The organism is Micromonospora sp. NBC_00389 (assembly GCF_036059255.1).
Classification (GTDB): domain Bacteria; phylum Actinomycetota; class Actinomycetes; order Mycobacteriales; family Micromonosporaceae; genus Micromonospora.
In genome coordinates, this window is sequence record NZ_CP107947.1 from 2,101,243 (window position 1) to 2,156,962 (window position 55,720).

Genomic DNA, 55,720 nt, shown 5'->3' on the forward strand with positions numbered 1-55,720 from the left:
CGGTTGTCGGCGCAGCGCGGGGGCCAACCGTGCTGCGGGCGGTACGGCCGTGGTGCGCCCCGCCCGGGCTCACTGCCAGTCGGTGAGGATCGTGTCGACCGGCAGGACGTCCCGCTCCGGGTCCGGTGCTGGGGTTGGCTGGCCGGTCGGCGTCCGGTCGAAGCGGGGTGCCGGGGCCGGCTGGATCTCGCCGCCCACGTCGACGAAGGTGCCCCGGGCGGCGTTGTGCGGATGCCGGTGTGCCTCGCGGGGGGCGAGCACCGGCGCGACGCAGGCGTCCAGGTCGGCGAAGACGGCCCTCCACTCGTCGCGGGTCCGCTCGGCGAAACGCTCGGTGAAGCGCCGGCGCAGCTCGTCCCAGCCGCTCGGGTCGTACTGGGCGGGCAGGTCCGCCTCGTCGGCGAGGCCGAGGCCGGTCAGCAGCTCGGCGTAAAAGGCCGGCTCCATCGCGCCGACGGCCATGAAGCCGCCGTCGGCGGTGCGGTACGTGTCGTAGAACGGCGCCCCGCCGTCGAACATGTTGTGTCCGCGCGGCGCTTCCCACAGGCCGGTGCTGAGCAGCCCGTGCAGGAACGCGGTGAGCAGCGCCGAGCCGTCCACCATCGCCGCGTCGACCACCTGGCCGGCACCGGAGCGTTCCCGTTCCAGCAGCGCGGCCAGCACTCCCACGGCGAGCAGCATGCCGCCCCCGCCGAAGTCGCCGAGCAGGTTCATCGGCGCGTACGGGCGCTCGCCGGCCCGACCCAGTGGCTCCAGCGCACCGGCCACCGCGATGTAGTCGATGTCGTGCCCGGCCCGGGGCGCCAGCGGCCCGTCCTGGCCCCAGCCGGTCATCCGCGCGTACACCAGCCGGGGGTTGCGGGCCTGGCAGACTTCGGGCCCGAAGCCCAGCCGCTCGGCCACGCCCGGCCGGTACGCCTCGACCAGCACGTCCGCCCGCTCGACCAGGCGCAGCAGGTCCGCCACCCCGGTCGGGGATTTCAGGTCCAGCGCGGTGACCCGCCGGCCGCGCTGCAACGGCCCGCCGGTCGGCGCGGCCAGCCGCCCCGCACCCGGGCCGCCCGGCCGGTCCACCCGCACCACGTCCGCGCCGAGGTCGGCGAGCACCATGCAGCCGAACGGCGCCGGGGCCAGGCTGGCCAGCTCGACCACCCGCACTCCGGCCAGCGGCCCGCCGCGCGCAGAGTCGCCCGCCGGCTCGTTGGACGCCGTCATGCGGCGCTCACCGTTTCGGCGGGGCGGGTGGCCGAGGCGGCGAGCCGGTCGGCCAGGTCGTCGGGGGGCGTGAACCGGTCGCCGTAGCGGGCGGCCAGCTCGGTGGCGCGGGCCGCGAAGCCGGCCGGGCCGCCCGCGTACTGCCGGACGTAGCGGATCACCCCGCCGGTCCAGGCCGGGAAGCCGATGCCGAAGATCGAGCCGATGTTGGCGTCGGGCTCGGTCCGCAGCACCCCCTCGTCGAGGCAGCGCAGCGCGTCGAGCGCCTCGGCGAAGAGCATCCGCTCCTGGAGGTCGGTGAACGGCACGGCACGGCCCGAGTCGGTGGTCAGGTCGGCGAGACCGGTCCACAACCGGCCCCGGGTGCCGTCGTCGTACCCGTAGAAGCCGCGCCCTGCGGCACGCCCCGGCCGGTCGTACGCGTCGACCAACTCGTCCACGAGCCGGTGCGCCGGCAGTGGCAGGAAGCCTTCGCCGGCCGCCTCGAACTGTCGACGGATCCGCTGGATCAGGGTGAGGCTCACCTCGTCGGCCAGCGCCAGCGGCCCGGTCGGGTAGCCGGCCTGCAGGGCGGCCTGCTCCACCGAAGCGGCCGGCACCCCCTCGGCGACCATGCCGACCGCCTCGTCGATGAACCGGCCGATCACCCGGCTGGTGAAGAAGCCGCGGCCGTCGTTGACCACGATCGGGGTCTTGCCGATCCGCCGGCCCAGGTCGAACGCCCGGGCCAGCGCGGTGTCGCTGGTCCGCTCGCCGACCACGATCTCCAGCAGCGGCATCCGGTCCACCGGGGAGAAGAAGTGCATGCCGATGAAGTCGTCCGGCCGGTCCACCCCGGCGGCCAGCCCGGTGATCGGCAGGGTGGAAGTGTTGGAGGCGAGCAGCGCGTCCGGCGCCAGCACCGGCAGCACCTCGGCGAAGACCGTCCGCTTCAGCGCCGGGTCCTCGAAGACCGCCTCGATCACCGCGTCGCAGCCGGCCAGCGCGTCCACCTGGTCGGTGGTGGTGATCCGCTCCAGCACGGCCCGGGCGTCGGCCTCCGTCGCGCGGCCCTTGCGGACCTTCCGGGCCAACAGCCGCTCGGCGTGCTCCCGGGCCCGGCCCGCGGCCTCCGGCGAGACGTCCCGGACCACCACGTCCAGCCCGGCGCTGGCGCAGGCGTACGCGATGCCCGCGCCCATCATGCCGGCGCCGAGCACCGCCACCCGGCGTACCGGGGAGACGGTGACTCCGGACGGTCGGGCCGCACCGCCGTTGACCGCCTTCAGGTCGAAGAAGAACGCACCGATCATGTTCTTGGCGACCTGCCCGGTGAGCAGGCCGATCAGGTGCCGGGTCTCCACAGTGAACGCGGTCTCCAGGTCGACCTGCGCCCCCTCGACGGCGGTGGCCAGGATCGCCTCGGGTGCGGGCAGCCGGGCACCCTTGAGCTGCTTGCGCAGGGTCGCCGGGAAGGCCGGCAGCTGGGCGGCCAGTGACCGGCTGGCCGGGCTGCCACCGGGCATCCGGTAGTCCGGTCGGTCCCACGGCTGGGTCGGGTGGGGGTTGGCGGCGATCCAGGCGCGGGCCCGGTCCAGCATCTCCTCCGGGGTGGCCACCACCTCGTCCACCAGCCCGGCAGCCAACGCGTCGGCCGGGCGCATCCGCCGGCCGGTGAGCAGCACCGTGGTCAACGCCCCGGCCAGGCCGAGCATCCGTACCGTCCGGGTGACGCCGCCAGCGCCGGGCAGCAGGCCCAGGGTCACCTCGGGCAGCCCGAGTCGGCTGCCGGGCGCGTCCAGCGCGACCCGGTGGTGGCAGGCGAGCGCGATCTCCAGGCCGCCACCGAGCGCCGAGCCGTTGACCGCGGCGACCACCGGCCGGCCCAGCGTCTCCAGCCGGCGCAGGTCCCGCTTGATGGTGCCGAGCAGCTCGGCCAGCGCGGGCGCGTCGGCGCGGGTCGCCCGGACCATCTCCGGCAGATCGCCGCCGGCGAAGAAGGTCGACTTCGCGCTGGTCACGATGACCCCGGTCAACTCGTCGCGCTCGGCCTCCAGCCGGTCCAGTACCGCGCTCATCGACGCGGCATACGCCCGGTTCATGGTGTTGGCGGACTGGTCGGGGTCGTCCAGGGTGAGCGTGACGATGCCGTCGGCGCCGCGGTCGTACCGGATGGTGTCGGTCATGGTCGTCCTCCGGGTCAGCAGCGCTCGATGACGGTGGCGACGCCCATGCCGCCGCCGATGCAGAGGGTCACCACGGCGCGCCGCAGGTCACGGCGCTCCAGCTCGTCCAACGCGGTGCCGAGCAACATCGCGCCGGTGGCGCCGAGCGGGTGGCCGAGGGCGATCGCACCGCCGTTGACGTTCACCCGGTCCGGGTCCAGGCCCAGGTCGCGGACGTACTTGAGCACCACCGCGGCGAACGCCTCGTTGATCTCGAACAGGTCGATGTCGGCGAGGGTCAGCCCGGCGGCGGCGAGCGCCTTGTGGGTGGCCGGGATCGGGCCGGTCAGCATCAGCGTCGGGTCGGCGCCGGTGACCGCCGCGCCGACGATCCGGGCGCGCGGGGTGAGGCCGAGGTCCCGGCCCACCTCTGCCGAGCCGATCAGCACCAGCGCCGCGCCGTCCACGATGCCGGACGAGTTGCCGGCGTGGTGGACGTGCTCGATCGCCTCCAGCCAGTGGAACTTCTGCAACGCCACCGCGTCGAAGCCGGCCGCCTCGCCCATCGTGGCGAAGGACGGGGTGAGCCGGCCCAGCGCCTCCCGGGTGGTCTCCGGGCGGAGGTGCTCGTCCACGGTGAGGATGTCCAGCCCGTTGCCGTCGCGTACCGGCACCACCGAGCGGGCGAAGTGCCCGCCGGCCCACGCCTTGGCGGCCCGCTCCTGCGAGCGCAGCGCGTAGCCGTCCACGTCGTCGCGGGTGAAGCCCTCCATGGTGGCGATCAGGTCGGCGCTGACGCCCTGCGGCACGAACGAGGTGACCAGCGCGGTCTGCGGGTCGGTGGCCCAGGCCGCGCCGTCGGAGCCCATCGGCACCCGGGACATCGACTCCACCCCGCCCGCGAGCAGCAGGTGTTCCCAGCCGGAGCGGATCCGCGCGGCGGCGGCGTTGACCGCCTCCAGCCCGGACGCGCAGAACCGGTTGAGCTGCACCCCGCCCACCTGGTCGGGCAGCCCGGCCAGCAGCGCGGCGGCCCGGGCCAGGTCGCCGCCCTGCTCACCCACCGGGGTGACGATGCCGAGCAGCAGGTCCTCCAGCCGGTCGACGTCCAGGCCGGGGTTGCGCTCGCGCAGCGCGTCGATCAGGCCGACCACCAGGGAGATCGGCTTGACCCCGTGCAGCGCGCCGGTGTCCCGGCCGCGTCCGCGCGGGGTGCGGACCGCGTCGTAGACGTACGCCTCAGAGGGCACGGGCGATCAGCTCCTTCATGATCTCGTTGGTGCCGCCGTAGATCTTCTGGACACGGGCGTCGGCGTACATCCGGGCGATCGGGTACTCGGTGGTGTAGCCGTAACCGCCGAAGAGTTGCAGGCAGCGGTCGATGACCTCGCACTGGCCGTCGGTGAGCCACCACTTCGCCATCGCGGCGGTGGCCACGTCCAGGTCGCCGCGGGTGTGCCGGACGATGCAGTCGTCCAGGAAGACCCGGCTGACCCGGGCGCGGGTGGCACACTCGGCGAGCACCATCCGGGTGTTCTGGTGGCCCATCAGCGGCTTGCCGAAGGCGGTGCGTTCCTTGGTGTACGCGACGGTCAGCTCGACGGCGCGTTCCATGGCGGCGACCGCGCCGACGCTGATCACCAGTCGTTCCTGCGGAAGCTGCTGCATGAGCTGGATGAAGCCCAGCCCTTCGGCACCGCCGAGCAGGTTGTCCGCCGACACCCGGAACTCGTCGAAGAACAGTTCGGCGGTGTCGTTGGCGTGCAGACCGATCTTGGACAGCAGCCGGCCCCGGCGGAAGCCCGCCGGGTCGCCTCCGACCTCGCAGACCAGCAGCGAGACACCGGCCGCCCGCTGCTCGGGGTCGGTCTTCACGGCCACGATGATCAGATCCGCGAGCCCGCCGTTGGTGATGAACGTCTTCGCGCCGGTGACCAGATAGTCGTCGCCGTCGCGGATCGCCCGGGTACGCATTGCCTGGAGGTCGGAGCCGCCGTCCGGCTCGGTCATCGCGATCGCGCCGACCAACTCACCGCTGCACAGGCCGGGCAGCCAGCGCCGCTTCTGCTCCTCGCTGCCGTACGCCACCAGGTAGCCGGTGACGATGCCACTGTGGACGGCCAGCCCGAGGCTGCCCTCCCCGGTGTACGCCTGCTCGTGCAGCATCACCGCCTCGTGGGTGAACCCGCCGCCTCCGCCGCCGTACTCCTCCGGCACGGAGAGGCCGAGCAGCCCCAGCTCGCCGGCGCGCCGGTAGTGCTCGCGGTCCGGATGGCCCTGCGCCAGCAACCGGTCGGCGTGCGGCAGCACGTCCTTGGTGAAGAAGGTGCGGGCCAGATCGGCCAGGTCGTCGTGCTCCGGTTCGCGCCAGGGCGAGGGGGGACCGTCGGATGCGAGCGTCGGCATGTGCATCACCCTCGCGCGCTGTTGACGGCATGTCAATAAGTCTCGATCAACAGCCGTTCACAGGCCGTCGGGCCGTCCGCCAAGGGCAGATGTTCGCAGTCCGGCAGCGGCACGTGCCACGCCGAGGGCCCGCCGGGCCTGACTCCGGTACGGCAGCACGAGATCACGCGTACCTCTCTTGTTGAGCTGGTGCGTGAGGATCGTGCGATGAGTGCCACGCCTCCGGCCCTGCTCGACGGAGCCCGCGTCCAGATGTTCGCGAACCTGGGGCCAGGACATTCGCCAACCGGTGCTACCCGCCACTCCATCAGCAACTTCGCAGAGGTGGTCGCACGCCTCGCGATAGCTCGCTACGACGATGCCGCGGAGGTCTACCTCTTCTACTGCAGCCAGGAGTGGGAAGTCGTGACGGACACGTGTCATTCGACGGAGATGGACGCCCTCGCCCAGGCGGAGTTCGAATTCGGGGGCGTGACATTCCTGCGGACGTCGCCGCGCAGCCCCGGCGACCTGGAGGCGTGAGCGCCCGGCCGTATTGAACCGATACGCCCGTACGCGGATGCGGCGCCGAGCGAACTACTCGGCCTCGTCGCCGTCGGTAGGGCGCGGCGGGCGGTGCTCGGCGATCCACGCCTCCACGTCGGCGCGCAGCCAGACCGTGGTGCCGTGTAGCCGCTGGAACGGTGCGGGGAAGGTCGGATAACGGATGAGTTGGCGCATTCGGGTCCGGCTCACGCCGAGCAGATCTTGCAGCTCGTGCGGACCGACCAGCGGACCCGGGATGTCACCCATCTCTTGACGGTAGGTCGATCAGGCATGCCCAAATGCGTCTACCTACTTGCGCAGCCCCCTCGAATGGGTGAGGGTGAACGCGGAGTAGCGATGTGATGGGAGGGACGCCCAATGGATCAGGCGACAGAGTTGGCGTGGCTGCGGGAGCGGGTCGGGGGATTGGAGACCGCGCTGCGCTGTGCGCGGAGGGAGTTGTTCGATCTCCGTTGTCGGTTGACATTGATCGGTCGGGTGGTCCAGGACGTGGACCGGGTGCAGAGAGCGCCCGGGGTCGCGCTCGGTGCGATCAACGCGGCGCTCTACTCCGAGACGTCCAACCTGCGGCACGTCGGCCGGCACCTGATCCGGCGCCGACGGGGGGATCGGTGAGGGCGGTGCCCGCCGGGTCGACGCGTAGGCCGACGTCGTGAGCTGCCGATAGGGTCGGCAGATGAGTGTCGAGACCGCTCCGCGCCGCCGCCGATTGGAGCCGGATGCCCGGCGTGGGCAGATCCTGGCCTGCGCGGTCCGGCTGTTCGGCGAGCGCGCGTACCCGGATGTGTCGACCACCGACATCGCCCGGGAGGCGGGTGTCGCGCGCGGCCTGGTCAACCACTACTTCGGCACGAAAAAGGATCTCTACCTGGAGGTCGTCCGGGTCATGGTGACGATCCCGGAGGTCGCCGTGGAGCGGTTGCCCAAGGGGGATCTGCGGACCCGCGTCGACGCGAGCGTCACGTGGTTCCTCGACGTGGTGTCCCGGCACAGCACCTCCTGGCTGGCCGCCGTCACCGCCCGGGGGATGGGCGGCGACGCCGACGTGGAGCGGGTGCTCGCCGAGGCCGAGGAGGTCGCTGCGGACCGCATGCTCGTCGCCGTCGGGCTGGCCGGCGAGGCGAAGCACCACGAGGAGTTGCGCGGGATGGTCCGGGCGTACTGCGGGCTGGCCACGTCGACCGCCCGGGAGTGGCTCCAACGCGGCGCGCTGACCCGCGCCCAGGTGCACCTGCTGCTCACCACCACGCTGCTGACCATCGTCGAACAGGTCATCCCGCAGGTCATCGCTCGCGACGGCCCAACTCGGCCGCAGGGCTGAGGAAGCCCGCTCAGGCGGCGCGGCGGTCGCCGGCATGACCGGTACGCGCCGCCGAGGCGGCATGACCGGTACGCGCCGCCGGGGTGGCTTGGCGGTCGGCGGCCTGTGCCGGGTAGGGCTCGGACCGGACCACCCGCAGCGGCCGGTCGACCTCGTCCGCCCGGAACCGCCAGCGCGACGGCGCGGGCTGGCGCTGCGGCGCGGGGCCTCCGGGGCGCAACCCGGGCCGGGACAGCAGCACGGTGATCAAGTAGCCGATCACCAGGAAACCGTGGCTGACCAGCCGCTCCCCGCTCACCGTTCCGGTGGCCAGGTCGTTGACCGACAGCAGCAACAGCGTGCCGACGAACGCGCTGAGCATCGGCAGCAGGCCGGCCGGCGGGCTGCGGCGTACCGCCACGAAGAGGAAGCCGGCGCCCACCGCCACGTTCCACGCGGCCGACTCGTGCCACAGGTGCTGACCAGCCGGGTGCAGGTGATCGGCGGCCGTGCCCCGGCCCACCTGGGCCAGGCCGAGCACCAACTGCACCGCCCCGAGCAGCCCGAGCGCCCCGCGCAGCCCGGTGACCAGCCGGCCGCGCCCGGCCGCACCGGGCCACCACCGCCACCGACGGGCCGGCGGCGCGGCAGCGGCGGCGGCGGCGAGGATCGCCTCCGTCCGGTCGGGCGGTTCGGTGACCAATCGGGTACGCACCCGACGGGTCACCCCGGCCGCCGCCGTGAACCAGACCCGGCACTCGGCGCACCCGTCCAGGTGCCGCTGAGCCGCCGCCCGTTCCTCGGCGGTCTCCTCGCCGTCCAACTGCGCGGACAGGACCTCCCGCCACTGCTCACACCCCATATAGGGGTAGTCGGTCCGGCTGCCACTCCGGTTCCCGGCGGCAGTGGCCCGTTATGGAATACTCGCCCGATCATGACGCGCTACGGCCTGTTGATCCTGCCCTCCACCAACCGGGTGTACGCCCGCTCCGCCGTCGACCTCACCCGGGCCGAGCTGGAGATCTTCGGCCGTTCGGCGCTCGATGGCCGGATCGGCGAGCTGGACACGGCGACCGTCGGCGGGGCCAGCTATGTCACCTTCACGGGCGACGGGCTGACCGAGCGGGACCTGGCCGTGCTGGGCAATCTCTCCGCCGGGTACGCGCTGTTCGAGTTCGTCGGCGAGCTGCTGCGCCCGATCGAGTGGAGCCGGCTGGACCGCTACGACGATGACCTGATCACCATCCAGAAGTACCCGGGCAAAACCAACGAGCAGTTCACCAAGCTGCTGCTCAACGTCACGTTACTCGCCTCGGACTGGGCCGCTGAGCTGACCAGCCGCCGGTTCCGGGTGCTCGACCCGCTCTGCGGTCGCGGCACCACCCTCAACCAGGCGCTGATGTACGGCTTCGACGCCGCCGGGATGGACCGCGACCAGAAGGATGTCGAGGCGTACCGGGCGTTCATCACCACCTGGCTGAAGCAGAAGCGGATCAAGCACCGGGTGCTGGAGTCGGGGCCGGTGCGCCGGGAGCGCAAGGTGGTCGGTCGCCGGGTGCGGATCGAGCTGGCCCCCACGCGCGAGGCGCACAAGGCCGGCGACCTCCAACTGCTGGACGTGGTCAACGCCGACACCACCCGCGCCGGCGAGTTCTTCCGGCCGGAGACCGTCGACCTGGTCGTCGCGGACGCCCCGTACGGCGTCCAGCACGGCAGCCGGACGACCGAGCACGGGCTGACCCGGGACCCGCTGGCGCTGCTCGCCGACGCCGCGCCGGTCTGGGCGCGGCTGTTGCGCCCCGGTGGAGCGCTCGGCATCTCCTGGAACACCCACGTGGCCAGCCGGGACGACGCTGCGGTGGCACTGGCCGCGGCCGGCCTGACCGTGGTCGACGCGGAGCCCTACCGCGCGCTGCGCCACCGCGTCGACCAGTCGATCATGCGTGACGTGCTGGTGGCCCGCCGCCCGGCCTGACCGGCCGCCGCACCACACCCGCCACACCCGCCACAGCACTCCGTCGCATCACCGCGCCCGCACATACCGACCCGCGAGGTGTCGCCCGCAGGCTGTCCGTCTGCCCTCGTATTGCCAAATCTGCACAAGAACAAGGAAAGCGTCGCCTCGCGCGCGTGGGAGGCGACTACTTCCCTGAAGCTGTGCGGATCTTGAACGTTGGCCCGTCTGCGCCCTGCCGAGAGCTTTGTGCCGCGTTTCACCTGTTCAGGTGGCGATGTGAAAACCGCGTCAATAAATGGTTCGCCTCCGTCATGGTCGCGTTATGACCCCTGCCATTCGCGAGGTGGTGGGGCTTTGATTGCCCGGCGCGACCGGGAGGCGGTCGCGACGAACTTTCCCGGTATGAGGAGTCAGCGTGTCTGACGTGGTGTTCGTGGTCCTGACGGTGGCGCTGTTCGCAGTGCTCGCCCTGGTGGTCCGGGCGGTGGAGAAGCTGTGAACGCGGTCAATGCCGTCGGTCTGGTGCTCGCGATCGTCCTGGGCGCGTTCCTGGTGTTCGCCCTGTTGTTTCCGGAGCGCTTCTGATGACCATGACAACAGCGGGCGTCATCTTCGTGCTGACGCTGGTGGCGGCCTTGGTCGCCGTCTACAAGCCGTTCGGCGACTACATGTTCCGGGCGGTCTCCGGCACCCGGCAGTCCCGGGTTGAGCGGGGGATCTACCGTCTGGTCGGGGTCAACCCGGCAGCCGAACAGACCTGGGGCGTGTACGCCCGCAGCGTGCTGGCGTTCTCCGGGATCTCGATCCTGTTCCTGTACCTGTTCCAGCGGGTGCAGAACCACCTGTGGCTGTCGCTTGGCTTCGACTCGGTCGTGCCGCACGGCGCGTGGAACACCGCCGTGTCGTTCGTGACCAACACCAACTGGCAGTCGTACTCGGGTGAGTCGACGATGGGCCACCTGGTGCAGATGGCCGGTCTGGCGGTGCAGAACTTCGTCTCGGCGGCGGTCGGCATCGCGGTGGCGGTGGCGTTGCTGCGGGGGTTCGCCCGCAGCCGCACCGGGCAGCTCGGCAACTTCTGGGTCGACCTGACCCGGATCACGCTGCGGATCCTGCTGCCGATCGCGGTGCTCGGCGCCATCGCGCTGATGATCGGCGGGGTGGTGCAGAACCTCTCGGCCGGCACCGACGTGACCACGCTGACCGGCGGCACCCAGACCATCACCGGCGGGCCGGTTGCCAGCCAGGAAGTGATCAAGGAGCTGGGCACCAACGGTGGCGGCTTCTACAACGTCAACAGCGCCCACCCGTTCGAGAACCCCACCACGTGGACGAACTGGATCGAGATCTTCCTGATCTTCGTGATTCCGTTCAGCATGCCCCGGGTCTTCGGCCGGATGGTGGGGCAGAACCGCCAGGGCTACGCCATCGCCGCGGTGATGGCCATCCTCGCGTTCGCCAGCGTGGTCATCACCAACGTCTTCGAGTTGGCCGGCCACGGCACGGTGCCGCAGGCGGTCGGCGCGGCGTTGGAGGGCAAGGAGGTTCGGTTCGACGTGTCGAACTCGGCCACCTTCGCCGCGGCCACCACGCTGACCTCGACCGGTGCGGTGAACTCGTTCCACGACTCGTTCACCTCGCTCGGCGGCATGATGACCATGTTCAACATGATGCTCGGCGAGGTCGCCCCGGGCGGTACCGGTTCCGGTCTCTACGGCCTGCTCATCCTCGCGGTGATCACGGTCTTCGTGGCCGGCCTGATGGTGGGTCGTACCCCGGAGTACCTGGGCAAGAAGATCGGCTCGCGGGAGATCAAGTTCGCCTCGCTGTACTTCCTGATCACGCCGATTCTGGTGCTGGTCGGGACGGCGGCGGCGTTCGCCACCGGTAACAACTCCACCGCGCTCAACGTCGGTCCGCACGGCCTCTCCGAGGTGCTCTACGCGTTCACCTCGGCCAGCAACAACAACGGCTCCGCGTTCGGCGGCATCACCGTCAACACCACGTGGTGGGACACCGCGCTCGGGTTGTGCATGCTGCTGGGCAGGTTCCTGCCGATCATCTTCGTGCTTGCGTTGGCCGGTTCGTTGGCCCGCCAGGCACCCACCCCCGCGTCCGAGGGCACCCTGCCGACCCACCGACCGCTGTTCATCGGGATGGTCGTCGGCGTCACGGTGATCCTCGTCGCGCTGACCTTCCTGCCCGCACTCGCGCTCGGCCCGCTGGCAGAGGGGCTCTGACCATCATGAGGAACGAGGACATGTCCGTCACCTCCGTGACATCCGGGACCGGCGAGCAACCGACCGCCGGCACCCCGGCCACCCAGGGCAACCGGGTCGGCGGGGGGCTGCTCGACCCCAAGCAGCTGATCCGGTCCCTGCCGGACGCCGCGCGCAAGCTCAACCCGGGCACGCTGTGGCGCAACCCGGTGATGCTGATCGTGGAAGTCGGCGCGGCCTTCACCACCGTCCTGGCGGTGACCGACCCGTCGGTGTTCGCCTGGGCGATCACCATCTGGCTCTGGCTGACCGTGCTCTTCGCCAACCTGGCCGAGGCGGTCGCCGAGGGTCGGGGCAAGGCCCAGGCCGCCGCGTTGCGGCAGGCCAAGCAGGACACCATCGCGACCCGGTTGGTCGACTGGTCGCCGGGCGCCCGAGCCAACACCTACCGGGACGAGGCGGTGCCCGCGCCGCAACTGCGCCAGGGCGACATCGTGCTGGTCGAGGCGGGCGGCATCATCCCCGGTGACGGCGACATCGTCGAGGGCATCGCCAGTGTCGACGAGTCGGCCATCACCGGCGAGTCGGCCCCGGTCATCCGGGAGTCCGGTGGCGACCGCAGCGCGGTCACGGGCGGCACCAAGGTGCTCTCCGACCGGATCGTCGTGAAGATCACCCAGAAGCCGGGGGAGAGCTTCATCGACCGGATGATCGCCCTGGTCGAGGGCGCCAACCGGCAGAAGACGCCGAACGAGATCGCGCTGAACATCCTGCTCGCCGCGCTCACGATCATCTTCCTGCTGGCCGTGGTCACCCTTCAGCCGCTGGCCATCTTCTCCAAGGCGTACCAGGCGGCCGCGCCGGACAGCGGCGCGATCACCGACTCCGGTGTCACCGGGGTGGTGCTGATCTCGCTGCTGGTCTGCCTCATCCCCACCACGATCGGCGCGCTGCTCTCCGCCATCGGCATCGCCGGCATGGACCGGCTGGTGCAGCGCAACGTCCTGGCCATGAGCGGCCGGGCCGTCGAGGCGGCCGGCGACGTCAACACCCTGCTGCTGGACAAGACCGGCACCATCACGCTGGGCAACCGGCAGGCCGCCGAGTTCGTACCGGTCGAAGGGGTGACGGCCGCGACCCTGGCCGACGCCGCGCAACTGTCCAGCCTGGCCGACGAGACCCCGGAGGGGCGCTCGGTGGTGGTGCTGGCGAAGAACGAGTTCGGGCTGCGCGAGCGCGAGCCCGGCGTGATGCCGCACGCCACCTTCGTACCGTTCACCGCGCAGACGCGGATGAGCGGCGTCGACATGGCCCCGGAGGCCAGCGTGGACGCCGGGGCGGCCGGAACGGGGCGCCGGGTCCGCAAGGGCGCCGCCGCCGCGGTGATGAAGTGGGTCCGCGAGAACGGCGGGCACCCCACCGAGCAGGTCGGCGAGATCGTGGACGGCATCAGCAGCACCGGCGGCACGCCGCTGGTCGTCGCCGAGCACGTCGACGGTGAGTCGGCTCGCGCGCTGGGCGTCATCCACCTCAAGGACGTCGTCAAATCCGGGATGCGGGAGCGGTTCGACGAGATGCGCCGGATGGGCATCCGGACCGTGATGATCACCGGCGACAACCCGCGTACCGCGAAGGCGATCGCCGACGAGGCCGGGGTCGACGACTTCCTGGCCGAGGCGACGCCGGAGGACAAGCTCGCGCTGATCAAGCGGGAGCAGGAGGGTGGCCGGCTGGTCGCCATGACCGGCGACGGCACTAACGACGCACCGGCGCTCGCCCAGGCTGACGTCGGGGTGGCCATGAACACCGGTACGTCGGCCGCCAAGGAGGCCGGCAACATGGTCGACCTCGACTCCGACCCGACCAAGCTCATCGAGATCGTGGAGATCGGCAAGCAGTTGCTGATCACCCGGGGCGCGCTGACCACGTTCAGCATCGCCAACGACATCGCGAAGTACTTCGCGATCATCCCGGCCATGTTCGCCGGCCTCTACCCGAGCCTGGACGCGCTGAACATCATGCGGCTGTCCAGCCCGGAGTCGGCGATCCTGTCCGCGGTCATCTTCAACGCCCTGGTGATCATCGCGCTGATCCCGCTCGCCCTCCGTGGCGTGCGGTACCGGCCGGCCGCCGCGTCGAAGCTGCTCAGCCGCAACCTGTGGCTGTACGGACTGGGCGGCATCATCGTGCCGTTCATCGGGATCAAGCTCATCGACCTGCTCATCCAGTTCATCCCGGGGATTTCGTGATGCGCCTACCCAACTGGCTCGCCCAACACCTCGCCGCTCTGCGCGCCGTGCTCGTCTTCACGGTGCTGCTCGGGCTGGTCTACCCGCTGGCCCTGGTCGCGGTTGGCCAGCTGCCCGGCCTCAACCACAAGGCCGACGGCTCGCTGATCGACGAGGGCGGGACGACGGTCGGCAGCTCACTGATCGGCCAGTCCTTCACCGACGCCGACGGCAACCCCATCCCGCGGTATTTCCAGTCCCGCCCGTCGGCCGCCGGCGACGGCTACGACCCGACCTCCACCTCGGCCAGCAACCTGGGCCCGGAGAGCGTGGTCGACACCATCGCCAGCGACCCGGAGGAGTCCAGCGAGAGCCTGCTCACCCAGGTCTGCGGGCGCAGCAAGGAGGTCGGCGAGCTCAACGGCGTCGACGGCGGGCGCCCCTTCTGCACCACCGAGGGCGTGGGTGCCGTGCTCGCGGTCTTCCGCGCGGACGGTCTGACCGGCCCGGTCACCCGGGTGGTCAGCGTCAACCAGGTCGCCCCGGCCACCCCGTTCGTCGCCTCGTACCAGGGGGTGCCGGTGGAACTGGCGCAGCCCGACGAGGACTACGTGGCGGCTGGCGGGGTGGTCACCCCGATCCGCGGCAACGCGCCCGCCGACCCGGCGGTGCCCGCCGACGCGGTCACCGCGAGCGGCAGCGGCCTCGACCCGCAGATCAGCCCGGCGTACGCCGAGTTGCAGGTGAACCGGGTCGCGCGGGAGCGCGGCGCGGACCCGGAGGCGGTCCGCCGGCTGGTGGACGAGCACACTACCGGGCGAGGACTCGGCTTCATGGGCGAGCCGGGAGTCAACGTGCTGGAGCTCAACATCGCGCTGGACAAGCAGTTCGCGGCGCGCTGAGCAAGCCCTGAGTACGACACCGGGCGAGGCCGTTCCACGGGGACGGCCTCGCCCGGTTCCCGCATCGGCGAACCCGACCAGGAAGGATGTTCCCGTGCCACGCGGAGAACTGCGCATCTATCTCGGGGCCGCCCCCGGCGTCGGCAAGACGTACGCCATGTTGGAGGAGGCCCAGCGGCGTGCCGCGCGAGGCACCGACGTGGTGATCGGCTTCGTGGAGACCCACGGCCGCCAGCACACCGCGGCCATGCTCGGTGACCTGGAGCAGGTCCCGCGCCGCACGATGGACTACCGGGGCGCCGAGTTCACCGAGATGGACCTGGACGCGGTGCTGGCCCGCCGGCCGGAGGTCGCGGTGGTCGACGAGCTGGCGCACACCAACGTGCCCGGCTCCCGACACGACAAGCGCTGGCAGGACGTCCAGGAGCTGCTCGACGCGGGGATCGACGTGCTGTCCACGGTCAACGTGCAGCACCTCGAGTCGGTCAACGACGTGGTCGCGCAGATCACCGGCACCACCCAGCGGGAGACCGTCCCGGACGAGATCGTCCGTGCCGCCGAGCAGGTCGAGCTGGTCGACATGACCCCCGAGGCGCTACGCCGGCGGATGGCACACGGCAACATCTACCGACCGGACAAGATCGATGCCGCGCTGGGCAACTACTTCCGGGTCGGCAACCTCACCGCCCTGCGCGAGCTGGCGCTGCTCTGGCTGGCCGACAAGGTCGACGAACAGCTCGACCGGTACCGGAGCCAGCAGGGCATCGCCGCCACCTGGGAGGCCCGGGAGCGGGTCGTGGTGGCGCTGACCGGCGGCCCGGAGGGCGAGACACTGATCCGCCGGGCGGCGCGGGTCGCGGCCCGCAGCAAGGGCGCCGACCTGCTCGCCGTACACGTCTCCCGCAGCGACGGCCTGGCCGGCGCGGACCCGGCCCAACTGGCTCGCCAGCGGGTGCTGGTGGAGAGCCTCGGCGGCACCTACCACCAGGTGCTGGGCACCGACGTCCCCGCCGCGCTGCTGGACTTCGCCCGTGGCGTGAACGCCACCCAGTTGGTGCTCGGCGCCAGCCGGCGGGGCCGCTTCGCGCAGCTGTTCGCCAGGGGCGTCGGGGTGACCACCACCGCGCTCTCCGGCTCGATCGACGTGCACCTGGTCACCCACAAACAGGCTGGTAAGGGCCGCCGGGCGGCTGCCGTGCCGGCGGCGTTGTCCCGGCGCCGCCGGTTGCTCGGCTTCGCCCTGGCCGTGCTCGGCGTACCACTGCTCACCCTGCTGCTGACGGTGCTGCCCGACCTGACGCTGACCAACGACATCCTGCTCTTCCTGGTGGCGGTGGTGGCGGTCGCCCTGGTCGGCGGGGTGTGGCCGGCCCTGGTCGCCGCGCTCGGCGGCTCACTGCTGCTCAACTGGTTCTTCACCCCGCCCTACCGCACGCTGACCATCGCCGAGGCGGACAACCTGCTCGCCCTGGCCGTCTTCGTCGGCGTGGGGTTGGCGGTGAGCTGGATCGTCGACGTGGCCGCGCGGCGGACCCGGGAGGCCGCCCGCGCCGCCGCCGACGCGCAGACCCTCGCCGCCGTCGCCGGTGGCGTACTGCGCGGCGAACGCCCGCTGCCCGCGCTGCTGGAGCAGCTCCGGGAAACCTTCGGGCTGCGTGCGGTGAGCGTGCTGGAGCTGGCCGAGGAGGCCAGTGGTCGCCCGGAGCGAGCCCGCGAGGAGCACGCCTGGTGCGTGGTGGCCAGCGTCGGCGACCGTCCGGCCTGCACGCCCGACGAGGGCGAGACGGCGGTGCCGGTCGACGAGCGGATCACCGTCGTGCTCAGCGGCCGTCGGCTGGAGGCCGCCGACCGGCGGATCGTCGAGGCGTTCGCCGCCCAGGCCGCCGTCGCGCTGCGCCAGGAACGGCTGGCCGAGGAGGCGGCCACCGCCCGGCCCCTCGCCGCGGCGGACCGGATGCGGACCGCGCTGCTCGCCGCGGTGAGCCACGACCTGCGTACCCCGCTGGCCTCGGCGAAGGCCGCCGTGACCAGCCTGCGCAGCCAGGACATCGAGTTCGACGAGCAGGACCGCGAGGAGCTGCTGGAGACCGCCGAGGAGTCGCTGGACCGGCTCGCCCGGCTGGTAGGCAACCTGCTGGACATGAGTCGGCTCCAGGCCGGCGTCCTCGGCATCACGGCGACCGTGATCGGCCTGGAGGACGCCGTACCCCTGGCGCTGGACGAGCTCGGCCCGCCCGCCGCCGCCGTCGTGACCGACATCCCGGCCGACCTGCCCGCGGCCACCGCCGACCCAGGCCTGCTGGAACGGGTGCTGGTCAACGTCATCGCGAACGCGTTGCGGTACAGCCCGCCCGGGCAGCCGCCCACCATCACCGGGAGCGCGCACGCCGGCCAGGTGGAGCTGCGGATCATCGACCGGGGACCGGGCATTCCGGAGGAGCAGTGGGAGCACGTCTTCCTACCGTTCCAGCGCCTCGGCGACCGGGACAACCAGACCGGAGTCGGCCTCGGGCTTGCCCTGTCCCGGGGCCTGGCCGAGGCGATGGGTGGCAGCATCACTCCTGAGACCACCCCTGGTGGTGGGCTCACCATGGTGCTGCGGCTGCCCGCCGCCGTACAGACCAGCTCGGAGGGGCCGCAGGAATGACGCGCATCCTGGTCGTCGACGACGAACCGCAGATCCTGCGCGCCCTGCGGATCAACCTGCGGGCCCGCCGGTACGACGTGGACGTCGCCGGGACCGGGGCGGCCGCGCTGAAGGCCGCCGCCAGCCACCCGCCCGACCTGGTGGTGCTCGACCTCGGCCTGCCCGACATCGACGGCGTCGAGGTGATTCGCGGCCTGCGCGGCTGGACCGCCGTGCCGATCATCGTGCTCTCCGGGCGGGCCGGCAGTGAGGACAAGGTTGCCGCGCTCGATGCCGGAGCGGACGACTACGTCACCAAGCCGTTCGGGGTGGAGGAGTTGCTGGCCCGCATCCGCGCGGTGACCCGGCGGCTCGGCGCGCCCAGCGAGGCGGTGCCCGCGCTGCGGATCGGCCAGCACACCGTCGACCTGGCCGACCACGCCGTGCGGCGGGACGACGGGACCGAGGTCAAGCTGACCCCCACCCAGTGGAGCGTGCTGGAGAAGCTGCTGCGCCACCCCGGCAAGCTGGTCAGTCAGCGCCAGCTCCTGCATGACGTGTGGGGGCCGGAGTACCAGAACGAGACCAACTACCTGCGGCAGTACCTGGCCCAGCTACGGCGCAAGCTGGAGGACGACCCGGCCCGCCCCCGGCATCTCATCACCGAGCCCGGGATGGGCTACCGCTACCGGCCGTGACCGGCAGCGTCCGAGCGTGCGTGACGTCAGTCCGCGGCAACCCGTAGCCGTTCGGTGGCGTCCAGGCGGTAGCCGATGCCGTGCACGGTCGTGATGACCGGACCACGGCCGGCCAGCTTCTGCCGTAGCCGACGGACGTGCACATCCACGGTTCGCGCGCCTCGGCACATCTCGTAGCCCCAGACCTCGCGCAGTAGTTGCCCCCGGGTGAGTGCCTGACGAGGGTGGCGGGCCAGGTGGAGCAGCAGGTCGTACTCGCGCCGGGTGAACGTCACCGGCTCGCCACTGAGCTGGGCGGTCCGGCGTACCGGTCGCAGCAGCAGCTCGGGGCGGGTTGTTTGGGGGGCGCCCGACGACCTGCCTGGTGTGGCACCGCCGTCGCCGAAGGATGCCGAGGGGCTGTCGATCCCGATGATCGGGCCGCCGGACGACACCTCCTGGTGGAGCACGCCGGCGGCGAGCGCGGAGACCCGTTCGGCGAACTCGGCCAGCCGCTCGATGCCGGCCGCACCGGATCGGACCACGATGGAGATCTCGACCGTGACGATCTGCGGATCAGGTTCGGGTGCGGATGACGACCGGCGTGGCACGACCGGCAGAACGGTGACCGGGGACAGCATCTGGAGACCTTCGCAGAGATGGGCCCGGGTCGACCGGGCGCTGGAAGGTGCCGACCGCGACCGCGACCGGGTCGGCCCCGGACCGCGGGCTGACGAGTGCGGCCGGAACCAGGGCCGGTACGGTCGGCGCCGCCCGGTCGCCGAAGCTCGGGTCGAGCGGCGGCGCCACCAGCAGCGGGTCGACCTGGATCCGGTCGATCCCGAGCGGGCGCAGCATGCCGCGCAGAGCGGACTCGCAGAGCTCTTCCCACGCCTGATCCGCGCCCATCGCGGCGACCAGCAGCTCGGGCCGGGTGAAGGCGATGCCCACCTGCTGACCCTGTGGTGACCGGCCGGTCCGTACCGTCCCCACCAGCCGTCCCGGCAGCTCCCGCACCGGAACGGCGTAGATTATCGGGGCCTCGTCCATGGTCGAGGTGGTCCTTTCTGTTCGCGCCGCCGCTCTGGCGGCGGTCATCTGCTGAAACGTTCGAGGTCGCGGGCGAAGCGGCGGATCGTCGCGGCCCGGGCCCAGGACGGCGCGGGCACCGCGACGACCGGCACGGCCGCCCGCGTCACGCAGTACCGGGTGACGTGACCGCGCGACCCGCCGAACCGGCCGCGTTCCGGGCTGCCGACGACGAGCAGGTCGGACTGCCGGTGTGCGTGGTCGACCAGCACCTGCCCGGCGTAGCCCTGCGTCACCACCATCCGCACGGGTACGTCGCGGGGCAGCCCACCCAGCGCCGCGTCGAAGACGCCCCGCAGGTAGGTCAGGGCCGCCCGGTCGCACTCGTCCTGCCAGCGCCAGGTCAGCGTTCCGGGCCGCCACGTCGGCGCGAAGACCCACGCCCGTACGGCGTCCAACTGCGCACCGTCGCGGCGGGCCAGTTGCACCGCGCGGCGCAGCGCCTGCATCCCGGCGAACGACCGGTCGACGCCCACCACGATCCGGGGGGCGGGGCAAGGGCTGCTCATGCTGCGGGCACCGCCCACGCTGGGGCGTCCCGCATGACACGCGGGTCGGCCGGTGTGGTCAGGTCGAGCGCGCGGAGGATGAAGTGTGCGACCACGACCTCCACCCCGGCGCGACGTCGCAGGTCGGCCACGGCCCGGTGCAGCACGGTGATGCTGTCGGCGGAGAGCCGCACCACGGCGTCGACATCGGCCGCGATCCACCACGCGGCGACCGCGCACGGCTCGTGCCGCAGATATTCCACCAGGTGACTGCCGGGCGCGGACGGGCCGAGCCGGACGCTGACCAGCGCCTCGTGCCGCCGATCGGGCCCGTCCGTCCCGTTCGCGGGAGGTTCCGCCGGCTCGTCGGGGTTGCCGTCAGGGGCCTGCGGTTCGCCGTCCCGGCCCGACGTCGTGTCGGTGCCGGGTGGCAGGTCTCCGCGTTCCCAGCGCGTCATCCGCCAAGGACTCATGGACCCATCGTCACCACCCGGCGACGGCGGATCGAGCGCCGATACGCCGTTCTGACGGACCACCGCCAATTCTTGACGCCCCGTTCACGCCGGTGCCGGCCGGCCCCGCTGACACGGGGAGTAGCGTCCCGGACGGACCAACGGTTGGCGTACGAGGAGGATCGCGTGCAGACGACGACGGTGGACGTTCCGACCGGCGACGGGGTCGCCGACGCCTGCCTCACCAGGCCGGACGGGGACGGCCCGTTCCCGGCGGTGCTGCTCTTCCAGGACGCCTTCGGCCCGCGGCCCCGTCTGGTGGAGATGGCGGAGCGGATCGCCGCCCGGGGCTACCTCGTGCTGACGCCCCACCTGTTCCACCGGGCCGGCCGGGCGCCGCTGTTCGACCTGTCCCGCCTCGGTGAGGCGGACCAGCGCGGCGCGATCTTCGAGAAGATCATGCCGCTGGTCGGTGCGTTGACCCCCGACGTGATCATCCGGGACACCGCCGCCTACCTCGACTTCCTGGCGGCCCGCGACGACGTCCGGCCGGGGCCGGTGGCGATCACCGGTTACTGCATGGGGGGCACCAACGCGCTGCGGGCGATCGAGGCGTACCCGGACCGGATCGCCGCAGCGGCGAGCTTCCACGGCGGGCGGATCGTCACCGACGCGCCGGACAGCCCGCACCTGGGCGTCGACTCGATCACCGGCGAGGTGTACTTCGGGCACGCCGACGCGGACCAGTCGATGACGCCCGAGCAGATCGCGACGCTGGAGAAGGCGCTCGACGCCGCCGGTGTGCGGTACCGCTCCGAGGTGTACGCGGGCGCGCGCCACGGCTACACCATGGCCGACACCCCGGCGTACGACGAGCAGGCCACCGAGCGGCACTGGGCCGCCCTGTTCGACCTGCTGGACCGGGCCCTGCCGGTCGGCTGAAGAAGCCCAGCGGGGTTGCGCGCCGGGCCGGTCGTCAGCCGAAGCCGCCCGGCGCGTCCCGGTCGTTCCGGGGCCGGCCGGGTGTGCGCTCGGACGGTCAGCGGCGCAGCAGCACCGGCCCGGCGTCGATCCGGGTGCGGAACAGCGCGTACGGCCGGCGCCGCAGGTCCTGGCCCCGCTGGTACTGCGGCTGCCGGTGCAGCTGGTTGGCGGTCACGTATAGGTACCCGTCGGTGGCCACCGACATGGTGTCCGGCCAGAGCAGTCGCGGGTCGTGGACCACCGTCTCGTACTCGCCGTCCGGCCGCCGGCGCAGCACCGCGTTGTGTTCGTAGGAGGTGAGGTAGAGCCGCCCCGCGTCGTCGGACTCCAGCCCGTCCGACGCAGTGCCCTTGTCTCCCTCGTCGACCACCGTCGCCGCGACCGCCTCCTGGGTGACCGATGGGTCGGCCAGCGCCTTGGCGGCCACGCTGTACCAACGGCGGGACGCCAGCGGGCAGTAGTGCAGCCGGGTGCCGTCAGCCGAGATGGCGATGCCGTCGGAGCCCGTCGACACCGGCTTCGGCGGCCCGTCCGCCGGCCGCTTCAGGAGCGGCCGGCCCTCGACCACCGGCCGGAACGTCGTCAGCGGCTCCGCCTTCGTGGACGGGTGGTCGTGCAGCCGCCGCCAGGACGCCCCACTGGCCAGGTCCACCACGATGATCCCGTTCGGCCCGGCGGACGCCGAGTCGGTGATGTACGCGACCCCGGCCTCACCCCGCCGCAGGTCGAAGCGGACGTCGTTGAGGTACGTCGTCGGCAGCGCCACCTCCGCCGGGAAGGTGATCACCTGAGCGACCGTGTCGGTGTCCAGGTCGACCCGGACCAGCTTCGGCCCGCCCGGCGTCGTCGGCTGGTACATCGGGCTGCCGGTGTCCAGCACCCAGAGCCGGTCGGCCGGGTCCACCACGATGCTCTGCACCGAGACGAACGCGCCGGCGTCGTTGTCGCCCGACGGGTCGTTCCACGACTGGTCGGGGTAGGGCACCTCCCGGCCGTCGCGCAGCTCGACGACGGTGGCTGGCACCTCGTCGCCCCACCGGGGGAAGTTGACGAAGATCCGGCCCCGGTGCGAGACGCTCACCCCGGTCGGCATCGGGCCGGTGAAGGTGTGCACCAGCTCCAACTCGCCGAGCGGCTCGTCGCCGACCGGTCCGTTCATGACGCCCGCACCACGGTTCTCATCGTCTCGCCCCCAACCGGTCGGCCGGACCTCACGCCGGCCGTGGGTGGCTATTCCCGCCCCGCCGGCCGACATGCCTCCGGTCAGCTCGTGCTCGGCGCGGCGGCGAGCGCGGTGGGTAGGCCGGGGACCGGAACGTCCACGGCGAGCAGGGCGCCATCCACCGGTCCCGCCGACGTCAGCCCGTACCGGGCGGTGCCGACGAAGAGCCGGCGCAGGTCGGGGCCGCCCAGGCAGATGCCGGCCGGCTGGGTTGCCGGCAGCTGGATCTCCCGATCCAGCGTGCCGTCCGGCCGGTAGCGGCGCACCGCCGAGCCGCCCCAGAGCGCGACCCAGAGGTGGCCGGCCGCGTCGACGGTCATCCCGTCCGGGCCGCCCTCCCCGGCGGTCAGCCGCAGGAACGGCTCGCGCCCGTGCAGGGCCCCGGTGCGTGGGTCGACGGTGAACCGGTCGACCTCCCCGCGTGGCGAGTCGGCCAGGTACATGGTGGTGCCGGTGGCGTCGAACGCCGGCCCGTTCGGCACGGTCAGCCCGGTCACGGCCGGCACCGGTGCCGCGCCCGGAGCCAGCCGGAACAGGGAGCCCGCACCGGGCACCCCGGCGTACGTCATGCTGCCGGCCCAGAACCGGCCGTGCGGGTCGGCGACCGCGTCGTTCATCCGGGCCGGCTCGGGACCGTCGCTGACCAGATCGGCGACCGTCCGGGGGTCGCCGATGGCGGGCAGCAGGGCGACGCCGGTCCCGGCGGCGGCCAGCCAGTCGCCGGGACTGCCCGCGACCGGGGCGACCGCGCCCAGCGGGACGTCCAGCCGGCGCAGCTCCCGCAGTGGGCCCGGTCGGTCGCCGGCGGTCTCCAGCAGCCGCCCGGCCAGCAGGTCGACCAGGACCAGCCGGCCGGCCACCCAGCGCAGCCCTTCGCCCAGCTCCAACCGGTCCGCGCTCCACACGGTCGGTTCGGTCAGCTCCATCTCGCTCCTTCGACGATCGGCGCGGCGATCGGCCGCCCCCAGTGGTCAGCGCACGGTGCCGCCGGGCCCGTGGTCGAGCAGCGACAGCTCGGCACGGTCGGGCAGTCCCTCCCAGTCGCCCCGGGTGGCCACCGCGAACGCACCGGTGGTGACCGCCCGGTCCAGCCGGGCCGGGGCGTCGGCGCCGTCCAGCCAGCCGGAGAGCAGCCCGGCCACGAAGGCGTCGCCGGCGCCGACGGTGTCCACCACCGGCACCGTCCGGGCGGGGCGGTGCACCGTGCCGAGCGCGCTGTGGCTGGTCGCCCCGCCGGCACCGTGCTTCACGACGACCTCGGTCACCCCGGCCGCGCGCAGCGCCGCGACCGGGTCGGCCGCATCGGTCAGCACGGCCAACTCGTCGTCGGAGGCGACCACCAGGTCGATCGAGGGCAGCAGCGGCCGCAGCGCGTCGGCGGCTGCGGCGACCGACCAGAGCCGGTGCCGGTGGTTGACGTCCAGGCAGACCGTGCTGCCCGCCGCACGGGCGAGGCGTACCGCCGCCACCACGGCCTGGTACGGCTCGGCGCCCAGCGCGCAGGTGATGCCGGTGACGTGCAGCAGCCGGGGCGGCGGCCCGGGCGGGTCGAAGGCGGGGGTGACGTCGGCCGGTTGCAGCCGGGAGCCGGCCGACCCGGTGCGGTGGTAGGTGACCCGGTTGATGTCGGCGACCCGGGATTCGAAGAGGATCAGCCCGGTGGCGGCCGCCGGGTCGACCCGGGACCAGGTCAGGTCGACGCCTTCGGCGCGCAGCGTGCGGCGAACCAGCTCACCGGGCTCGTCGGCTCCGGTGACCCCGACCCAGGCGGCCCGGTGGCCGAGCCGGGCCAGCCCGATCGCCACCGTCGACTCGGACCCGGCAACGGAGATTCCGGCGGTGCCGCCCAGCCGCAGCGGGCCGGTGGTGCGGAAGGCCGCCATCGTCTCGCCGAGGGTGAGCAGGTCGGTCATGGCCGGACCGCCGCGAGGAAGGCGGCGGCGCGCTCGCGCAGCGCCGCTGGGTCGCCGCCCCGGACGGCGTCGCCGAGCAGCGGGGAGCCGACGCCGACCGCGACCGCTCCCCGGTCGAGGTAGCGCCGCGCGCCGTCGGCGTCGACCCCACCCACCGGCACGAACGCGGTGCCGGGGAACGGATCGCGCAGCGCGCCGAGGTAGTCGGGCCCGCCGAGGGAAGCCGGGAAGAGCTTGATGGCGGCGGCCCCGGCGCCGCTGGCCTGCACCACCTCGCTGGGGGTGAGCGCGCCGGCGAGCACCGGCAGCCCGAGTCGGCCGGCCTCGGCGAGGCTCGGTGCCAGCGCCGGGGTGACCAGGAAGCCCGCGCCGGCGTCAGCCGCCGCCCGGGTGTCCTCTGCGCTGAGCACGGTGCCCGCGCCCAGGGCGAAGTCGGGCCCGAGGGCGGCCCGGGCCCGCCGGATGGTGCCGAGCGCGTCGGCACCGGTCAGCGAGACCTCGATCAGGGCGACGCCGCTCTCGGCCAGGGTGAGCACGGCGGTCAGTGCGGCGGCCGGGTCGGGGCCGCGCACGATGGCCAGCAGCCGGTGGGTACGCAACTCGTCAAGCAGGTTCATCGAGATTGTCCTCAGTGGAAGCGGTGGGCGGAGATGGTGAGCCGCCACGCGACCTCACCGGCGGGCGGGACGACCGCCGCGTCGGCCGGGCCGGCGTCGGTCAGGTCGAAGGCGGCGCCCAGCATCGGTTCGACTCCGATGCTGCGGTAGGGGGCGGCGGTTGGCCAACCGTTCAGGTTGCGCCAGAGCGCGGTGCTGCGGGGCTGGTCGGAGCACTCCAGCTCCAGGGTCAGCCGGTCGGCGCCGTCGGTCACCTGGACCCGGGGGCAGTCGAGCAGCACCGCGCCGAGCGCGGTGCCGTCGTCCGGGCCGAGGGTGTCCAGCGTCATCCCGGCCGGCGTCGGCCACGGCCCGGTCAGCCAGGGGCTGCCGGCGGGCCAGTCGCCCGGGGGAAGCAGCGCGGCGGCCTCCGGGTGCAGTCGGGTCAGGGTGCCGGCGGGCGCGTCGAGGCGGGCCTCGGGGGAGAGGTCGAGCAGGGCGTGCGCCGCCCAGACGAACCGGTGGCCGGGGTCGGCGGCCAGTCGGTAGTCGGCCACCACCACGCCGTCCCGGTCGATGATCCGGCGGGTCAGGGTGAACGCCGGGCGTTCGATGACCAGGGTGTCGGGACCGGAGGCATGCCACGGCCGGGACCACACCTGGCCGTGGTCGGGCCGGCCGCGCACGGTGGGCAGGCACTCTTCCAGCCCGCCGGCGTCGATGAACGCGTCGTCGGGGCGTACCTCGTGCCGGCCGGGCTCCGGGCCGCGCCAGAGCCACTCCCGGCCGCCGCCGCGCAGGCTGGTCCATCGGCCGCCGCGCTCCGCGTCGTACGCCACCCGCAGCGGCACCGACGTCGCTCCGGTCACCACTCGGCGAACGACCCGTCGCGGTGCTGCCAGACCGGGTTGCGCCAGGCATGCGGGGTACGGGCGGCCTGACGAACCGCTGCCTCGTCCACGGTGATGCCCAGCCCGGGCCGGTCGAGCCGGGCGATGTGCCCGTCCACGAACCGGAAGGGCTCCGGGTCGACGACGTAGTCCAACAGCTCGGAGCCGGCGTGGTAGTGGATGCCGATGCTCTGCTCCTGGATCAGGAAGTTCGGTGTCGCGAAGGCTACCTGGAGGCTGGCCGCCAGGGAGATCGGGCCGAGCGGGCAGTGCGGGGCGAGCAGCGCCCCGTACGTCTCGGCCAGCGCGGCGATCCGGCGGACCTCGGAGATCCCACCGGCGTGCGACAGGTCCGGCTGGACCACGGCGACCCCGGCCTGCAACGGGCCGAGGAACTCGGAGCGGCCGTAGAGCCGTTCGCCGGTGGCCACCGGGATCGGCGTGCCGGCGACGATGTCGCGCAGGTGGTGGGCCTGGTCGGGCAGGACCGGCTCCTCCACGAAGAAGGGGCGCAGGGGTGCCAGCTCGGGCAGGATCCGGCGTACCGCGGCCAGCCCGGCGCGGCCGTGGAAGTCCAGCGCGATGTCCCGGTCGGCGCCGAGCACCTCCCGGGCGGCGGCGACCCGGCCGATCACCGCGTCCACCTCGGCGGAGGTGGGGATGGCGGAGAGCCGCCCGCAGGCGTTCATCTTGACCCCGGTGAAACCGGCGGCGACCTGCGCGGCGGCGGCGTCGGCGACCTCGTCGGGGTCGTCCCCGCCGATCCAGGAGTAGACCCGCACCCGGTCCCGGACGGCACCGCCGAGCAGGGCGTGCACCGGTGCCCCGTACGCCTGCCCGGCGATGTCCCAGAGTGCCTGGTCGAGGCCGGCGACGGCGCTGGAGAGGATCGGGCCGCCACGGTAGAAGCCGCCCTTGGTGAGGACCTGCCAGTGCTGCTCGATCCGCAGCGGATCCTCGCCGATCAGATATTCGGAGAGCACCTCGACCGCGCTGCGCACCACCTCGGCGCGCCCCTCGACCACCGGTTCACCCCACCCGACCAGCCCGTCGTCGGTCTCCACCCGGCAGAACAACCACCGTGGCGCGACCAGGAAGGTCTCGATCCGCTCGATCTTCACCGACTGCCCCTCTGTTTCCTTGCCTTTTCCACGTCCCGGACGGCCTTGTCCAGCAACTCACGCATGGCGGTCTCGGCCGCCGTCTCGTCCCGTGCGCGCAGCGCGTCGACCACCGCGCGGTGGCTGGGCACCGGGTCGTCGTGCGGGGCGCCGCCGTGCACCAGCCGGTCCCGCTCGGCGAGCCCGGTCTCCATCACCACCTCCATCCGCTCCAGCAGCTCGTTGTGGGTGGCGGCGAGCAGCGCGCGGTGGAAGGACAGGTCGGCGGCGACGGCGGCGGCGGGGTCACCGTTGGCCTCGGCCATCTCGTCCAGCGCCCGGTCGAGAGCGGCCACGTCGTCCTCGGTGGCCCGACTGGCGGCCAGCCGGGCGGCGGCCGGTTCGATGATGGCGCGTACCTCGTGCAGCTTTTCGAGCAGGTGCTCGTCGGCGCCTTCGGCGAACTGCCAGCGGATCACGTCGCCGTCGAGCAGGTTCCAGTCCGCTCGCGGCCGGACGAACGTGCCGCGCTTCTGCCGGGCGTCGACGATGCCCTTGGCCGAGAGCACCTTCAGCGCCTCGCGCAGTGCCGTCAGGCTGACGTCGAACTCCTCCTGCAACGCGACGATGTTCAGGGTCGCCCCGGCGGCGATCTCACCGGTGAGGATGCGACGGGCGATGGCTTCGACGGTCTGCCCGTGGACGCCGCGGCGTGCGTACTGTGCCAATGCTCTCCTGGCCTTCTTGTTGGTCGGTGTCGATCTCTCAGGCCGAGGCTTTCACTGCGGTCCAGCCACCGTCCACCACCAGGCTCGCGCCGGTGACGTAGGCGGCGTCCGGTGAGGCGAGGAAGGCAACTGTCGCGGCCACCTCGTCCGGCGTGCCGAAGCGCTTCGCCACAGTCTCCGTGACGCTGCGCTGGCGGTCCTCTTCGGACACGTCGGCCCAGGCGCCGGTGAGGATCGGCCCGGGCAGCACGGTGTTGACCCGCACCTGTGGGCCGTACTCCACGGCGAGCTGGCGACCGAGCGCGACCAGGCCGCCCTTGGCCGCGGCGTACGCGGGCCGGCCGGGCAGCCCGACGAGAGCGTGCACCGAGGAGACCAGCACCACCGCGCCCGCACGCGACCGCAGGTCGTCGAGGCAGGCCCGGACGCCGAGGAAGGAGCCGGTGAGGCTGACCCCGATCTGGTGGTCCCAGGACTGCCTGCTGGTCTCGTGCGCCGGCGCGACCTGCACCGCGTACGCGTTGCTGACCAGAATGTCCACCGGCCCGAGACCGCCCCGTACCGCCGCCACGGCGGCCGTCCAGTCGGCCTCCTCGCTGACGTCGCCCACTACGGACAGTGCTCGCCCGCCCTGGGCGGTCAGCTCCTCGGCCAGCGGGGCCGGATCGCGCACGTCGAGCAGCGCGACCGCCGCTCCCTCGGCGGCGAGCCGCCGTGCGGTGGCCGCACCGATGCCCCCCGTCGCGCCGGTGACCAGCGCGTTCCTGCCTTCAAGCCGGCGCATAGGCTGATCCACCTGACCTCGCCTCGGATCTCATCTAATCATTAATTACGAAGATATCTTGACAGCCGGCGAGTGCCGATGCAACCTTCTGGTCACACACATTCACATGGACGACACATCGCGCCGTGACGCTACGTGTCGTAGAGGAAGGACACCCTCGTGAGCGACTTCGACCCCGGTCGCCGGCGATTCCTTGGTCACCTCGGGCTCGCCGGCCTGGGCGCACTCGGCGCCAGCTCGTTCCTCAGCGCGTGCGCCAGCTCGGCCAGCGGGCCGACGACGGGCAACGGATCCGGCGCGGTCACCATTCAGTCCAATCTCTCCTCGCCGCAGGCCAAGGCGGCGATGGAGAAGCTGATCGCGAACTTCAACGCGCAGGGCAAGGGCACGGCGAGCCTCAACACGATCGCCTCGGAGACCTTCCGGACCCAGCTGCCCACCTACCTGACCTCGGCCAACCCGCCGGACCTCTACACCTGGTACGCGGGCTCGGTCGCCAACGACTACGCCAGCCGCAACCTGCTGCTGGACGTCTCCGACGTCTGGAAGTCGCTGGGCGACTACCCCCAGTCGCTGCGCACCCTCTCCACCGACGCCAGCGGCAAGCAGGTCTTCGTGCCGATGAACAACTACTGGTGGGGCTTCTTCTACCGCAAGTCCAACTTCGCCAAGTGGGGCGTGCAGGAGCCGAAGACCTGGACCGAGTTCCTGGCGCTGTGCGAGACGCTGAAGAGCAAGGGCATCCCGCCGATCGGCATCGGTCTCGGCGACACCCCGTGGGTGGCCTCGGCCTGGTTCGACTACCTCAACATCCGGATCAACGGCGCCCCGTTCCACCGCGAGTTGCTCGCCGGCAAGCAGCGCTTCGACGACCCCAAGGTCAAGGCGGTCTTCACCCGCTGGCGCGAGGCCCTGCCCTACTTCGACCCCAAGGGCAAGGCGTACCCGTTCCAGGAGGCGACGACCGCTCTGCTGGCCGGCAAGACCGGCATGTTCCTGATCGGCACCTTCTTCGCCGACGCGGCGCCGAAGGACGCCCTCGGCGACCTGGACTTCTTCCGGTTCCCGATCATCGACCCGGCGGTGCCGGTGGCCGAGGAGGCCCCGACCGACGGCTTCTTCGCCAGCGCGAAGACCGCCAACCCGACCGGCACCAAGGCCCTGCTCGGCTACCTGTCCTCGGTCGAGGCGCAGGAGGCGTACGTCAAGGCCAGCTCGGGCATCGTGCTGCCGGCCAACCCCAGGGCCAAGGCGGCCGACTCGCCGTTGGTGGCCAAGGGCAAGGCGATGCTCGACGACGCCAAGGAACTGACCCAGTTCTTCAACCGCGACTCCAGCGACGCGCTCCAGCCGACCGCGGACACCGCGCTGACCAAGTTCATGGACAAGCCGGACCAGATCGACGCGATCCTGCGGGAGTGGCAGACCAGCGCCGAGAAGGTCTTCAAGGGCTGACGTGACAGCAACGATCTCCACGACTCCGGTCACCCCCACCCGGCGGCGGCGACGGTCGGCCCGACTGTCGCCGCTGCTGGTGGCGTTCGTCCTGGTGCCGTTCGCGGTCGAGAGCGTCTGGGTCTTCTGGCCAGCGTTGCAGGGCTTCTGGTTCTCCCTCACCCGCTGGGACGGCATGTCGCCGCCCACGTTCGTCGGCGTCGACAACTACGTCGAGTTGGCCGGCGACGCCACCTTCCGGGGCGCGCTGCTCAACACGGTGATCTGGCTGGTCCTCTTCGGTGGCCTCTCCGTGCTCGGCGGCTTCGGCATGGCGCTGGTCCTGCAACGGGAACGGCGCGGAGTCGGCTTCTACCGGGCCGCCCTGTTCACCCCGGTCGTCTTCTCCCTGGTGGTAACCGCGCTGGTCTGGCGGGTCTTCTACCAGCCCGACGGTGTCGCCGACACGCTGCTGCGGGCCGTGGGCCTGGAACAGCTGATCCGGCCGTGGCTCGCCGATCCGCAGACCGCGCTGTACGCGGTGATCCTGCCCGCCCTGTGGCGGCAGATCGGCTACGTCATGGTGCTGTACCTGGCCGGGCTGAAGGCGATCGACCCGGCGCTGCACGAGGCCGCCCGGATGGACGGCGCCAGCTCCTGGCAGCGGCTGCGACACGTCACCATTCCCCAGCTCCGTGGGGTCAACGCCGTGGTGCTCTCGGTCATCGTGATCGACTCGCTGCGCTCGTTCGACATCGTCTGGTCACTCACCAAGGGCGGGCCGTACCACTCGTCGGAGCTGCTCAGCACCTACATGTACTCGACCGCGTTCCAGAGCCTGCGGCTCGGCTACGCCTCCGCGATCGCCGTGGTGATCTTCGTGCTGGCGCTGGCGGTCATCCTCGGCTACCTGGTCCGCGCGTTCCGGGAGGAAGCGTGATGAACAAGCTCCGCACCGGGGCCTTCCACACCGGAATGATCCTGCTCTCGCTGCTGTGGCTGGGGCCGGTGATCTGGGTCGTGGTGATGTCGACCCGATCGTTCGACGACATCGCCGCGCACGGGGTCGGCAGCCTGCCGCGCTCGTTCACCCTGGACACCTATCGGCAGGCGTGGACCGACGGCGGTGAGCTGCGGGCTCTGATCAACAGCATGCTGGTCACGGTCCCGTCGGTGGCGCTGAGCCTGGCCCTGGCCGCGATGGCCGCGTTCGCCCTCAGCCGCTTCCGGATCCCCGGCCGGCGGACCATCCTGCTGCTGATGCTCGCCGGCAACCTGCTGCCACCACAGATCCTGCTCATCCCGGTGGCCAAGTTCAGCGAGCTGACCGGCCTGTACGACACGCTCTGGGCGTTGATCGCGGTGCAGGTCGGCTTCGGCCTCGGCTTCTACACCTTCGTCCTGCACGGCTTCATGCGTGAGCTGCCGGGCGAGATCCAGGAGGCAGCCACGATCGACGGCGCCGGGCCGGCGCAGATCTTCACCAAGGTGATGCTGCCGCTGACCCGGCCCGCGCTCGCCGCCCTCGGAGCCCTCTCCTTCACCTGGATCTTCAACGACCTGCTCTGGGCGATCACCGTGCTGCGTACCGACGACAACATGCCGGTCACCCCCGCGCTGCTCGGCCTCCAGGGGCAGTTCGTGTCCTCCTGGAACGTCATCGCCGCCGGCACGGTCATCGCGGCCGTGCCTACGGTCGCGGTCTTCCTGCGCTTCCAGCGGCACTTCGTCTCCGGTCTGGCGCTCGGGGCGGTCAAGTGAGCACCCCGGCCGGGCGGCGCTGGACGCTGCGCGGTGCGCACACCGAGTACACCGTCACCGTGCCGGCGCACGGCCGGTGGCTGGAGCTGGTCGCGTGGGGCCCGCACGGGATCTCCGACGGGCCGTCACCGGTCGCCTACGACGGCCCGGTGCCGTTCCTCACCGCCGGAGATGCCGCCCCGATCGAGTACGCCACCGACGCCGACCGGCCGTTCACCGGTGCCGACCTGGTGGTGGAGACCTCCGCGGGGCAGCGCCGGGTGGGCTTCGATCACACCGACGTACGGGCCGACGCCGACCAGCGGGAGCTGGCCGTCGGGTTCGCCGACCCGGTCACCGGGCTGCGCGCCACCGTGCACTACCGGGTGCCCGCCGGCACCGACGTGGTGCAGCGGTGGGTCGAGCTGACCAACGGCGGCACGGGTCCGCTGCGGGTGGTCCGGGCTGGATCGGCCGGGTTCTGCGTACCGACCCCGCACGGCGCGTTGCTCAGCCACCAGTGGGGGCAGTGGGCGCAGGAGTTCCAGCTCTCCCACGTCGAGCTGGGCCACGGCACGTTCACCATCGGCAGTGCCCAGGGCGTGCCCGGGCACCTGCACGTGCCCTGGCTGGCCGTCCGGGACGCGGCCGAGCCGGACGGCCCGGCCTGGGGGGTGGCGCTGGCCTGGACCGGCTCGTGGGAGATCAGCGCCGATCGGGACACCGGCGGCCTGACCCGCGTCCGGGCCGGCCGTCAGCTGGCCGACGGCCCGCTGGAGCTGGCCCCTGGTGACCGGCTGACCCTGCCGGTGGTCACCGGGGCGTACAGCCCGGACGGCCTGGACGGGCTGGCCCGGGTCTGGCACACCCACCAGCGGCTGCTCGCCGGGGAGCGGCTCACCCCACGTCCGGTGCTCTACAACTCCTGGGAGGCCACCTACTTCGCGGTCGAGGCGGAGAGCCAGTTGGCGCTCGCCAGGATCGCCGCCGAGTTGGGCGTGGAGACGTTCGTGGTGGACGACGGCTGGTTCGTCGGCCGCGACGACGACACCGCCGGCCTGGGTGACTGGACGCCCGACCCGGCGAAGTTCCCGGCCGGGTTCGACGCGTTCATCGCCGACGTCCGCGCGCTCGGGCTGAACTTCGGGCTCTGGGTCGAGCCGGAGTGCGTCAACCCACGATCCACGCTCTACGCCGAGCACCCGGAGTGGGTCTACGCCGTCGACGGCCGACCGCTCACCCCGGTACGCAACCAGTACCTGCTCGACCTGGGCCGGCCGGAGGTCGCCGAGTTCGTCCACTCCACCGTGGACGGTCTGCTCCGCCGGTACGACATCGACTACCTGAAGTGGGACTTCAACCGCCCGCGTACCGAGCCGGGGCGGCCGGACGGGGTCGGCGCGCTCGACCTGGACGGCGCGCACGTGGCCAACCTGCACCGGATCTACGAGCGGCTGCGCCGGGACCACCCCGGCGTGCTGATCGAGGCGTGCGCCGGCGGGGGCGCGCGCACCGACCTGGCGATGGCCGCCCGGGCCGACGTCTTCTGGCCCAGCGACAACACCGGCCCGCTCGACCGACTGGCCATCCAGTACGGCTTCCTGCACGCCAACGCCCCGCACCTGCTCAGTTCCTGGGTCACCGACGCGCCCGGCCTGTTCGACCCGCGCCCGCGCTCACTGGCGTTCCGGTTCGTGCTCGCGATGGCCGGCGTGCTCGGCATCGGCGCGGACATCCGGGCCTGGACGCCGGCACAGCGGGCCGAGGCGGCCGGCTGGATCGCCCGGTACAAGGAGATCCGGGACGTCGTCACGTACGGCGAGGTGCACCTGATCGGAGGCCCCCACCAGGCCCGCTGCGCGGTGCAGTACACCGCGCCGGACGAGCGCCGGGTGGTCGTGCTGGCCTGGCACACCGGCCGGCTGGACGGCGCAGGCCTGCTCCCGTCCCGCCCGGTCCGGTTGCCGCTGCACGGCCTGGATCCGGCCGCCCGTTACCGGCACGGCGATCGGCACTACTCCGGCAGCCACCTCAGCGCGGTCGGCCTGCCCGTGCACTGGGGCCCGACCCACGACGCCGACCTCATCGTGCTGCACCGCGACTGAGGCCGGAGCACCACCGCACCCCACCCCCGAGGGACAGGAGTACCCCCATGCGCCTGATCCGACCGCTGACCGCCGCCCTGGCCGTGCTCGGCCTGGGCCTGGTCGGCCCGCTGCCGGCCATGGCCGGCCCACCGCACACCGCTCCACCACCGGCCGGCGGCCACGGCGGGCCGGGCCGACCCGGTCACGCCCCGGCCGCCACCGGCGCTGAGGACCAGGGTGCGCCGGCCTTCTTCAACAGTGGGCTCGCGCCGATGCCGTACCAGGGCTGGAACACCTACTTCGGTCTCGGTGGCGATCCCACCGAGGCCGAGGTCCGGTCGGTCACCGATTTCATGGTCAGCAGCGGCCTGCGGGACGCCGGCTACACGTACGTCTGGATCGACGGCAACTGGGCCGCGCCCACCCCGCGTGACGAGGCCGGCCGGCTGGTCGCCGACCCGGCCCGGTTCCCCGGCGGGATGGCCGGGCTGGCCGCGTACATCCACAGCAAGGGGATGAAGGCCGGTATCTACACCGACGCCGGGCCGTACCTGCCGGGGCAGTGTGGGCTGGGCAGCAACGGCCACTACCGGGCCGACGTGGCCCAGTTCGCCGGCTGGGGCTTCGACGCTCTCAAGGCCGACTGGCTCTGCGGCCGGGCCGCGGGCCTGGACCCGGAGACCACCTTCCGCGAGCTCGCCGAGGCGGTACGCCAGTCGCCCCGGCCGATGCTGCTCAACATCTGCAACCCGGTCAGCTCCGACTGGGGTGGCGGGCCGTACACCCCGGAACAGCTCTCCACCTGGAGCTACACCTACGCGCCCACCATCGCCGACTCCTGGCGGACCTACACCGACGTGGGGCTCACCGATCCGACCCCGCAGTGGGCCTTCCCCTGGGTGCTGCGCAACATGGACGTCAACGCGTACCACCCGGCGGCCACCGGGCCGGGGCACTACAACGACCCGGACTACCTGCTGCCGATGCGCCCGCTGCCCGGCGGCGGGTACGAGCTGAGCCTGGAGGAGTCCAAGACGCAGCTCGGCATGTGGTCCATCATGGCCGCCCCGTTGGTGATCGGCTCCGACCCGCGCGGCCTGCCCAGCGAGATGATCTCGGCGCTGACCAACCCGGAGATCATCGCGGTGAACCAGGACCCGCTGGTCCGGCAGGGCATCAAGGTCGCCGACACCGGGGTCGACGCGCAGGTCTGGAGCAAGGTGCTCACCGGCTCGGGCCGGCGGGCGGTCGCCCTGCTCAACCGGCACGACACCGCGCAGACGATCACGGTGAACTTCGCCGATGTCGCGCTCGGCGGGTCGGTCACGGTCCGCGACCTGTGGTCCCGTGTCACCGTCGACGCCGCGCCGGGCACCGCCGGCATTCAGCCGTTCACCGGCTCGTACACCGTCGAGGTCCCGGCGCACGGGGTGGCCATGCTCGGCCTGACCGGCACCGACCAGGTCGCCGGCGCCAGCCTCGGCGGCACCGCCAGCGCCAGCCCGGCGCTGGTCCGGGTGGACGACACGCACGCCACCGCCTTCGTTCGCAACGGGCAGGGCGCGCTGGCGGTGAACACCCGCTCCGGCGCGACGTGGGGCACCGGCTGGACGTCACTCGGCGGCCCGGTCGGTGGCCGGATCCTCGGCCAGCCGGCGGCGTACGCCTCACCGGGTGGCCGGCTGGACGTCTTCGTCCGGGGCACCGACAACGCTGCCTGGCAGCGGAGTTACGTCGCCGGGAAGTGGGGGCCGTGGCGCAGCCTCGGTGGCACGCTGACCGACGGACCCACGGTGGCCTGGACCAGCCCGACCGAGTGGACGCTCGTCGTCCGCGGCGCCGACGGCAAGCTCTGGTCGCGGACCCCGAGCACCGGCTGGACCGGGATCGGCGCGCCCGAGGACCGGCCGTTCTACGGGCGGCCGAGTGCGGTCGTCGATGACGCCGGCGTGCTGCACGTGGCGGTCCGCAGCCGGACCGACGAGGTGTGGTGGCGCAGCCGGACCGGCACCACCTGGTCGGCCTGGACCAGCGTGGGCGGTACCACCAGCGGCAGCCCGACCCTGCTCGCCACCGCCGGCCGGGTCTACCTGTTCGCGTTGGCCGCCGACAACCGGCTCTGGCAGCGCAACCTGATCGACGGGGCGTGGGGCGGCTGGTTCCGCCGTGGCGAGTTCGCCACCGACGCCTTCCGGGGCGCACCGGGTGCCGCCGCTGGTGCCAACGGCAGCGCCTGGCTGGCGGTACGCGGCGTGGACGACCGGGTGCACCAGCTCGTCCTCTGATCCACGGTGGCGGGCCGCCGGCCGGCGGCCCGCCACCCGCACCCGTTCCGGTGGTGCAGCGGTGATCACCGCAACGGAAGGGGCGGGCACCCCAGGCTGGGTGGATGGCAATGCGGCGGGGACGACGGTGAAGGCACTCGTGTGGCAGGGCGCCAACGAACTGGCGGTGACCCAGGTGCCGGACCCGCAGCTGCGCAACGAGCAGGACGTCATCATCAGGGTGCGCAAGACGGTGACCTGCGGCTCCGACCTGCACCTGCTGGGCGGCCACATCCCGTTCCTGAGTCGCGGTGACGTCCTCGGCCACGAGTTCCTGGGTGAGGTGGTCGAGGTCGGTCCGCAGGTGCGCAGGCACACCGTGGGCGACCGGGTGGTGGTCTGCTCGTTCGTCTCGTGCGGTCGCTGCTGGTACTGCCAGCAGCAGCAGTTCTCGTTGTGCGACAACGGCACCACCGACCCGGTGATCGCCGAGAGCGACTGGGGTTTCGCACCCGCCGGCTGCTACGGCTACTCGCAGGCCCTCGGCGGCTTCGCCGGCAGTCATGCGGAGTACGTCCGGGTCCCGTACGCCGACCAGGGCGCGTTCACCGTTCCGGACGGAGTGAGCGATGAGCGTGCGCTGTTCGCCTCCGACGCTGCTCCGACCGGGTGGATGGGCGCCGACCTGGGCGGTGTGCGGCCGGGTGACGTGGTGGCGGTGTGGGGTGCCGGCGGGGTGGGCCAGATGGCGGCGCGGGCAGCGGTCCTGCTGGGTGCGGAGCGGGTGATCGTGATCGACCGTCTCGACAACCGGCTACGGATGGCGGAGACAAGCCTGGGGGTGGAGACCCTCAACTATCAGACCCACGACGTGGGCGGTGAGCTGCTGGAACGCAGCGGCGGGCGCGGGCCGGACGTGTGCATCGAGGCCGTCGGGATGGAGTCGCACGGCACCGGCCAACAATTCTGGTACGACCAGATCAAGCAGCAGTTGCGGCTGGAATCGGACCGGCCGGTCGCCGCCCGCGACGCGATCCACCACTGCCGCAAGGGCGGCAACGTGTTCCTGCTCGGCGTCTACGCCGGCCCGGTGGACAGATTCCCGCTCGGCGCGGTGCTGAGCAAGGGCCTCACGCTGCGCGGCGCGCGGCAGCACGGCCACCGCTACATTCCGATGTTGCTCGAACGGATGGCGCGCGGCGAACTCGTCACCGAGCACCTGGCGACTCACACCATGCCGCTCGACCAGGCTCCGCAGGGCTACGACATGTTCAAGAACAAGACCGACGACTGCGTACGGGCCGTCTTCGAGCCCGCTGGATGACACCCGTCCTCATCCGCGCCGGATGAGGCCGGGCCCGGCGGCGATGTCGATCTCACCCTCGCCAACGTCGTGCCCGGCCGCGCAGCGCAGCACAGCCCGGACCGGCTGGCCGCAGTCACGGTGGGTGGCGAGCACGGAGGGGCCGGCGTCGTCAGCGGCCCAGGTGTCGCCCCAGTTGCGCAGCGCGGTGATGACGGGCAACAGCTCACGACCCTTGCGGGTGAGCTGGTACTCGTGGCGGGTGCGCTGCCCCGGCTCCCGGTAGGGGATCCGTTCGAGCACGCCGGCGGTGACCAGCTCCTTGAGTCGGGCCGCCATGGCGGGCTCGCCGATCCCGGCACGGCGGACGAAGTCGTCGAATCGGCGCGTTCCGAGCAGAGCCTCGCGCATGATCAGAATCGTCGACCTGCTGCCCACGATATCCATCGCGCGCGCGATGGAGCAGTTCGCCGCCGACCAGGAGTCGCGGTCCTCCAGGAGGTCACCCATGGTCACCAGGGTACGACCTGACTTGCACGACGGCTAGTCAGGTGCTTCACTAGGGTCCGGCTGGCTTCGTCTTGCCATAGCCAGGTGCCGGGCCTCAGCTGCCCCGACCGCCACCACCCACCTCCCCGCCCGCCGCCAGCGCTGGACCACCGGTGCCCGCGCGGATCGACCCCAAGGAAGCCCTGTGACCGACCAGCGCACCACGGCCCCGACCAGGCCAGCACGCCTGCGGCACGCGAGCGCCCCCGGGCCGGACGCCACCGCGCGGCCATCCCTTCGCGGCTCCCGCGCGGTCACCCTGATCGCCATGTGCCTGGGCGCGATGATCACGTTCCTCCAGATCACCGCGACCGTCTCCGCCCTGACCACCATCCAGCGGGACCTGCGCGTCGACCCGACCACCCTGATCTGGATTCCCAGCGCCTACACCCTGGTGGTGGCGAGCCTGGTGCTGTCCGCCGCCACGCTGGGCAACCGATACGGGCGCAGGCGCATGTTCAGCGCCGGCGTCGTGGCCATGATCGCCGGCGGCGCCGTCGTGGCCGGCGCTCCCACCGTGGCCTGGGTGATCGCCGGGCAGCTGCTCGCGGGCCTCGGCGGGGCCCTGATCCTGCCGAACAGCCTGGCGATCCTCGGCGCGACCTTCACCGACCCGCACCGGCGCACCGAGGTCATCACCGCCTGGTCGGCCGCCTCCGGCATCGGCCTCGCGGTAGGTCCGCTCATCGCCGGCGCCCTGCTGCGCCACCACCAGTGGCACAGCGTGTACGTGTCGACGATCGTGCTGGGCGTGGTCACCCTCGTCGTGGCCGCCATCGGAGTGGCCGAGTCTCGGCCGAGCGCAGGCCGACTCGACGTGCCCGGCCTGCTCCTCGGCACCCTCGCCATCGCCGCCGCCGTCTACGCCATGATCCAGGGCGGTCGGGACGGCTACACCAGCCCGGTGGTGGCCACGACCTGGATCGTCTCGGCCGCCGCGCTGGTCAGTTTCGTGCTGGTCGAGTTGCGCACCAGTGCGCCGATGCTCGATGTGCGGCTGTTCCGGTCCGCGTCGTTCAGCGCCGTCATGGTCGTCGCCGCGGTGTCGCTGTTCGGCTTCACCGGCGTGGCGATCCTGCTCGTCCTGTTCCACGAACGCGCTCAGGCGCTCAGCCCGCTGGACACGGGCTGGCGGATGCTGGTGCTCTTCGGTGTCTACGCGGTCGCGGCCTTCGGCGCCGAGCGGATGATCCGCCGTACCGGGTTCAAGGCACCCCTCACCGCCGGTCTCGTCCTCGGTGCCCTGGCCAGCTTCGGGCTGGCCGCCCAGGGCCCGGCCACCCCGTTCGGCCACCGTTGGCCACTGCTCGCGCTGTTCGGCGCCGCCAGCGCCCTGGTGGTGGCCCCGGCGACCGCGGCGGCGCTGGCCAGCGTCGCGCCCGCCCAGGCGGGCATGGCCTCCGGCGCGGTCAACGCCGCCCGCCAGGTCGGCTCGGTGCTCGGCTCGTCCCTGCTGGGCACGTTGCTCACCACCACGATGCTGGCCGACCTGCCCGACCGGCTCGCCGCCCACCAGGTCGGCGAGCCCACCCGGACCGCCGTGCAGTCGGCGGTGGTCGCCGGCGCCACCGGCGACCAGGCGATGCCCGACCCGGTCCGGTCAGCGCTCGCCGAGGCCCTGACCGCCGGCGTGCAGGCCGGGCTACGGGTCAACGGCATCGTCTTCCTGGCCACCGCCGTGCTCGCGCTCGCCCTCGTCCGGAATCGGCCGCACCAGCACTGACGCCAGCGGTCGCCGATGGCGGTCAGCCCGTGGTCACGGCCGCAGTGATCTCGACCTCCAGCACCGCGCCGTCGAGGAAGAGCCGGTTCACCTCGACAGTGGTGCTGGCGGGCCTGGTCTCCACGAAGTACCGGTTGCGGACGGTCGCGTAGCCGGCCAGGTCACCGAGGTCGGTCAGGAAGGTCCGGACGTGCAGCACGTCGGCGAAGGTGGCGCCGTGCGCCGCGAGTAGCGCACCGATCAACTCGAAGATCCGCTCGGACTGCGCCCGCACGTCCCCGGGTGCGACGACCGCGCCGGCGTCGTCCACCCCGACCTGACCGGAGAGCATCAGCAGCGCGCCCCCTGGCAGGTCGAGGCGGGCGACGTGCGCGAACCGGTCGCCGAACGGCGCGGCGACGGTCGTCGGATTGTCCAGGGTCACGTTCATTTTCTCTCCTCCGGTGCGGCAGCCTCAGTGAGGCGGGCGATGTCGTCCTGCGGATGGGGCGCGGCCGCCAACGCCGACGCGGCGGCGCGCAGAACGGGCACCGGCGCGTCGCCCAGCACGTCGAGGGCGAGCCGGGCGTCCTTGGCAGCCAGGGCGGTGGCGAACGCGGCGTCCGTGGCGGTCGCCCGGGCGACCGCACCACCGAGCGGCCCGGTGCCGAGCGCCTCGACCGCCGTACGTCGGTCGACACCGACGGCGTCCGCGACGGCGAGCGCGTCCGCGACCGCGGTGACCGCGGTGACCAGTGCGGTGTTGAGCACCAGCTTCAGGGCGGCGCCCCGGCCGGAGCCACCGCAGCGGCGGACCGTGCCCAACGTCTCCAGCAGTGGGGCGACCCGCTCGACGGCCGCCTCCTCGCCGCCGGCCAACACCACGAGCCGGCCCGTCTCGGCAGCGCCGGCACTGCCGGCGACCGGCGCGTCCACCAGGGGCACTCCCGCCGGCAGCAGCGCGGCCAACTCCGCCACGGCCCGGGGACCGATGGTGGACATCTCGACCACGGGGGTGCCCGGCCGCAGTGCCAACGCCGCGCCGGAGTCGACCAGCGTGTGCCGGACAGCGACCGAGTCGGTGAGCATGGTGATCACCACGTCGGCGTTCCGGACCGCCTCGGCCGGACTCCCGGCGGCTCGCGCCCCGGAGTCGACGAGCGGCGCCGTCCTGCCGGACGTGCGGTTCCAGACGGTGAGCCGCTGGCCCGTGGCCAGCAGCCGGCGGCCGATCGCGGTGCCCATCGTGCCCGTGCCCAGCAGGGCGATCTCGTTCATGTCGCCAACGCTAGGTGGCGGGAAGCCATGCCACCAGCGACTGTTATGCATCGCTGCCATGCTGGGAGAACATGGCAGGATGCAGCTGAACGCGCTCCAGGTCTTCCGTGCCGTCGCCGAGCACGGCTCCATCACGGCTGCGGCCCGCAGCCTGCGCTACACCCAGTCGGCGGTGTCCCGACAGATCGCCGCGCTGGAAGCCGAGACCGGGTCGCCGTTGCTGGACCGGCTGCCGCGCGGTGTCGCCCTGACCGAGCAGGGTCGTTGCCTGCTCGGCCACACCGAGGCCGTGCTCGACCGGCTGGACACCGCCCGGCGGGACCTGGCGGCGCTGCGTGACCTGTCCGCCGGCCGGTTGCGGGTCGGCGCGTTCCCCACAGCGGTCGCCGCGCTCGTGCCGCGCGCTCTGGCCAGCTTCAAGTCCGACCATCCCGAGGTGGCCCTGTCGCTGGTCGAAGGGCTCACGCCGGGGCTGCTGGAACGCCTGGTCGACGGCGACGCCGACGTCGCCGTGGTGAGCGCCGCGGCCGACCAGCCGCTCGACGGCGACCACTTCGACCTGCACCACCTCGTCGACGAGGCGCTGCTGGTGGCCGTTCCCCGGACACATCGGCTCGCCCACCGGCGGACCATCCGCCTGCGCGACCTGGCCGACGAGTCGTTCATCGCTGGCTCGGCGACCGCTGAGGAGACCCTGCTGCGAGCCACCCTGCCGGCGGGTTTCCGGCCGCGGATCGACATTGTCGCCGCGGAGTGGACCGGCAAGCTGGGCTGCGTCGCGGCCGGCCTGGGCGTCGCGTTGGTGCCGGCCCTGGCCGTACGCGCCGCTCCGCCCGACCTGACCCTGCTCCGCCTGCACCCCGACGACGCCTCCGTCCGGCGGGTCTTCGCCGCCACCGTCGCCGGGCGGAGCCGACCTCCGGCGGTGCGGCGGTTCCTTACCCATCTGGACCGGGCGGCAGGGCTGGGCTGAGCCTGGCGAATCTGGCGGTACCGGGAACGCGGCGCGCCGGTCTGCGCGCCGGCCTCAACCGACTGGCCTGGCGACCGCTGACCGTCAGGGTTGGTGCTGGTCGGGGACCGTTCGGGTCGGGATGTGCTCGTAGCGCTTGCGCATGGCCTCGCTCGCGGCGGGGCCGGCGGCGAAGACGAAGTCGCTGTCGTCGAGCGCACGTCCGCTGCTCCGGTCGACGATGATCGGGTCGGCCTCCACGCCGGTGTGCCGGTCGACCAGGATCATGCTGCGCTCGCTGGGGTCGAGGCGGGAGTTTCCCCAGGCGGCGAGGGCGACGACGATGGGGCGCAGGCTGCGCCCGAGGTCGGTGAGGACGTACTCGTAGCGGTCCGGCCTGGTCTGGTAGCGGCGCCGTTCGAGCAGCCCCTGGCTGGTGAGCGTCTTGAGCCGGCTCGTCAGAATGCTGGACGAGACACCCAGATTGGCCTGGAACTGATCAAAGCGGGTGTAGCCGTCGAAAGCATCATGCAAGATCAGGAGCGTCCACCACTCGCCCACGTAGCCCAGTGCGCTGGACAGCGGGCATTCGCGGTCCTCCAGCCGGATCTTCCCTGCCACGAAGATGCCCTCTCCCGAGTCGGTGCTAGTCTCGAAGTCAGTAGGTGCTGTTTCAGAAGCAACTATACGGCGTCTCGGAGACGTCCACTTCATGCTGCCTGGAGGGGTAACGATGTCCGCAACGTCGTCCGCGCGGGACTCACTGCACGGGCGCCGCGCCCTGGTGACCGGGGGAACGAAGGGCGCCGGTGCGGCCATCGCCGCCCGGCTGCGCGAGGCCGGGGCGGACGTGTGGGTCAGCGCCCGCACCCCGCCCGACGGGCTCGAGTTCGCTGACCGGTTCATCGCCGCCGACACGTCGAGTGTCGACGGCGCCGAGGTGGTGGCGGAGCGGCTGCTCGTCGCGGGCGGTGCCGACATCGTCGTACACGTCGTCGGCGGGTCGCATGCCCCGGCCGGTGGCTTCGCGGCGCTCAGCGAGCAGGCCTGGATGGAGGAGTTGAACCTCAACCTCCTCGGCGCGGTCCGGCTAGACCGACGCCTCGTCCCAGCAATGATCGAGCAGCGCTCCGGTGCGATCGTGCACGTCTCCTCGATCCAGCGCCGCAAGCCGATGTACGAGGCCACCCTGGGGTACGCGGCCGCCAAGGCGGCGCTGACCGCGTACAGCAAGGGTCTGGCCAACGAGGTCGCACCGCACGGCGTCCGGGTCAACAGCGTCGCGCCCGGCTTCATCCAGACCACTGCCGCCGACGCGCTGGTCGACCGCCTCGCCACTGGGAACGGCGTCGACCGCGACACCGCCCTCGGGCAGCTGATGGACTCCCTGGGCGGGATCCCGCTGGGCCGCCCGGCCCAGCCGGCCGAGGTGGCCGACCTGGTGGCGTTCCTGGTCTCCGACCGCGCCTCGGCGATCGTCGGCGCGGAACACGTCATCGACGGCGGCACCATCCCGACCGTCTGACCCGACCCCGATCAATCCCTCCGGAAAGGACATTGACCATGACCGCCAGCCACACCGCGCCGGCAATCATCCGCCGCTACTTCGAGCTCGCCGGCCAGCCGGACCACGATGACTACTTCGCCCTCTTCGCCGACGACGCCGTCGTCGAGGATGAGTCGACCGAGTACCGCGGCGTCGAGGCCATCCGCCGGTGGCGCCGTGAGGTGCCGCTGGTGACGTACGAGATCACCGACGTCGAGGACACCCCCGCCGGCACCATCGTGACCGCGACGATCAACGGCGACTTCCCCGGCAGCCCGTTCGCCGGGCTCCGGTACCGCTTCAGCGACTACGACGACAGCTCGATCCGGGTCCTGCGTATCGCTCCCTGAGGACGGCTTGACGGTTGTGGGTCTTCATCGGGGTGCTGGCCCGCCTGCACCTGCTCGACCTGCTGCCGCCAAGGATTGATCGTGCCGCAGATCGCGGCCCGCCATCCGCTCACCGAGGTGGCCGCCGCACCCGTCTTCGCCGAGACCCGCAGCCGGGCGGGGAAGGTGGTGCTGCGACCCTGACCTTCCGCTACACGGAGGGCGCTGGCGGCTCGGGTGGGTTTCCGTAGGCGCGGATGCCGTCCGAGACGGCGACCCCGGCCAGTACGAGGGCGGCGGCGAGACCGGCCACCAGCGCGGGCGTGAGCAACAGAGCGGGTCCCGCGACCACCAGCACGAGCAGCGCGACCAGCCGGGACGGGGACACCCGGCTGAACACCTCGTACTCGAACCTGGCGCGTCCGGCCAGGAACAACGCGGGTCCGCCGAGAATGACGCCGGCCAACCAGGGCGGCGTCTGCTCGGTGGGGTGGATGATGACGACTTCGAAACCGGCGGCGGTGGCGACCACTCCGGCCACCATGAGCAGGTGGGTGTAGGGCGCAGACCGCACGAATCCGCCCGGATCCCGGGAGGCCTCGATGGCGGCTTGCAGCAGGGCACCGGCGCGGTGGACATAGATCTGCCACAGCAGCACGGTGGCGGCGAAGCCGACCAGGAGCGCCACCGTACGGATGGGCGTCACATTGTTGTCGGCGAAGGCCAGTGTGGTGACGAGGATGAGATCACCGAGGGCGAGAGTGAAGAACTGCTGGTAGCGCTCCGCCAGGTGGTCGGCTGCCACCGCGTACTGGCGCATGGGTAGCCGGCCCAGTCGCGGCGTCGGGTAGCGGAGCCAGGCTGCCCCGTAGTCGACCGCGAGCGCAGCGGTCCACAGCAGGCCCCGCGCCGGGCCTGCCACGAGACCACCAGCGAGCCACGGTACGGCGGACACGCCGAACCAGAAGATGAACCGCCTGGCGGGCAGTTGCGCCGCGCCGCGGCCGTGCAGCGCGGCGACGAGAAAGATGCCACGTCCCACCTGGATCGCCACGTATGCGCCCGCGAAAAGCAGAGCGTGCTCGGCGAAGGCTCCGGGCAGTGAGCCAGTCAGCAGGATGGTCCCGAGCATGACCCAGAGCGTCGTGACGAAAATGGGGGGTCGCTGCGTGTGGTAAAGGTCGGTTGCCAGCGCGGTAGCGGACCAGACCCACCAGATCGCCATCAGCAGCAGCACGGTCTGGAAGGCGCCTACCCAGTCGAGACGCTGCGCCAAGGTTCGGGACGTCAGGGCGAGCGCAGCGACGAACACCAGATCGAGAAACAGCTCCAGCAGCGTTGCCCGCTGAGGCCCCTCATCCTCGCGGGACAGCCCCACCGCTCGATCGATCGTCATCAGGCGCCCGTCTAGTGACTCCGGGCCCTTGATGGTAGTGAGACACCGGCTCCAATTCGGGCAAAGCCGCAGGCTGTCCTCTTTCGGCTGGATCGGCCACTAGCGCGTCGGGCTGGCTCGATGACCCCTGCCCTTCGTGGCAACGGCGTTGCTACCACCCTCGTTGTCCCAGATCTCGTACCGATCGGCGCGGGTTGTCGGCTTCGGCTGCACCCGGGCGGCGGCCAGGATGTCGGGCGCGCGTCGGAGGTTGGCCGGGTCGGCGGCGGTAGCCATCGCCCACTCGGCTGCGGCCGGTGGGGTGACGGGCGGCACCACGAGCAGGTCGACCTGGATGTCCTGGCCGGTGGTGGCGATCAGCACGGCCGGGTCGAGGGTGTCGAACCAGCCGATGCGAACCATGTCCGGTCCGACGGTCAACCGACGGGGCCGGTTGTCCCAGGCGCGGATGTTGAGCATGAGGTGCCGGATCCGGCCATGTCGTTCGGTGAGGGCGAGGAGAAGGCCGGGGAGTTCGGCGGTCGGATCCCAGGACCGCGGCCACCAGCCGCCGTCGAGCACCGTCCGGCCCCGGGCGGTGGCGAGAACGAGCCGAGGTGCGGCCGACGTCGAGGCGATGACCGGGATGGCGTGCTGCGGGGTGACGGACATGGCTGGCTCAGCTTTCCTGATGGGACGGTGGCCGAAGCGGCGCCGGGCGGGCAGCGGCGGGGCCGTCGTGTCCATTGATGGGGGAGGGTCGGACGTGCCTGTCTCGGGGTGCGGTCAGGACGAACCGCCGCCTTCCGATGGGTGCCCGGCGTAGCTGGCTGTATGCGCGCGCCAGCGCGGGGCGGGGTGAGAGCGGGCCGGCGACAGACCGTCGCGGCTCGGGCGTGCCGATGCGGGGGGTGCCGGCCATCGGCGCCACGGAGAGTCGGCGTCCTGGCCGATGGATGTGCGGCGGCGGGCGATTCCAGCGTACGCCTCCGCAGTTGGTACCGCTGTGCAGGCAGTTTCCGACGAGCCCGGCCAGCGGTGAAGGTGCAGTCCCACACCGCGAGGGCGTACGGTGAACATGTCGCCCGGGACCTCCGGTGGTCGCCAGATGCCGTCGCCACCAGCCCGTAAGGGGCGTTATCGATCCCCATCGCCGCGATGTGCTGGTCGTGTTGATGATTCGCCGACCTCGTCCCGGCCGTCGGATTCACCGACTACCGCACATCTCGGGTTCGGCGCGATGGCCACTGGTGAGACCCGACCCGCGTTCACACCGCCGTCCATGAGCATGATCGTTCCGGACGGCACTATCAGGGAGCACCAGATGAGGATCGCCCGAAGCAAGATCGTCAATGCCCTTCGCGACCGGGGTCAGCAGGCCAGGGCCGACTGGGTCGAGCGCGAACTTCCCGAGCGCGTCGACCCGGCCAAGCACACCGGGCTGCTCGCCACCCTGCACCTCGATCCTGCTGAGCTCGTCGACGCGCCCTCCCCGTGAGGGTTGCGCTGCTCGGACCGGTCGCCTGGCGCACACCCCCGCACCACTACGGCCCCTGGGAGCAGGTGACCGGACTGCTCGCCGAAGGGCTGGCCAGTCGCGGCGTGGACGTGACCCTGTTCGCGACGCTGGACTCCGTCACCTCCGCCCAGCTCGACGGCGTCTGCCCCCGGGGGTACGCGGAAGATCCCGACATGGACGGCCGGGTGTGGGAGGCGATGCACGTCTCCTACGCGTTGGCCCGCTCGGCGCAGTTCGACCTGGTGCACAGCCACCTCGACTGGCTGCCGCTGGCCTTCGCCGAACACTGTCGCGCTCCGCTGCTCACCACCGTGCACGGCTTCTCAGGCGCGGGGATCCTGCCCGCCTACGCCCGAGCCCGCTCGTCCTACGTGTCGATCTCCGACGCTGACCGGGCCCCCGAGCTCGACTACGTCGCCACGGTGCAGCACGGCGTCGATCTCACCGGGCTGCCGTTCACCCGGGACGCCGGCCCCGGACTGGCCGCGTTCGGCCGGATCCACCCCGACAAGGGCACCCACACCGCCATCGAGATCGCCCGCCGTGCCGGCCGGCCGCTGACCATCTGCGGCATCGTCCAGGACGAGCGCTACTTCGCCGAGCAGGTGGCCCCGCACATCGACGGTGACCAGGTCGTCTTCCTCGGATCCGTGGGTCCCCGACGACGCGCGGAGGTGCTGGGCACCAGCACCGCCCTGCTGCACCCGATCGCCTTCGACGAGCCGTTCGGACTGTCGGTGGTGGAGTCGATGGTCTGCGGCACGCCGGTAGTCGCGTACGCCCGGGGGTCCATGCCGGAGGTCGTCGACGATGGGGTGACGGGATTCCTCGTGCACACCGTCGAGCAGGCCGTCGACGCGGTGACCCGGGTCGCCGGCCTCGACCGGGCCGGTTGCCGGGCGCGGGCGCGGCAGCGCTTCAGCGCGGACCGGATGGTCACCGACTATCTCTCCGTCTACGACCAGGTCATTCGCCGCAACGCGGAACCCGCCGAGCGACCGACCGTTCCTGACCAGGCAGGCCTGGTCAGGTCCCGTCCGTAGCTGACCGCACCAATCCGTTCCGCCGGCCACACACGCTGGCCGGCGTACGTCGACACCGCGTGAGGTTTCGCCCCCGTACGCCATGGGCAGCCGACAACCGGAAGGCCCGACACGCCCATGCCCAGCTACGGATTCCTCAGCACCCACCCACCGACCCGGTGCGGACTGGCCACCTTCAACTCCGCCCTCGCCGCCCACCTGACCGCCGACGGCACGCGCGGCGGCATCGTGCGGGTCACCGACCACGGCGACGACCCGCGACCCGGGCCCGGGGTCGTGCACACCTGGTCGGCGCGGACCTCGGCCGGCTGGCGGGACGCCGCCGCGGCCCTGAACACCTTCGACGTGGCCATCGTCCAGCACGAGTACGGCATCTACCCCGGCACCGACGGCGAGGACGTCCTGCCGTTGCTGCGCCGGCTGACCGTGCCGAGCATCGTGGTCCTGCACACCGTGCTCCGCCAGCCCTCCGCCCGGCAGAAGTCCCTGCTGGAGCAGATCGCCGCCACCGCCGGGGCGGTCGTCACGATGACCGACACCGCCCGGGACCGGCTGCTCGTCGGCTACTCCGTGACCCCGGACAAGGTGACGGTCATCCCGCACGGCGCCGCCGATCACGTCGGCGTACCCGTCGACCGACGTACCCGACCGCACCTGCTGACCTGGGGGCTGCTCGGCCCCGGCAAGGGCCTCGAATGGTCGTTGCGGGCGCTTGCCCGGTTGCAGGACCTGGAACCGGCACCCACCTACACCGTGGCGGGTCGGACCCATCCGAAGGTGATCGAGCACCAGGGTGAGACGTACCGGTCGGGGCTGCACCGGCTCGGCGCCCAGCTGGGCATCGCGCACGCCGTGGACTACCAGGACGTCTACCACGACCAGGAGGCGCTCGGCCGGTTGATCCGCTCCGCCGACGTGGTCGTCCTGCCCTATGACTCTCGCGAACAGGTCACTTCCGGTGTGCTCATCGAGGCCGTGGCCGCCGGGGTGCCCGTCGTGGCCACGGCGTTCCCGCACGCCGTCGAGCTGCTCACCGGCGGGCCCGGTCTGGTCGTACCCCACCGGGATCCGACCGCGCTGGCCGCCGCGATCCGGCGGATCCTGACCGAACCGGGGCTGACCGCCCGGCTGGCCGGCCGCGTCCGGCCGCTGGCCGCGAACCTGCGCTGGCCGACGGTCGCGGCCCGCTACGCCACTCTCGCCGAAGGGCTCACCGAGACCAGGCCGGCCGCCGTCAGCGCGGCATCGGTGTGACCGCGACCACCGGCCACCCTCGCATGCCGTCCGGCGCCCGTTGGGTGACGGCGCCCGCCCCGAGCTTCGCGCACCTGATCCGGCTGAGCGACGACACCGGTCTGTTCGAGCACGCCCGGCACGCCATCGTCCGCCGCGAGCACGGCTACTGCACCGATGACGTGGCCCGTGGCCTGGTCGTCACCAGCCGCGAGCCGGAGCCGAGCGAGGAGGTGCTCCGGCTCGCCGAGCGCTATCTCGCCTTCCTGACCCACGCCCAGGACGCCAGCGGCGCCTTCCACAACCGGCTCGGGCACGACCGGCGTTGGACCGACGAGCCGGGGCTCGGCGACTGGTGGGGCCGGGCGCTGTGGGGGTTGGGCACCGCCGTCGCCCGCAGCCCCGCCGCCTGGATACGGGAGGAGGCGCTGGTCGCCTTCAGCAGGGGTGTCGCGCGGCGTTCCCCGGCGCCGCACGCCATGGCCTTCGCCGGGCTCGGCGCGGCCGAGGTGCTGCGCCGCCACCCGGGCCACTCCACGGCGGCCACGCTGCTGGCGGACGCGGCCACCACCGTCGGCGCCCCCGCGGCCGACCCGCGATGGCCCTGGCCGAGGGAGCAGCTGACCTACGCCAACCCGGCCCTCGCCGAGGTTGTCATCGTCGCCAGCCAGCTGCGCCACGGCGGCCCACCCCTCGACGATGGTCTGCGGATGCTGACCTGGCTGCGCGACGTCCAGCTCCGCGACGGACGGCTGTCGGTTGTGCCCGCCAAGGGATGGCGGCACGGCGCGGTGCGGTTCCACCACGACCAGCAGCCGATCGAGGTCGCCGCCCTCGCCGATGCCTGCGCCACGGCCGCCGCGGTCACCGGCGACCTCGACTGGGAGACCGGGATCAGGCAGGCGATCGGCTGGTTCCTCGGCGACAACGACCTCGGCACGCCGATGTGGGATCCGGCGACCGGCGGCGGCTACGACGGGCTGACCGCGCACGGACCGAACCTCAACCAGGGCGCCGAATCGACCCTCGCGCTCATCTCCACCCTGCAGCACGCCCGGAGGTGGTCGTGACCGAAAACCTGGCCGTCCGGCAGGACGTCACCCTCACCCCGGATCCACGCCGGGTCATCGTCAAGCTCTTCGTCCCGGGTGAGGACGCCGCGGTGGTACGCACCCGCGCGCGGGCGCTCATCGACCGCGTCGCGCACCTCGACGACGAGGAGACCGGCCGGCTCCTGCGGGACACCTTCGACCGTTTCGGCAGCCGGCACCGCGATCTGGCCGGCACGTTCCACCACCACTACGACCTCGTCCGGCACCGTGCCGCCCGGGCCGGGGATCTCTCCCCGACCAGCCGGCTCCTGGTCGGCGCCTACTTCAGCCACGAGTACGCCGTCGAGTCCGCCGCCCTGTGCAACCCGTCCATGGTGGCCCACCCCGACCAGACCGAGTTGGGCACCGGCCAGCTGCGCGTCGCGGTCAGCCTGCGCCAGATCGGCGAGGGCCACCTGTCGTCCATCGGGTTCGCCACCGCGGTCCTCGGACCCGGGTGCCGGCTCGCCGTCGCCGACCGTCCCGGCCCACTGGTCGTCGGGCAGCGGATGGGCGTACGGCACCGCCGGGACCTGCTCGCCGCCGGCCTGGCCGAGGAGGACTACGACAACGAGGTCACCGCCACTGTGCTGGACGCCCTGCCCGACCGGTACGACGAGGCCACCTTCGAGCGGGTGCTCGGCAACCTGCCAGCGGACCTGCTCTCCCGCGCCTCCGGAATGGGGACCCTCGAACAACTGCGTCGCACCAACGCCGACAGCTACGCCACCGCGTTCCCCGCCGACACGGCCCTGCACCAACGGGTGCTCTGGCCGGCCACGGCGGTGGAGAGCAACGGCATGGAGGACGCCCGGTTCGTCAGGTTCGAGGACGAGTCCGGACCGATGTACCGGGCCACCTACACCGCCTACGACGGCCGGAGTATCGCCACCCGCGCGCTGGTCAGCAACGACCTGCGCCGTTTCGAGATGACCCCGATGCGCGGCCCGGGCGCCCGTAACAAGGGGATCGCGCTGTTTCCGCGTACCGTCGGCGGCCGGCACCTGGCACTGTGCCGCGCCGACGGCGAGACCATCGGTCTGACGGGCCTGGACGGCGACAACCGGTGGCAGCCCCCGGTCCCGCTGCATTCCCCCCGAGACAGCTGGGAGTTGATCCAGGTCGGCAACTGTGGATCTCCCATCGAAACCGAGGCCGGCTGGCTTGTGCTCACCCACGGTGTCGGCCCGATGCGCCGCTACGCGATCGGCGCGCTCCTGCTCGACCTGCACCGGCCGGAACGGGTCATCGGGCGGCTTCCCGGTGTGCTCCTGTCACCCGACGATGCCGACCGGGACGGGTACGTGCCCAACGTCGTCTACTCCTGCGGGGGGCTCATCCACGACGGCGAGCTGTGGCTGCCGTACGGGGCCAGCGACACCCGGGTCGGATTCGCCACCGTGCCGGTCGCCGCCCTCCTGGCCACGATGGTGGAATCCGGTGCGCGGCGGCACGGCGCCTGAGAGGCCACTGGTCGCGCTCAACACGTCCGGCTCCTGAGCAACGGCCTCCTGAGCAACGGCGAGTGGGATTTTGCACCCGCAGTGCACTTGTCTCCGTTTCGGGGGCTGTCTAGCGTCAGACCATGGCTGACTCGTGGACATTCGCCGTGGCCCGTGACGACCTCGGTCGGAGCACGCTCGTCGAGGGCGCGACGCCGGCTCTGTCCGACGGCGAGGTGCTGTTACGCGTGGACCGCGTCGGCCTCACCGCCAACAATGTGACCTACGCGGTGCTCGGTGACTCGATGCGTTACTGGCAGTTCTTCCCGCCGGACCCGCGCGGGCTCGGGCGGGAGTGGGGGCTGCCGCCGTTGTGGGGCTTCGCCGAGGTGATCGCGTCGCGGGTTCCGGAGGTCGCGGCGGGGCTGCGGGTCTACGGCTACCTCCCGCCAGCCGGTCACCTGGTGGTGCGGCCGGACCGAGTGGACGAGTCCGGGTTCCGCGACGCGAGCGCGCACCGGGCGGGGCTGCCCTCGCCGTACAACGTCTACCGGTCGACCACCGGCGACCCGGCGTACCGGGCGGACCAGGAGGACCTGCTGATCCTGTTCCGGCCGCTGTTCTTCACCTCCTTCATGCTGGCCGATCAGATCGTCGACAACGACTTCTACAGCGCGGCGTCGCTGGTGCTGTCATCGGCGTCCAGTAAGACCGCCTATGCCGCCGCGTTCGAACTACACGGTCGTGGCCCCCGCCTGGTCGGGCTCACCTCACCCGGCAACCTCGCCTTCACGCGGTCACTCGGCTGCTACGACGAGGTCGTTGCCTACCATGACATCGGCGTCCTGGACGCGGTCCCGACCGTCTATCTCGACCTGTCCGGCGCGTCCTCGACCCGAGCCGCTCTGCGCGGGCACCTCGGCGATCAGCTCGTCCGGGACATCGCGGTCGGGCTGACCAACCAGACGCCGAACGCCGACGCCGCCGAGGAGGTGTTCTTCGCACCGGTTCAGATGCGCAAGCGCAGCCTGGACTGGGGCCGCGAAGGGCTCGACCAACGGTTCACCGAGGCCTGGCGACGGTTCACCGGCGTGGTGAGCGGGTGGCTCGACGTCCAGGTCGGTACGGGACCCGAAGCCCTGCAGCACGCGTGGCTCGAGGTCCTCGCGGGTCGTACGCCACCGCGCGTGGGCCACGTCGTCCAGTTCTGAACGGCTCATGGCCGACGCGTGCCGGCGGCGGTAGCCGGTTACGGGATGATCGCGTCGACGTAGCCGCCGTCGACCCGGACGGCGGCGCCGGTCGTCGCGGAGGCGAGGGGAGAGGCGAGGTAGGTGACCATGTTGGCGATCTCCTCGGGCTCGATCAGCCGCTGAAGCAGGGACTGCGGCCGGTGCAGCCGCATGAACTCCCGCTGCGCCTCATCCCACGGCAGGCTGTCGCCCACGAGTTCGGAGACGAAGTCCTCGACGCCGCCGGTGTGTGTCGGCCCGGCGAGCACCGAGTTGACGGTCACGCCGGTGCCGGCGGCAGCCTTCGCGAACCCGCGCGAGACGCCGAGCAGGGCCGTCTTGGAGACGCCGTAGTGGATCATTTCGGCCGGGATCACGACCGCCGAGTCGCTGGCGATGTACTGCACCCGCCCCCAGCCGCGTTCCATCATCGCGGGCAGGTAGGCGCGGGTCAGCCGGACGCCGGCCAGCACGTTCACCTCGAAGTAGCGACGCCACTCGTCATCGGAGATCTCCAGCGCCGGAGTGGGGCCGAAGATGCCGAGGTTGTTGATCAGAATGTCGACGGTGGGCAGCAGGTCGAGCGCCCGCGCCGTGCCCTCGTCGCTGGACACGTCGGCATCGACCTCGATCACGTCGGCGCCGGGAACCTCGCTGCGCAGCACCACCGCTGCCCGCTGTACGCCAGCGGCGGTACGGCCGTTGACCGCCACCCGGGCCCCGGCGCGGGCGAGCCCGGTGGCGATGGCGGCACCGATTCCCTGGGTAGAACCGGTGACCAGCGCGGTCTTTCCGGCAAGATCGATGTGGACGGTCATGGTTGTCCTGTTCGTTGGCACTTCCCGGCGGCCCCGGGTAGGGGGACCGCCTCCGGCAACCTTGACCGTAACGGTGCCGGTGGTCAGAAGGCGTTGTCGTCGGAGAGGTGGCGGCGCAGAGCGGCCAACGATCGGGTGATCAGCCGGGAGACGTGCATCTGTGAGACGCCGATCCGGTCGGCGATCTGGGCCTGGGTCAGGTTGCCGTGAAAGCGCAGACTCAGGATCTCGCGCTCGCGTTCCGGCAGCGTGGCGAGGGCGGGGCCGAGGGCGACGCGGATCTCGACGCGGTCCATTTCGTGGTCGTCGGCGCCGAGGGTGTCCCCGAGCTCCCGGTTGCCGTCGACACCGACCGGGGTGGACAGTGAGGTGGCCCGGTAGGCGCGGGCGCCTTCCAGTCCTTCCAGCACGGTCTCCTCGGACAGCTCGAGGTAGGTCGCGATGTCGGCCACGGTCGGCGAGCGGCCCAACGTGTGGGTCAGGGTGCTGTTCGCCGCGCTGATCGACAGGCGCAGTTCCTGCAGGCGGCGGGGCACCCGCACGGCCCAGGTGCGGTCGCGGAAGTACCGCTTGATCTCGCCGATGATGGTCGGGATGGCGTACCCGGTGAAGTCGACGCCCCGGGTGGAGTCAAAGTGGTCGACGGCCTTGATGAGACCGAGTGCGGCGGTCTGGGCCAGGTCCTCGTCGGCTGCGCCGCGTCCGGAGTAACGGCGCGCCAGGTGGCGGGCGAGCGGCAACCACGCCTCGATGGTGCGGTCCCGCAGTGCCGGGCGGCGGGGGTCGTCGGCGCGCATCGCGGCCATCGCGACCAGCAGTTCATCCCCGCTGTGGACCGCGCTACGTTGGCTGACGCGCGTGCTGGTCGCCGGTTCGAAGGTAGTGACCATGGGATGGTCCTTCCCGCATGTGCCCGTCGATCGGGTCGACCGGAAGATCTCCGAACCGGCTGTCACCGGAGCGCACGGACGGGCGGGGTGCGCTGTCGCAAGGCCACGAGCACGGGCCTCGCCACCGCGTCATGTCGTTCCACTTGATGGGCGGAACGATACCCGAAAGAGTGACTTATTACTAGCCGAAAGTAGGATGGCCGCCTGGCAGACGGACTATGCCGTGGAGCGGCGGTAGTCCCGCCAGATCAGTCGCGCTGATCCGGGTTGTCGCCGGCCTGTGCGGTCGGCCGGCTCGCGTTCACCGCGAACGGGTGGCGCAGTCGCCGCATGGCCTCCTCGCTGCCGTCGAAGGTCACGCCCGGGTCGTCGAGCCCGTCGGCGCTCGCGGTGGCGAGAAACAACGCCGGTCGATCACTGTTGTTCGAAGTCATGAAAGGGTCCTGTCTTCAGCAGAGGGGGTGCACCCGGGCCGTCGGCAATTCCTGCCGCACAACCTCGCGATAAACCCGGCGCTCACTCTGGCGCCAGAGCACGGTGTCTCGATCGCGGGCGAGCGCCCGGCGACACCTACACACGCACCATACCCGGCGTCGCCGTCGACCATGCGCCGCCATCGGGAGCCATCCACATCCGCCCTGACTCGCACCCGGGCGGTAGGTGGCCGACAGTTGTCTCTGGAGAATTCCGTAATCCGACCCGCCGCCACCGGTCTCCGATCAAGAGGGTGTCCGCGCGCACAGCGCTAGCGCCCTGACGATGAGCGCAGAAGGAGTGAGACCCATGTCGTCAACCGGTCGAGGACAACCCGACACCGGGTTGGTCGTCGCGGCCCGACAGGGCGACCAGCGCGCTCTCAATGACGTCGTAGCGGCCTCCCTCCCGTTGGTCTACAACATCGTCGGCCGGGCGCTCCGCGGCCACGCCGACGTCGACGACGTGGTCCAGGAGACATTGGTACGGGTGGTCCGGCACCTGCCCGCGCTCAACGACCCGGCAGCCTTCCGGTCCTGGCTGGTGGCGATCACCATCCGTCAGGTGCGTGACTGGGAGCAGCGCCGACGGGTCGCACTCAACCGCGACGCCGGGCTCGATGCGATCCACAACGTGCCCGACCCGGCCTCCGACTTCGCGGCGATCACCATCCTCCGGCTCGGTCTCACCGACCAACGACGCGAGGTCGCCGAGGCGACCCGCGGCTCGACCCGGACGACCAGGAACTGCTGTCGCTCTGGTGGCTGGAGGAGACCGGCGTGCTCGCGCGGACCGAGGTCGCCGATGCGCTCGCGCTCTCCCCAGGCCACGTCGCCGTGCGGATCCACCGGATGAAGGAACAGATCCAGAGTGCGCGGGCCGTCGTCCGCGCGCTACGGACCCGCCCCGGCTGCCCGGACCTGCGGGCCGCGGCCGTCGGGTGGGACGGCACC

The 55,720-nt window shown here is 72.1% G+C and carries 56 protein-coding genes (1 of these 56 cut by a window edge); 29 read left to right on the forward strand and 27 right to left on the reverse strand.

The features are described 5' to 3' along the window. Positions 1 to 69: 69 nt before the first annotated feature. From OG470_RS10030 to OG470_RS10045, 4 genes are read right to left on the reverse strand one after another with little or no spacing between them, the layout of a single operon-like run. On the reverse strand, positions 70 to 1,215 hold the full coding sequence (locus OG470_RS10030) for a CaiB/BaiF CoA transferase family protein (RefSeq protein ID WP_328422983.1): 1,146 nt from the start codon (positions 1,213 to 1,215) through the stop codon (positions 70 to 72). After that, positions 1,212 to 3,380, reverse strand: a complete 2,169-nt coding sequence (locus tag OG470_RS10035) for a 3-hydroxyacyl-CoA dehydrogenase NAD-binding domain-containing protein (RefSeq protein ID WP_328422985.1) — start codon at positions 3,378 to 3,380, stop codon at positions 1,212 to 1,214. Before OG470_RS10035 ends, OG470_RS10030 begins: the two co-directional genes overlap by 4 nt. Positions 3,381 to 3,394: 14 nt before the next feature. Further along, entirely contained in the window at positions 3,395 to 4,609 is a 1,215-nt protein-coding gene (locus tag OG470_RS10040) for an acetyl-CoA C-acetyltransferase (protein WP_328422987.1), read from the reverse strand. Then, the gene (locus tag OG470_RS10045) at positions 4,599 to 5,765 is read right to left on the reverse strand and encodes an acyl-CoA dehydrogenase family protein (protein WP_328422989.1); all 1,167 of its coding nucleotides are present in this window, start codon (positions 5,763 to 5,765) and stop codon (positions 4,599 to 4,601) included. The genes OG470_RS10040 and OG470_RS10045 overlap by 11 nt, the downstream gene beginning before the upstream one ends. Positions 5,766 to 5,972: 207 nt before the next feature. Here OG470_RS10045 and OG470_RS10050 point away from each other — a divergent pair, with 207 nt between their 5' ends. Next, entirely contained in the window at positions 5,973 to 6,287 is a 315-nt protein-coding gene (locus OG470_RS10050) for a hypothetical protein (RefSeq protein ID WP_328422991.1), read from the forward strand. Between the two features lie 54 nt (positions 6,288 to 6,341). Here OG470_RS10050 and OG470_RS10055 read toward each other — a convergent pair whose 3' ends face one another. Continuing rightward, positions 6,342 to 6,557 carry a helix-turn-helix transcriptional regulator gene (locus tag OG470_RS10055; protein WP_328422993.1) on the reverse strand — a complete coding sequence of 72 codons (216 nt, stop codon included), beginning with the start codon at positions 6,555 to 6,557 and terminating at the stop codon, positions 6,342 to 6,344. Between the two features lie 111 nt (positions 6,558 to 6,668). Between OG470_RS10055 and OG470_RS10060 the strand changes: the two genes are divergently transcribed. Then, on the forward strand, positions 6,669 to 6,926 hold the full coding sequence (locus OG470_RS10060; RefSeq protein ID WP_328422995.1) for a hypothetical protein: 258 nt from the start codon (positions 6,669 to 6,671) through the stop codon (positions 6,924 to 6,926). A gap of 61 nt (positions 6,927 to 6,987) precedes the next feature. Next, a complete protein-coding gene (locus tag OG470_RS10065) occupies positions 6,988 to 7,632 on the forward strand; it encodes a TetR/AcrR family transcriptional regulator (protein ID WP_328422997.1) in 645 nt (214 codons plus the stop codon). Between the two features lie 10 nt (positions 7,633 to 7,642). Here OG470_RS10065 and OG470_RS10070 read toward each other — a convergent pair whose 3' ends face one another. Further along, entirely contained in the window at positions 7,643 to 8,473 is an 831-nt protein-coding gene (locus OG470_RS10070) for a zf-HC2 domain-containing protein (protein WP_328422999.1), read from the reverse strand. 72 nt (positions 8,474 to 8,545) lie between these two features. On the opposite strand from OG470_RS10070, the gene OG470_RS10075 reads away from it, so the two are divergent. The 7 genes from OG470_RS10075 to OG470_RS10105 all read left to right on the forward strand — a co-directional run bounded on the left by OG470_RS10075 (position 8,546) and on the right by OG470_RS10105 (position 18,241). Further along, positions 8,546 to 9,586, forward strand: coding sequence for a TRM11 family SAM-dependent methyltransferase (locus tag OG470_RS10075; RefSeq protein ID WP_328423001.1), 1,041 nt, complete (start codon positions 8,546 to 8,548; stop codon positions 9,584 to 9,586). A 477-nt stretch (positions 9,587 to 10,063) separates the two neighbouring features. Further along, positions 10,064 to 10,153, forward strand: a complete 90-nt coding sequence (gene kdpF / locus OG470_RS10080) for a K(+)-transporting ATPase subunit F (RefSeq protein WP_036390805.1) — start codon at positions 10,064 to 10,066, stop codon at positions 10,151 to 10,153. Further along, the gene (gene kdpA / locus OG470_RS10085) at positions 10,153 to 11,808 is read left to right on the forward strand and encodes a potassium-transporting ATPase subunit KdpA (protein WP_328423004.1); all 1,656 of its coding nucleotides are present in this window, start codon (positions 10,153 to 10,155) and stop codon (positions 11,806 to 11,808) included. Before kdpF ends, kdpA begins: the two co-directional genes overlap by 1 nt. Before the next feature lie 20 nt (positions 11,809 to 11,828). Further along, positions 11,829 to 14,036 carry a potassium-transporting ATPase subunit KdpB gene (kdpB, locus tag OG470_RS10090; RefSeq protein WP_328423006.1) on the forward strand — a complete coding sequence of 736 codons (2,208 nt, stop codon included), beginning with the start codon at positions 11,829 to 11,831 and terminating at the stop codon, positions 14,034 to 14,036. Continuing rightward, complete coding sequence (locus OG470_RS10095; protein ID WP_328423008.1) at positions 14,036 to 14,917, forward strand: potassium-transporting ATPase subunit C; 882 nt, start codon at positions 14,036 to 14,038, stop codon at positions 14,915 to 14,917. Before kdpB ends, OG470_RS10095 begins: the two co-directional genes overlap by 1 nt. Before the next feature lie 94 nt (positions 14,918 to 15,011). Next, entirely contained in the window at positions 15,012 to 17,564 is a 2,553-nt protein-coding gene (locus tag OG470_RS10100; RefSeq protein ID WP_328423010.1) for a sensor histidine kinase, read from the forward strand. Then, entirely contained in the window at positions 17,561 to 18,241 is a 681-nt protein-coding gene (locus tag OG470_RS10105; protein WP_328423012.1) for a response regulator, read from the forward strand. The genes OG470_RS10100 and OG470_RS10105 overlap by 4 nt, the downstream gene beginning before the upstream one ends. A 26-nt stretch (positions 18,242 to 18,267) precedes the next feature. Here OG470_RS10105 and OG470_RS10110 read toward each other — a convergent pair whose 3' ends face one another. The 4 genes from OG470_RS10110 to OG470_RS10125 are packed head-to-tail and all read right to left on the reverse strand — an operon-like array spanning position 18,268 to position 20,270. Beyond that, positions 18,268 to 18,861 (reverse strand): winged helix-turn-helix domain-containing protein, encoded by a 594-nt coding sequence (locus OG470_RS10110; protein ID WP_328423014.1) that lies wholly within the window; start codon positions 18,859 to 18,861, stop codon positions 18,268 to 18,270. Continuing rightward, the gene (locus OG470_RS10115) at positions 18,797 to 19,270 is read right to left on the reverse strand and encodes an SAV_915 family protein (RefSeq protein ID WP_328423016.1); all 474 of its coding nucleotides are present in this window, start codon (positions 19,268 to 19,270) and stop codon (positions 18,797 to 18,799) included. The genes OG470_RS10110 and OG470_RS10115 overlap by 65 nt, the downstream gene beginning before the upstream one ends. A gap of 44 nt (positions 19,271 to 19,314) precedes the next feature. Further along, positions 19,315 to 19,818: a universal stress protein gene (locus tag OG470_RS10120; protein WP_328423018.1), complete on the reverse strand. Its 504-nt coding sequence runs from the start codon at positions 19,816 to 19,818 to the stop codon at positions 19,315 to 19,317. Then, positions 19,815 to 20,270 carry a hypothetical protein gene (locus tag OG470_RS10125; RefSeq protein WP_328423020.1) on the reverse strand — a complete coding sequence of 152 codons (456 nt, stop codon included), beginning with the start codon at positions 20,268 to 20,270 and terminating at the stop codon, positions 19,815 to 19,817. The genes OG470_RS10120 and OG470_RS10125 overlap by 4 nt, the downstream gene beginning before the upstream one ends. Before the next feature lie 165 nt (positions 20,271 to 20,435). On the opposite strand from OG470_RS10125, the gene OG470_RS10130 reads away from it, so the two are divergent. Then, complete coding sequence (locus tag OG470_RS10130) at positions 20,436 to 21,191, forward strand: dienelactone hydrolase family protein (protein ID WP_328423022.1); 756 nt, start codon at positions 20,436 to 20,438, stop codon at positions 21,189 to 21,191. A gap of 97 nt (positions 21,192 to 21,288) precedes the next feature. Here OG470_RS10130 and OG470_RS10135 read toward each other — a convergent pair whose 3' ends face one another. From OG470_RS10135 to OG470_RS10170, 8 genes are all read right to left on the reverse strand, one after another. After that, positions 21,289 to 22,392: an L-dopachrome tautomerase-related protein gene (locus OG470_RS10135; RefSeq protein WP_328423024.1), complete on the reverse strand. Its 1,104-nt coding sequence runs from the start codon at positions 22,390 to 22,392 to the stop codon at positions 21,289 to 21,291. Between the two features lie 104 nt (positions 22,393 to 22,496). Beyond that, positions 22,497 to 23,381, reverse strand: a complete 885-nt coding sequence (locus tag OG470_RS10140) for an SMP-30/gluconolactonase/LRE family protein (protein WP_328423026.1) — start codon at positions 23,379 to 23,381, stop codon at positions 22,497 to 22,499. Between the two features lie 45 nt (positions 23,382 to 23,426). Beyond that, positions 23,427 to 24,368 (reverse strand): sugar kinase, encoded by a 942-nt coding sequence (locus tag OG470_RS10145; protein ID WP_328423028.1) that lies wholly within the window; start codon positions 24,366 to 24,368, stop codon positions 23,427 to 23,429. Further along, the gene (locus tag OG470_RS10150) at positions 24,365 to 24,985 is read right to left on the reverse strand and encodes a bifunctional 4-hydroxy-2-oxoglutarate aldolase/2-dehydro-3-deoxy-phosphogluconate aldolase (protein ID WP_328423030.1); all 621 of its coding nucleotides are present in this window, start codon (positions 24,983 to 24,985) and stop codon (positions 24,365 to 24,367) included. The genes OG470_RS10145 and OG470_RS10150 overlap by 4 nt, the downstream gene beginning before the upstream one ends. Positions 24,986 to 24,996: 11 nt before the next feature. Next, entirely contained in the window at positions 24,997 to 25,833 is an 837-nt protein-coding gene (locus OG470_RS10155) for a hypothetical protein (protein ID WP_328423032.1), read from the reverse strand. Then, positions 25,830 to 26,975, reverse strand: coding sequence for a galactonate dehydratase (gene dgoD / locus OG470_RS10160; protein ID WP_328423034.1), 1,146 nt, complete (start codon positions 26,973 to 26,975; stop codon positions 25,830 to 25,832). The genes OG470_RS10155 and dgoD overlap by 4 nt, the downstream gene beginning before the upstream one ends. Continuing rightward, positions 26,972 to 27,682, reverse strand: a complete 711-nt coding sequence (locus OG470_RS10165) for a FadR/GntR family transcriptional regulator (protein WP_328423036.1) — start codon at positions 27,680 to 27,682, stop codon at positions 26,972 to 26,974. Before OG470_RS10165 ends, dgoD begins: the two co-directional genes overlap by 4 nt. Before the next feature lie 37 nt (positions 27,683 to 27,719). Next, positions 27,720 to 28,466, reverse strand: a complete 747-nt coding sequence (locus tag OG470_RS10170; protein WP_328423038.1) for an SDR family NAD(P)-dependent oxidoreductase — start codon at positions 28,464 to 28,466, stop codon at positions 27,720 to 27,722. Positions 28,467 to 28,625: 159 nt separating this feature from the next. Here OG470_RS10170 and OG470_RS10175 point away from each other — a divergent pair, with 159 nt between their 5' ends. From OG470_RS10175 to OG470_RS10200, 6 genes are all read left to right on the forward strand, one after another. Then, positions 28,626 to 29,921 (forward strand): ABC transporter substrate-binding protein, encoded by a 1,296-nt coding sequence (locus OG470_RS10175; protein WP_328423040.1) that lies wholly within the window; start codon positions 28,626 to 28,628, stop codon positions 29,919 to 29,921. 1 nt (position 29,922) lies between these two features. Next, positions 29,923 to 30,840 carry a carbohydrate ABC transporter permease gene (locus OG470_RS10180; RefSeq protein WP_328423042.1) on the forward strand — a complete coding sequence of 306 codons (918 nt, stop codon included), beginning with the start codon at positions 29,923 to 29,925 and terminating at the stop codon, positions 30,838 to 30,840. After that, positions 30,840 to 31,661, forward strand: coding sequence for a carbohydrate ABC transporter permease (locus OG470_RS10185; protein WP_328423044.1), 822 nt, complete (start codon positions 30,840 to 30,842; stop codon positions 31,659 to 31,661). The genes OG470_RS10180 and OG470_RS10185 overlap by 1 nt, the downstream gene beginning before the upstream one ends. Further along, the gene (locus OG470_RS10190) at positions 31,658 to 33,745 is read left to right on the forward strand and encodes an alpha-galactosidase (RefSeq protein WP_328423046.1); all 2,088 of its coding nucleotides are present in this window, start codon (positions 31,658 to 31,660) and stop codon (positions 33,743 to 33,745) included. The genes OG470_RS10185 and OG470_RS10190 overlap by 4 nt, the downstream gene beginning before the upstream one ends. A 47-nt stretch (positions 33,746 to 33,792) precedes the next feature. After that, positions 33,793 to 36,012, forward strand: a complete 2,220-nt coding sequence (locus OG470_RS10195; protein ID WP_328423048.1) for a glycoside hydrolase family 27 protein — start codon at positions 33,793 to 33,795, stop codon at positions 36,010 to 36,012. A gap of 127 nt (positions 36,013 to 36,139) precedes the next feature. Then, a complete protein-coding gene (locus OG470_RS10200) occupies positions 36,140 to 37,315 on the forward strand; it encodes a zinc-dependent alcohol dehydrogenase (protein WP_328426261.1) in 1,176 nt (391 codons plus the stop codon). 9 nt (positions 37,316 to 37,324) lie between these two features. Here OG470_RS10200 and OG470_RS10205 read toward each other — a convergent pair whose 3' ends face one another. Further along, on the reverse strand, positions 37,325 to 37,804 hold the full coding sequence (locus OG470_RS10205; protein WP_328423050.1) for a winged helix-turn-helix transcriptional regulator: 480 nt from the start codon (positions 37,802 to 37,804) through the stop codon (positions 37,325 to 37,327). 184 nt (positions 37,805 to 37,988) lie between these two features. On the opposite strand from OG470_RS10205, the gene OG470_RS10210 reads away from it, so the two are divergent. Then, complete coding sequence (locus tag OG470_RS10210; RefSeq protein ID WP_328423052.1) at positions 37,989 to 39,566, forward strand: MFS transporter; 1,578 nt, start codon at positions 37,989 to 37,991, stop codon at positions 39,564 to 39,566. Between the two features lie 22 nt (positions 39,567 to 39,588). Here the strand turns inward: OG470_RS10210 and OG470_RS10215 are convergent, their stop codons facing one another. Next, positions 39,589 to 39,996: a RidA family protein gene (locus tag OG470_RS10215; RefSeq protein ID WP_328423054.1), complete on the reverse strand. Its 408-nt coding sequence runs from the start codon at positions 39,994 to 39,996 to the stop codon at positions 39,589 to 39,591. Further along, positions 39,993 to 40,823: an NAD(P)-dependent oxidoreductase gene (locus OG470_RS10220; RefSeq protein ID WP_328423056.1), complete on the reverse strand. Its 831-nt coding sequence runs from the start codon at positions 40,821 to 40,823 to the stop codon at positions 39,993 to 39,995. Before OG470_RS10220 ends, OG470_RS10215 begins: the two co-directional genes overlap by 4 nt. 79 nt (positions 40,824 to 40,902) lie before the next feature. Here OG470_RS10220 and OG470_RS10225 point away from each other — a divergent pair, with 79 nt between their 5' ends. Then, the gene (locus OG470_RS10225; RefSeq protein ID WP_328423058.1) at positions 40,903 to 41,796 is read left to right on the forward strand and encodes a LysR family transcriptional regulator; all 894 of its coding nucleotides are present in this window, start codon (positions 40,903 to 40,905) and stop codon (positions 41,794 to 41,796) included. Between the two features lie 84 nt (positions 41,797 to 41,880). Here OG470_RS10225 and OG470_RS10230 read toward each other — a convergent pair whose 3' ends face one another. Next, on the reverse strand, positions 41,881 to 42,396 hold the full coding sequence (locus OG470_RS10230) for a winged helix-turn-helix transcriptional regulator (protein ID WP_328423060.1): 516 nt from the start codon (positions 42,394 to 42,396) through the stop codon (positions 41,881 to 41,883). Positions 42,397 to 42,508: 112 nt separating this feature from the next. Between OG470_RS10230 and OG470_RS10235 the strand changes: the two genes are divergently transcribed. Both OG470_RS10235 and OG470_RS10240 read left to right on the forward strand, forming a co-directional pair. Beyond that, positions 42,509 to 43,300: an SDR family oxidoreductase gene (locus OG470_RS10235; protein ID WP_328423062.1), complete on the forward strand. Its 792-nt coding sequence runs from the start codon at positions 42,509 to 42,511 to the stop codon at positions 43,298 to 43,300. A gap of 38 nt (positions 43,301 to 43,338) precedes the next feature. Beyond that, positions 43,339 to 43,671 carry a nuclear transport factor 2 family protein gene (locus tag OG470_RS10240; protein WP_328423064.1) on the forward strand — a complete coding sequence of 111 codons (333 nt, stop codon included), beginning with the start codon at positions 43,339 to 43,341 and terminating at the stop codon, positions 43,669 to 43,671. 190 nt (positions 43,672 to 43,861) lie between these two features. On the opposite strand, the gene OG470_RS10245 is transcribed toward OG470_RS10240, so the two are convergent. Together OG470_RS10245 and OG470_RS10250 are read right to left on the reverse strand one after the other, a co-directional pair. Then, on the reverse strand, positions 43,862 to 45,046 hold the full coding sequence (locus OG470_RS10245; RefSeq protein ID WP_328423066.1) for a low temperature requirement protein A: 1,185 nt from the start codon (positions 45,044 to 45,046) through the stop codon (positions 43,862 to 43,864). A gap of 99 nt (positions 45,047 to 45,145) precedes the next feature. Continuing rightward, a complete protein-coding gene (locus OG470_RS10250) occupies positions 45,146 to 45,697 on the reverse strand; it encodes a DUF5994 family protein (RefSeq protein ID WP_328423068.1) in 552 nt (183 codons plus the stop codon). A gap of 652 nt (positions 45,698 to 46,349) precedes the next feature. On the opposite strand from OG470_RS10250, the gene OG470_RS10255 reads away from it, so the two are divergent. The 6 genes from OG470_RS10255 (at position 46,350) to OG470_RS10280 (ending at position 52,564) form a co-directional block, all read left to right on the forward strand. After that, on the forward strand, positions 46,350 to 46,523 hold the full coding sequence (locus tag OG470_RS10255) for a hypothetical protein (RefSeq protein ID WP_328423070.1): 174 nt from the start codon (positions 46,350 to 46,352) through the stop codon (positions 46,521 to 46,523). After that, positions 46,520 to 47,587 carry a glycosyltransferase family 4 protein gene (locus tag OG470_RS10260; RefSeq protein WP_328423072.1) on the forward strand — a complete coding sequence of 356 codons (1,068 nt, stop codon included), beginning with the start codon at positions 46,520 to 46,522 and terminating at the stop codon, positions 47,585 to 47,587. The genes OG470_RS10255 and OG470_RS10260 overlap by 4 nt, the downstream gene beginning before the upstream one ends. 117 nt (positions 47,588 to 47,704) lie before the next feature. Next, positions 47,705 to 48,841, forward strand: a complete 1,137-nt coding sequence (locus tag OG470_RS10265) for a glycosyltransferase (protein ID WP_328423074.1) — start codon at positions 47,705 to 47,707, stop codon at positions 48,839 to 48,841. 23 nt (positions 48,842 to 48,864) lie between these two features. Then, positions 48,865 to 49,890, forward strand: coding sequence for a glycosyltransferase (locus tag OG470_RS10270; RefSeq protein ID WP_328423076.1), 1,026 nt, complete (start codon positions 48,865 to 48,867; stop codon positions 49,888 to 49,890). After that, entirely contained in the window at positions 49,887 to 51,374 is a 1,488-nt protein-coding gene (locus OG470_RS10275; RefSeq protein WP_328423077.1) for a glycoside hydrolase family 130 protein, read from the forward strand. The genes OG470_RS10270 and OG470_RS10275 overlap by 4 nt, the downstream gene beginning before the upstream one ends. 122 nt (positions 51,375 to 51,496) lie before the next feature. After that, positions 51,497 to 52,564, forward strand: a complete 1,068-nt coding sequence (locus tag OG470_RS10280; protein ID WP_328423078.1) for a DUF2855 family protein — start codon at positions 51,497 to 51,499, stop codon at positions 52,562 to 52,564. A 38-nt stretch (positions 52,565 to 52,602) separates the two neighbouring features. Here OG470_RS10280 and OG470_RS10285 read toward each other — a convergent pair whose 3' ends face one another. The 3 genes from OG470_RS10285 to OG470_RS10295 form a co-directional block, all read right to left on the reverse strand. Next, a complete protein-coding gene (locus OG470_RS10285; RefSeq protein WP_328423079.1) occupies positions 52,603 to 53,403 on the reverse strand; it encodes an SDR family NAD(P)-dependent oxidoreductase in 801 nt (266 codons plus the stop codon). A gap of 83 nt (positions 53,404 to 53,486) precedes the next feature. Continuing rightward, positions 53,487 to 54,293, reverse strand: coding sequence for a SigB/SigF/SigG family RNA polymerase sigma factor (locus OG470_RS10290; protein ID WP_328423081.1), 807 nt, complete (start codon positions 54,291 to 54,293; stop codon positions 53,487 to 53,489). A gap of 248 nt (positions 54,294 to 54,541) precedes the next feature. Then, on the reverse strand, positions 54,542 to 54,727 hold the full coding sequence (locus OG470_RS10295; protein ID WP_328423083.1) for a hypothetical protein: 186 nt from the start codon (positions 54,725 to 54,727) through the stop codon (positions 54,542 to 54,544). A 349-nt stretch (positions 54,728 to 55,076) separates the two neighbouring features. On the opposite strand from OG470_RS10295, the gene OG470_RS10300 reads away from it, so the two are divergent. After that, complete coding sequence (locus OG470_RS10300) at positions 55,077 to 55,622, forward strand: RNA polymerase sigma factor (protein ID WP_328423085.1); 546 nt, start codon at positions 55,077 to 55,079, stop codon at positions 55,620 to 55,622. Further along, positions 55,547 to 55,720 carry the 5' end (the start) of a glycoside hydrolase family protein gene (locus OG470_RS10305; protein WP_328423087.1) on the forward strand. Its footprint extends 1,245 nt past the window's final position, so 174 of the gene's 1,419 nt are visible here — the first part of the coding sequence; its start codon is at positions 55,547 to 55,549; its stop codon lies off the right edge, out of view. The genes OG470_RS10300 and OG470_RS10305 overlap by 76 nt, the downstream gene beginning before the upstream one ends.

Coding starts and splice junctions, on each gene's coding strand:
- OG470_RS10050 (WP_328422991.1), top strand. CDS start 5,973: ATGAGTGCCACGCCTCCGGCCCTGCTCGACGGAGCCCGCGTCCAGATG.
- OG470_RS10235 (WP_328423062.1), top strand. CDS start 42,509: ATGTCCGCAACGTCGTCCGCGCGGGACTCACTGCACGGGCGCCGCGCC.
- OG470_RS10060 (WP_328422995.1), top strand. CDS start 6,669: ATGGATCAGGCGACAGAGTTGGCGTGGCTGCGGGAGCGGGTCGGGGGA.
- OG470_RS10215 (WP_328423054.1), bottom strand. CDS start 39,996: ATGAACGTGACCCTGGACAATCCGACGACCGTCGCCGCGCCGTTCGGC.
- OG470_RS10135 (WP_328423024.1), bottom strand. CDS start 22,392: ATGAACGGACCGGTCGGCGACGAGCCGCTCGGCGAGTTGGAGCTGGTG.
- OG470_RS10095 (WP_328423008.1), top strand. CDS start 14,036: ATGCGCCTACCCAACTGGCTCGCCCAACACCTCGCCGCTCTGCGCGCC.
- OG470_RS10240 (WP_328423064.1), top strand. CDS start 43,339: ATGACCGCCAGCCACACCGCGCCGGCAATCATCCGCCGCTACTTCGAG.
- OG470_RS10185 (WP_328423044.1), top strand. CDS start 30,840: ATGAACAAGCTCCGCACCGGGGCCTTCCACACCGGAATGATCCTGCTC.
- OG470_RS10245 (WP_328423066.1), bottom strand. CDS start 45,046: ATGACGATCGATCGAGCGGTGGGGCTGTCCCGCGAGGATGAGGGGCCT.
- OG470_RS10290 (WP_328423081.1), bottom strand. CDS start 54,293: ATGGTCACTACCTTCGAACCGGCGACCAGCACGCGCGTCAGCCAACGT.
- OG470_RS10125 (WP_328423020.1), bottom strand. CDS start 20,270: ATGAGTCCTTGGCGGATGACGCGCTGGGAACGCGGAGACCTGCCACCC.
- OG470_RS10140 (WP_328423026.1), bottom strand. CDS start 23,381: ATGGAGCTGACCGAACCGACCGTGTGGAGCGCGGACCGGTTGGAGCTG.
- OG470_RS10110 (WP_328423014.1), bottom strand. CDS start 18,861: ATGCTGTCCCCGGTCACCGTTCTGCCGGTCGTGCCACGCCGGTCGTCA.
- OG470_RS10220 (WP_328423056.1), bottom strand. CDS start 40,823: ATGAACGAGATCGCCCTGCTGGGCACGGGCACGATGGGCACCGCGATC.
- OG470_RS10045 (WP_328422989.1), bottom strand. CDS start 5,765: ATGCCGACGCTCGCATCCGACGGTCCCCCCTCGCCCTGGCGCGAACCG.
- OG470_RS10285 (WP_328423079.1), bottom strand. CDS start 53,403: ATGACCGTCCACATCGATCTTGCCGGAAAGACCGCGCTGGTCACCGGT.
- OG470_RS10255 (WP_328423070.1), top strand. CDS start 46,350: ATGAGGATCGCCCGAAGCAAGATCGTCAATGCCCTTCGCGACCGGGGT.
- kdpB (WP_328423006.1), top strand. CDS start 11,829: ATGTCCGTCACCTCCGTGACATCCGGGACCGGCGAGCAACCGACCGCC.
- OG470_RS10170 (WP_328423038.1), bottom strand. CDS start 28,466: ATGCGCCGGCTTGAAGGCAGGAACGCGCTGGTCACCGGCGCGACGGGG.
- OG470_RS10030 (WP_328422983.1), bottom strand. CDS start 1,215: ATGACGGCGTCCAACGAGCCGGCGGGCGACTCTGCGCGCGGCGGGCCG.
- OG470_RS10145 (WP_328423028.1), bottom strand. CDS start 24,368: ATGACCGACCTGCTCACCCTCGGCGAGACGATGGCGGCCTTCCGCACC.
- OG470_RS10205 (WP_328423050.1), bottom strand. CDS start 37,804: ATGGGTGACCTCCTGGAGGACCGCGACTCCTGGTCGGCGGCGAACTGC.
- OG470_RS10070 (WP_328422999.1), bottom strand. CDS start 8,473: ATGGGGTGTGAGCAGTGGCGGGAGGTCCTGTCCGCGCAGTTGGACGGC.
- OG470_RS10300 (WP_328423085.1), top strand. CDS start 55,077: ATGTCGTCAACCGGTCGAGGACAACCCGACACCGGGTTGGTCGTCGCG.
- OG470_RS10265 (WP_328423074.1), top strand. CDS start 47,705: ATGCCCAGCTACGGATTCCTCAGCACCCACCCACCGACCCGGTGCGGA.
- OG470_RS10295 (WP_328423083.1), bottom strand. CDS start 54,727: ATGACTTCGAACAACAGTGATCGACCGGCGTTGTTTCTCGCCACCGCG.
- OG470_RS10065 (WP_328422997.1), top strand. CDS start 6,988: ATGAGTGTCGAGACCGCTCCGCGCCGCCGCCGATTGGAGCCGGATGCC.
- OG470_RS10075 (WP_328423001.1), top strand. CDS start 8,546: ATGACGCGCTACGGCCTGTTGATCCTGCCCTCCACCAACCGGGTGTAC.
- OG470_RS10280 (WP_328423078.1), top strand. CDS start 51,497: ATGGCTGACTCGTGGACATTCGCCGTGGCCCGTGACGACCTCGGTCGG.
- OG470_RS10250 (WP_328423068.1), bottom strand. CDS start 45,697: ATGTCCGTCACCCCGCAGCACGCCATCCCGGTCATCGCCTCGACGTCG.
- kdpA (WP_328423004.1), top strand. CDS start 10,153: ATGACCATGACAACAGCGGGCGTCATCTTCGTGCTGACGCTGGTGGCG.
- OG470_RS10105 (WP_328423012.1), top strand. CDS start 17,561: ATGACGCGCATCCTGGTCGTCGACGACGAACCGCAGATCCTGCGCGCC.
- OG470_RS10120 (WP_328423018.1), bottom strand. CDS start 19,818: ATGAGCAGCCCTTGCCCCGCCCCCCGGATCGTGGTGGGCGTCGACCGG.
- OG470_RS10115 (WP_328423016.1), bottom strand. CDS start 19,270: ATGGACGAGGCCCCGATAATCTACGCCGTTCCGGTGCGGGAGCTGCCG.
- OG470_RS10055 (WP_328422993.1), bottom strand. CDS start 6,557: ATGGGTGACATCCCGGGTCCGCTGGTCGGTCCGCACGAGCTGCAAGAT.
- OG470_RS10150 (WP_328423030.1), bottom strand. CDS start 24,985: ATGAACCTGCTTGACGAGTTGCGTACCCACCGGCTGCTGGCCATCGTG.
- OG470_RS10270 (WP_328423076.1), top strand. CDS start 48,865: ATGCCGTCCGGCGCCCGTTGGGTGACGGCGCCCGCCCCGAGCTTCGCG.
- OG470_RS10035 (WP_328422985.1), bottom strand. CDS start 3,380: ATGACCGACACCATCCGGTACGACCGCGGCGCCGACGGCATCGTCACG.
- OG470_RS10195 (WP_328423048.1), top strand. CDS start 33,793: ATGCGCCTGATCCGACCGCTGACCGCCGCCCTGGCCGTGCTCGGCCTG.
- OG470_RS10225 (WP_328423058.1), top strand. CDS start 40,903: ATGCAGCTGAACGCGCTCCAGGTCTTCCGTGCCGTCGCCGAGCACGGC.